Genomic DNA, 57,671 nt, shown 5'->3' with positions numbered 1-57,671 from the left:
GCTCAACACGTCTGCGTTATCAATCCGTTAGCCTGCCAAAGAAGTGATGGCCGTGGATTTCTCCAGCTTCTGCTGGACCAAATTCGGTAAGCACCGCATTATTCGAACGTCGCAATTCTAGGAGCATTGTCGCATGCTGATTTCGCGTCGGGATGCCATGAGAGGGGCTGGCTTGATGGGTTTGCCACAACTCGCCTCAGCTGAGCGAGCCGCGGCGGACAGCTCCACCAACGGAGAGAAACTTTATCTCCCGGAGCTCCCCGGTTCGGTTGCGCGCACGATCAGCCAGCGGCTCGCCGATCGGATATCGGTCTTGGATTTTGGCGCAGTCGGCGATGGAAGGACTGATGATACGCAGGCTTTTCAATCAGCAGCCGACGCCGCAGCGGCCACCGGCAAGACGCTATTTGTTCCCGCCACTGGCAATGGCTACCGGATCACAGACACAATTCAGATTTTCTGCCGACATGTGCTCGGAGACTCCAACTATCTTGGATCAAGAGGACGCGGCACGCTGGTCCGTTTCGAACCTTCGGTTGTTGCCGATATGAAACCGTGCTTCGCAATACGCGACGGGATGTATGCTTCTGGAGTATTTGAAAATATAGCAATTCACGGGAGGGAAAACTATGCTCGCGAACGCCTTTCCGAAGTGGTGCGGGCCGATTTGCTGCCTGATTATCAGGCATTTTCCCCTGGGGTATGTGCTATCGGTGTTTTTGGACTCAGCCAACCTACATTTCGAAATATATCTACTGTTGGAGTAAAAGCTGGCCTTTATCTCGATAGCACTAATGGTCACATCAGCAGCTATGATTGTTATTGGTCTGGATTATTTGGTGTATATTGCCACAGAAACAGTGAGGATTACTTTTTCATGGGTGGCCAGATACATGGAATTTTTGCGTGTGTCGTATTCGGAACGTTTGATCATGCCAATCATAATGGTGGATTTACCGCAGCCATGTACCGAGTGCATATGGGGTTTTCGCCGTATGCATTTTACCAAGTCCGTGATCATTTATTTCTGCTTCGTTGCATTGGTTTGAGTGGCCGATTCGACTACGTTCGTTTCGAGCGAATTGGCGAAGCAATATTTAATTTTCTGCCCCAGTCAATTTCCGGAGGATTGTCGATTGACAGTTTTGGTATGAGCTGGTCGCCGATTCACCGCGAATTTCCTAAACCTCAGCCGAGCGGCTGGATCACGAATCTGCCGCCGGATATCTTGCCCTACGAGGAACAACAACAGTATATGATGCGCTTTGGTGTGGTGCAGAATAATGTTCACCTCTCATGGTTGGGGGACATGTCTACGATTAGACGTTCGCCATACGCTGAAAAGCCGCGGGGGATTGCGTTGTTTGAATATCTCGCCTGCAGCGATACATCGAATCTTGCCGTACTACGCGGCGATTTCGAAGTGAAACGAAGCACACGCCCGGATAGTTGGACGCGCTATCGCATCGGCCCAGCCGCCCGAAAAGGTGATCTGATGGTTGATCGCGACGTTGCGCCTGCCGGCAACTTGCTGGCTGCACCAGAGGCTATAGGCAACTGGTCGCGCGCGCCCGACATGGCGGGCGCGGCCCGCCTCACATCCGGAGCTCTCAAAGATATGTGGGACTCCTTGACGGCGGAAGCTACCGGGAGCCAGGTCGGTTCCCAAACCGCGCGGGAACCACCGCTCGCGTTCCTCGAGGAATTGGGAGCCAATCCGACAGTTTTGAAGCTTGAGGCTGGCCCAGGCAGAGTAGTATTTCGCCTTCCATTCGGGGATGGCGGGCTCGAAACAGAAAGGCGGGCGCTTTATTTAGGTTTTTGGGTATTCGGTGGACCAATCGTTAGTCGCGTACGACTAGGCAATGGACATGATTTCTACGAAACATATTCGGATGGGCGCCAGGTATGGAAAAAAATCGTCTGCGTCGATCAGATTCCAGCCAGCAAAATAGAAGCTTTAACCGTGCAGCTTCAGGGTGGCGTTTGCCTGCTTGCGGGCGTAATGGCAACGCTCGATGGGCCGGCCCCTTACAATGCGCGCAACGTGCCTCGCGTGCGTGGGGGGCTTGCTTTGGAAAAAGTTGAAACTGATTTGCATGCGCCTCCCGCCGGGGAGGCAGCTCCCTTGCCGACCCGGCCTGCTGGCTACCTGACCGTCGAGATTAACGGCGAGCAGCGGCGGCTTCCATACTATTGATAAGATGAATTGATATTCATTGCATCCAGATCACGACTGCGGCGAGATGGACGAAGCCTGAGAATTAGGTTGCTCGGATGTCGTTTCGTCTTGCGATGTGTGGAAATGATCCGTTCTGTAGTGACGTTGCCCCTCGCCAAGGACATCGACGACTTCGTGTTCGACGACACACTCATCAACGAGACCCTGGTGCGCGACCTCGCCGGCGGCAACTTCCTCGCCCACCAGCGCAACGTGGTGCTGATCGGCGGGACCGGAACCGGCAAGACCCACCTGGCCATCGCCATCGCGCGTGCCGCCATCCGAGGCGGCGCAAGGGGGCGCTTCTTCAACGTGGTCGACCTCGTCAACAAGCTGGAGGCAGAGGCTCGATCCGGCCGCCAGGGCCGCATGGCCGACTATCTCTCCCGCAAGGACTTCATCGTCCTTGACGAGCTCGGCTACCTGCCCTTCGCCCAGTCCAGCGGCCAGCTCCTGTTCCACCTCGTCAGCAGGCTCTACGAGCAGACCTCGGTCATCGTCACCACGAACCTCGCCTTCGGCGAGTGGCCGAGCGTCTTCAACGACCCCAAGATGACCACCGCGCCCCTCGATCGTCTCATCCACCACTGCGACATCGTCGAGACCGGAAACGAGAGCTGGCGCTTCAAGAACCGCGCCTGACCTCCGCCACCATTGACCCCACTGCCGCTGTGCCACACCAACGCTCCGCGGCAGTGGGGTCAATGCCCCAGGCCGGGGTCAATATTCGGCGCCGATATGGGGTCAGGTTTCCGTGCCGATTGACACCCAATCCGCAGCATGTGGAGAATGACCTGGGCGTCGTTGGGATCGTTCTTGTCCCAGCCGTTGTGCAGGGCCTCGCGCGTGCGGGCCAGGGCCACCGACGAAACCAGACGAACCTGGAAGCCGGCTTCGCGCAAACGCCAGGCAATCGGCCGGTGATAGTTGCCTGTCGCCTCCATGGCGCAGGCGACAGGCCGGCCAAAGCCCTTCAACAACACGATCAGCCGATCGTGCTCGGCGCGCGTGTTCAGGACTGTCATGCGCCGTCGCCGCTTCTGGCCGGGTGTCTCGATCAGCACCTCGTTCCGCGCTTTGGCGATATCAACCGCCACCAGAACGACGTCATCGGGCATAGGATGCAAAGTGGTGATGGTGGGTCCGTCTCCGGAATGAGGCTTTGAACACTGTCATTTTAGAGACCTGCTGACCGACCATGACCGCCTCAGCCGGCGCGCTGCGCGACCCAATGGCTCCGCGCGCCGGCTGAGGCTCCTTCCTTCCTGATGTGCTATGGCAGCGAGTTCAGTCGAACGCCATCCTTGCCTTCACGGACGCGGCACAGCTCCAATGGCATTACATCGCGCCCGGCAAGCCCATGCAGAACGCCTTCATCGAAAGCTTTAACGGCCGCCTGCGCGATGAGCTGCTCAACGAGACGCTGTTCTCGACGCTCATCAGCCAGGCCAGGGCGTCTCTCAGCAATTGGAGGGCCGATTACAACGGCTCCCGGCCCCCTTCCGCGCTCAGATGGCAAACGCCGTCCGCCTTCGCCGCTACCTTCCACCCGAGACGGGGTCTGCCCCTGCGCGCGGCCAAAGGCTCCACGCCAGATCCCCTCTTCGCCACTGGCCAGCAGGCGACTGACGTGCTCCCCGTTTCTAGGCCAACCGGACCTGGAAAATTCCGGGGTTAGGGCTCATTCCTGCGGGGATGCCGGAGAGCCATTCATGAGCGCGATCGGCGGCTTGTTGCCGATCACGCTGTGCGGGCGAACCTCGTTATAGTCTCTACGCCAAGCCTCCATTTTCGCCCGCGCGTCGTCAAGGCTCATGAACCAGTGCGTGTTCAGGCATTCCGCCCGGAGCTTGCCGTTGAACGACTCGATAAAGCCGTTGTCCGTGGGCTTGCCGGGCCGCGAGAAGTCGAGCACCACGCCCTTCTGATAGGCCCATAGGTCGAGATCCCGACTGACGAACTCCGATCCCTGATCCACCCGGATGCTCTGCGGATAGCCGGTGCTCCGGCAAATCCGCTCCAGCGTCAGCACGACATCCTCGCCCCGATAGCTGAACCGCGGATCCACCGCCGGCGAGAACCGCGTGAAGGTGTCGACGATGGTCAGAACCCGGATCTTGCGGCCCGTGGCGAGCTGGTCGTGGACAAAATCCATGGCCCAGGTCTCGTTGCTCCGCGTCGCCGCACGCCGGTCGTCACGCAGCTTTGCCTTCACGCGGCGCTTCGGCACCTTGTTCCGCAACTGAAGGCCCAAGCCCTTGTAAAGGCGATAGATCCGCTTCGCATTGACCGCCCACCCCTCCCGCCGCAACAGGATGTGCACGCGGCGATAGCCATACCGCACGCGTGTCTCGCAGATCTCCTTGATCCGCTGGTTCAGCTCGGCCTGCGTGCCCCGCTTCGACTTGTAGGCATAGAGCGCACGATCGACCGCCAGGGTGGCACAGGCGCGCCTGGCCGACACCTTCCAGTCTTCGCGCAGCCTGTCCACAAGCTCGCGCTTGCGCGCAGGCCTCAGAGCTTTTTTGACAGCACGTCCTGCAACATCGCCTTGTCCAGCGACAGGTCCGCCACGATCCGCTTCAGCTTGGCGTTCTCGTCTTCCAACTGGCGCAGACGCCGCATCTCCGAAGGCATCAGCCCCGCATATTTCTTGCGCCAGTTGTAGAACGTCGCGTCCGATACCCCGGCCTTCCGGCACACCTCCGCCACCGGTGTTCCGTCTTCCGCCTGCTTCAGAACGAACGCGATCTGTGCCTCCGTGAACTTCGATGCCTTCATGGAACTCTCCTCGTCCCCGAGCCGGGGATCATAAGTGGAAAATTCCAGCTCAAACTGGCCTAAAAAATGGGGAGCACGTCATCTACAAGCTGAACAAGACGGCGGGCGCCAAGCCCATCGGCGCTCGCGAAGACGGGCGGCATCCGGATGCGCGTGTCCCGCCGCTTCCGGAGGAGGCGATTCATGAGCAGGCCTATTGCCTGTCACTGCCCAAAAACGTGAGGTGGTCCCGCATTGGCGGACAGATTGGCGGCTTCGCTAAGCTTGGTTCTGGTGTGTGTCACGCCGCCATGTTGATGCCGTCGCAGGCCATGTGGACCTCCTCCGGCGTTCTGCCGCCGAGAGCCGAGTGGGGCCTCGTGCGATTGTAGTAGGTGATCCATCGGCCGATCCCGGCCCGCGTCTCGGAACCGGTCTCGAAGGCGTTGAGGTAGATGCATTCGTATTTCAGCGACCGCCAGAGGCGCTCGATGAACACGTTGTCCATCCACCAGCCGCGGCCATCCATGGAAAGCCGTACGCCGGCGTCCAGCAGCACCTGGGTGAACCGCGGGCTGGTGAACTGGCTGCCTTGGTCGGTGTTGAAGATGCCCGGCCGCCCGAACCGGGAGAAGGCCTCCTCCAGTGCCTCGATGCAGAAGTCGGCCTCCATCGGCAGCTTCCGCCTTGCCGGAAAAAACCGTGGCCATTCCCTCGACGGCCTGCTTCTTCCAGGCGTTGATCATAGTCTGGTGGACGCCGTGCTTGGCGGCCAGATGCGCTACCGTCTGCTCCCCGCGGAGCGCCTCAAGGGCCACCTACGCCTTGAACTCCGCTGAATATCGCTTCCTCTTCCCGGTCATCGGGCTCGTCCTTCCGTCAGGCCGAACCAAGCTTAGCTCCCTGTCCGGGTTTCGGGGACCACCTCAGTGGATTTGCTGATAAATGCAATATTGGCGTATTGCATAATATTTATGGACGAGTGTTTGGAGATGCCGAGCGCGGTATAGATAATTATTTTGACGAATATTTTTTTAAGTCGCAAAATAATTCATCGCGACTCGTTGTCTTGAACGATCTTGGGAGTTCCATTGCTCGGGCTCTGCCGGATAGATCACCGGCGACGCATTTTTCCTACAAAGGAATTTGCGGCCGCTCCGTCTATATTATGGCCCGGCACGGACGTCCCAGCAATGCTAATTATTTTCGTATGATCACGCATGCCTTCGCTCCAAGGGCGGCGGTATGGATTGATCATGCGGTTGCCTGTAGTGGTGAGATTGTTTATCTTGAAGGCTGCGGATATAAAGATAATGTCAAGCGAAAAGGCCCGATAGGTGTTGAGGTTACGGATCCCTATCTTGGAGATGGGGTTCGGGTTCCTGCCTTTGTCCGTGGATATACCTGCATGCTGGATGCCCAGTTCGTGTTTGGGCAGCGGCTCGTCACAAGGAACGAGCTGCCCGATCGCTTCGCGTTCTGGTGCGATCTGATCGATCGGCAGGACGCGCGGGTGTTTCGCGACAAGGTGAATGTCGATGCTCTCACGGTGCGCGGGGAGGCCCGTTCCGGCGCCGCCACAGGCGGCGTCACCGTGATCAGCCGGTCCTTGGATCCGACCTGGCGGAAGGTTCACGTGAAGGTGCCAGGCGGCGACGGGGGGGCGTCCCGGACGGCGCTGGTCATTGTGAATAGCGAATTTTCGCAGGATGATGCGAAATCCACCGTATATATCCTGACGGTACACGGCAAAAATATCAGCTCCGGCAGGCTGTACGGCGAAGATGTCCTCACTTTTTCACAAGAGTTGGATGATATGGTGTCCATATCATCCTTGCGCCCGGCCAAGCATTCGGTGGCGGTCATCATGACCGGATCGGAAGACCAATGAGCCGAGTTCCGACCGCTGTCGCCATCGCCTCCATTCGGGCCTGCCCGGTGGATGCGCAGCGGGAGGTGCGACGAGAAGGCTTGGCGGGTCGGGCAAGGGTGTGGTCTGATGAATGTGTATGCGCGGTGCAGCAAGCGCTCGGAGATGGGGGCTCTGGGAGAAATCACGGTCGGGAGAGGTGTCCGTATGCGAGGCTCGTCGGTTGCTTTGTGTTGTTTCCGCATCGTATTCGCTGCTTCCTTGGGTAAGGGGATGGCACCGATCTTACGTGGCTTGCTCCAGCGGGCACATGACGGGCGATGACGGTTCTTGTCACCGGCGGTGCCGGCTATATCGGAAGCCATACGGTGCTCGCCCTCGTCGACGCGGGTGAGAAAGTCTTGGTGCTGGACGACCTGTCGACGGGACACCGCCGGTTGGTACCCGATGGCGTCGGGCTGATCGTGGGCGACGTCGGGGACGGCGCCTTGGTCCGGCGCATCGTCGAGCAGTATGGGGTGTCCGAGATCATCCACTTCGCCGCTCGGATCGTGGTGCCAGAATCGATCTTGGATCCGCTTGGATATTATCTCGGAAATACGGTGAAGACTCGCGCCGTGTTTGAGGCGGCGGTGAGTTGCGGCGTGCGCCGGGTGATCTTCTCTTCAACTGCCGCGGTTTACGGCGAGCCTCGTGTTGCGATTATCGGGGAGGATGAGCCGAAAGCACCCATCAATCCCTATGGACGCTCGAAACTGATGAGCGAGTGGATGCTGGCGGATGCAGCCTGCGCCCATGGTCTGTCCTATACTTCGCTTCGCTATTTCAATGTGGCTGGAGCCGATCCGGCGGGGCGTTCGGGCCAGTCCTCGAAAAATGCCACGCACCTCATCAAGGTGGCGAGTCAGGCTGCGTCGGGTGAGCGTCGCGGCGTCGAGATATTTGGCACTGATTACCCGACACCCGACGGTACGTGCATCCGCGACTACATCCATGTCAGCGACCTTGCTGCGGCGCATGTGGCCGCGCTCGTCCGGTTGCGCGCAGGGGGCCCCAACATGACCCTGAATTGCGGCTATGGCCGGGGCTACTCGGTCAAGGAGGTGGTCGACGTGGTAAAACGGGTGTCCGGCGTGGATTTTCCCGTCACGCTGTCGCCGCGCCGTCCGGGGGATCCGCCCTGCCTTATTGCCAGCGTGGAACGCATTCGCTCCGAACTTGACTGGACACCGAAGCTCGACGACCTCGATGCGATCGTCCGTCACGCGCTCGATTGGGAAAGGCGCCTTGCCCGCAAGGAACTGGCCGGGCATGCATCGGCCAGCTGATCACTCGGCCCTTCCCGCAAAGCTGCCGGACCGGCCGAATTGTGGGACTATGGCTGTGTGTCGCCGGGCACGAGAGGGGATTGGATGTGGCGATGCCGTCGCAGGGCGAGGGCTCCATCGCGGGGTTGGGGGCGATTCACCGGGCAAATGGGTTCAATTTGCTCGGACCGCGCTCTAGTGGATAGGCGGGTATTTGGTTCGGACTGGCATCGTGTCATCCGAGTTGCGTGTGAAATTGTTTCTCAGATATCGGCTTATCGGCGGGCGGAGCAGAGATATGTGGAGTCGAATTGTACGAGGCATCGGAAGTGTCGATCGATTGGGCGAAGTCGCGACCTGCGTAAAGAATGTCAAAGATTCGCCGAACGTAATTTTGTCCTTTGTCGGTCTGAAAAGAAATCGGTACCCGCTGCAGGTCGCTGACAAAGCAGGACGCCTGCTGACCCTGTACGATTTCGCCGACCTCACCACCTTGTGGGCCGTGTGGTGTGCCGGCGAGTACAGCATCCCGCGCGACTCCACCGTGGTGGTGGATCTCGGCGTGAATATCGGCGCCTTCTCGCTTTTCGCACTTGCTTCTGCGCCGAACTGCAGGGTTGTGGCAGTGGAGCCATTTCCCGCCACGTTTGAAAAGCTTTTGAAGACCGTGGAGCTCAACCATCTCGGGGGCCGGGTCGATTGCGAGATGTCGGCGATCTCGGACAAGGCCGATACGCTGTACATGGATGCCGACCAGGCCATTGACAGCCACTCGCGCAGGGTCTCGACGCAACGTGGCGCGGGGGACGAGATCCCGGTGAATTCCCTGGGTATCGCCGACCTTCTCGCGAAATACGGGGTGGATGAAGTCGATTACCTCAAGTCCGACATCGAGGGCGCAGAAGTCCAGCTGTTCAAGGGGACGGATGCCGACGTGCTGAGGCGGGCGAAGAAGATCGGGGTGGAGTGCCACAGTCAGGCCGGGCAGGAGACGGTCTGGGGCAAGCTGGAGAGCTCCGGGTTCCAGCTGGATCGTGTGTCGCGCGGCTCGAGGTACGGCAATGCGAGTTCGGCGGAATTTATTCGGATTTGAGTGCCGCCGGAGCGTGATGAAGGCAAAGGGAGCTGCCCCTTTCGATCTTCTGAGCGCCGGCTCCTTCGGCGCCCAGGCGACGGCAGGCTTGGCCTGGCCGATTTACCTTTGACGCTTCGTTCCTCTGGACATGGGCCCTCCGCGCCGGGAAGGCTGCCAGCCTTTCTCCGGGATCGGATCATCCGACTGGACCTTTCGGCGGGCGGCAGGGCATGTTCCGTGCGGGCGGGGTTGTCGTAGCATGCGCAAGGAATATGGCACTTGAGTGCGTCTGTGGTTGAAAGTTGGCGGAACCGTCGTGTCTTCGTGCTCGGCGATATCATGCTCGACCGCTTCGTCTACGGTGAAGCCGAGAGGGTGTCGCCGGAGGCTCCGGCGCTCGTTCTGCGTTACCAGAGCGAGGCGACGACCCTGGGCGGGGCGGGCAATGTTGCCCGCAACATCGCGGCGCTCGGAGGCCACGCCATCCTCGCGGGCGTGATTGGGCGGGACGCCGAAGGGGACCTCATCGCCGATAGGCTGGTGGGGGCGGATGGCATCGAGGGGCGATGGGTGCGCCCTGCGGGCGTTCCCACTACGGTCAAGACCCGGTATGTCTCCGCAGGCCAGCAGTTGATGCGCTTCGATCGAGAAGCCGTCCTCGTTCCGGACGAGGAAGTGATTGCCGATCTGGTACGCGCCATCGAGCGGGAGATCGAGACGATCGATGCGATCGTTCTCTCCGACTACGCCAAGGGCGTGCTGGCGCAGCCGGTGATCCGGCGCGTGATCGATCTGGCGAAATCGCGCGACATTCCCGTCGTCGTTGATCCCAAGACCCGCGACGTCCATCGTTACGCCGGTGCCACGGTGCTTACTCCGAATACCCTTGAGGCGTCGGCGCTGTCCGGCACCGACTGCTCGTCCGATGACAGCGCAGCCGCGGCCGCCCGGGCCATCAGCATCAGCGCCGATGTGGCGGCAGTGGTGCTGACGCGTGGTGCCAAGGGCATGATGATCTGGGACACGCGGCATGCGGCGGACGGGGTGATAGCCATTTCCACCGCGGCGCGGGAAGTGTTCGACGTGTCCGGGGCCGGCGACACGGTGGTCTCCGCTCTGGTGTTGGGGCTTGCCGCCGGCGCGACCGTCGCGGCGAGCGCCCGTGTCGCGAATGCCGCCGCCGGTATCGCGGTCGGCAAGCGCGGAACGGCGGTGGTGCACGCCCATGAGCTCGTGCGCGTTCTGGGGCGTGGCGCAGATGGCAACACGAAGATTGTCGCCGGATCCCAGGCCGCGGAGATCGCCGCCAGCTGGAAGGCGGATGGGCTGGTCGTCGGGTTCACCAACGGCTGCTTCGACCTGATCCATCCAGGCCATATCGAACTGCTCAGGAAAGCCCGAGCCACCTGTGATCGCCTGGTGGTGGCCCTCAACACGGACGCGTCGGTGCGGCGCCTGAAGGGCGAGACGCGGCCGATCCAGAACGAGACGGCGCGGGCTATCGTGATGGCCGCCATCGATAGCGTCGACCTTGTCACGCTGTTCGATGAGGATACACCCCTTAGCCTCATCGAGCTGCTGCGGCCGGATCGGCTGATCAAGGGGGGTGACTACTCGGTTGCCACCGTCGTCGGCGCCGACGTGGTGGCCTCATATGGGGGCGAGGTGGTCATCGTGCCCCTGGAGGCGGGACAGAGCACCACGTCAATCGTCGCGCGCAGCCGAGGCGGCGGGCGGGGCTGACCTTCGGCGCCGGCCGCCGCGGCCGGCCGGATGGCATTTCGTACCATCCAGCGTGTCGCGGCGCTGGACGAAGGCCGCTTCAGCCCACCGCGATCTCCTTGCCGCTCGCACCCCATTCGGTCCACGAGCCGTCATAGAGCGCGAGCGGCTCCTTGCCGATCATCTCCAGCGCCACCCACAGGATGGCAGCCGAGACGCCGGAGCCGCATGAGGTGATCACCGGGCGTGACAGATCGAGGCCCGAGGCCTCCACCGCCTCCAAGATCTCTTCCGGCGGCAGCAGGCGGCCGTCCTTCACCAGCCGCCCGTGGGGCAGGTTGAGGGCGCCGGGCATGTGACCGGAGGGCAGGCCTTCGCGCGGCTCCGGCGCCTCGCCACGAAAGCGGGCGTCCTGGCGGGCGTCGAGCACCTGCGCGCCGCCGGTCTTCAGCGCCCGGTCCACGCGTTCGATATCGGCGACGATGGAATGGTCGAGGCGGGCGGTGAATATGGCGGGCAGGCGCCGGACCGGGCCGTCCTCCACCGGACGCTCCTCGGCGAGCCACTTGGGCAGGCCGCCGTCGAGGATCTTCACGTCCTGCGCGCCGAAGGCCCGGAAGGTCCACCACACGCGCGGCGCCGAGAACAGGCCGAGGGAATCGTACACCACGACCCGCAGCCCGTCGCCGATGCCCAGCGCGCCCATCGCCACCGCGAAGCTGTGCGGGTCTGGCAGCATGTGGGGGAGGGACGTGGAGTGGTCGGCGATGGTGTCGATGTCGAAATGCACCGCGCCGGGAATGTGCCGCTCCAGATACTCCTTGCGGCCGTCGCGCCCGGCATTGGGCATGTGCCACGAGGCATCCACCACCACGAGGTCCGGCGCGCCGAGATTGGCGGCGAGCCATTCGGTGGAGACGAAGGGGCTCGCGGACGTGTCGGCGGTCGCGCTCATGGGGCCTCTCTTGCGGGCTGCTTCTGGGTCGGGGCGGGCGACGTCCTCGGCCGGAAGCGCGCAGGTGTCAAGTTTCACACCAGGACGTTCGGCACCTCGGCCGTGCGCTCCAGCCATTCCGGCACCGGCAGGTGCTTGGAGCGCAGGAATTCCGGGTTGAACAGCTTGGACTGGTAGCGCGTGCCATAGTCACACAGGATGGTCACGATGGTGTGGCCCGGGCCCATCTCCTTCGCCAGCCGCACCGCCCCGGCCACGTTCACGCCCGACGAGCCGCCGAGGCACAGGCCCTCGTGCTGGAGCAGGTCGAACACCACCGGCACCGATTCCTCGTCGGGGATCAGGAAGGCGGTGTCGATGGGGGCGCCTTCCAGGTTCGCGGTGATGCGCCCCTGGCCGATGCCCTCGGTGATGGAGGAGCCCTCGGCCTTCAGCTCGCCGGTGGTGTAATAGGAATAGAGCGCCGCACCGGGTGGATCGGCGAGGCCGATCTGGATCTTCGGGTTGCGCTCCTTCAGCGCGATGGCGATGCCCGCCAGCGTGCCGCCGGTGCCCACGGCGCAGATGAAGCCGTCCAGCTTGCCGCCGGTCTGCTCCCAGATCTCGGGGCCGGTGGTGTCGATGTGCGCCTGCCGGTTGGCCACGTTGTCGAACTGGTTGGCCCAGATGGCGCCGTTCGGCTCGGTTTTCGCAAGCGCTTCCGCAAGGCGCCCGGAGACCTTCACATAGTTGTTGGGGTTGGCATAGCCCACCGCCGGCACCTCCACGAGGGTGGCTCCGGCGAGCTTCAGCATGTCCTTCTTTTCCTGGGATTGGGTGTCGGGAATCACGATCACCGTGCGAAAGCCCAGCGGCGCCGCCACCAGAGCGAGGCCGATGCCGGTATTGCCGGCGGTGCCTTCAACGATCACCCCACCGGGGCGCAGCTCGCCGCGCGCCACCGCGTCCCGGATGATGCCCAGCGCCGCGCGGTCCTTCACCGACTGGCCGGGATTGAGGAACTCGGCCTTGCCGAGGATCTCGCAGCCGGTTTCCTCGGACGCGCGCTTCAGACGGATGAGGGGAGTATTGCCGATGGATTCTACAAGGCCGTTACGGATCATGAGAAGAGCAAGCCTTCAATGAATGTGGAAAGCACGTTACCCAAGCGCGCCGGCCGCATCAACATGACAAATTTCATGATTTTCGCGTGGATTCCAACGCCCGCAGCGCCCGCTCCCGTGCTGCCGCGTGATCCACCAGCGGGCGCGGATAGGTGATGCCGAGCCGCACGCCCGCGGCGGCGAGGGTGTCGGCGTCCGCTGTCCACGGCTTGTGGATGAGGCGGGCGGGGAGCCTGGCCAGTTCCGGCACGAAGGTGCGCACATAGGTGCCGTCGGGATCGAATTTCTCGCCCTGGGTCACCGGATTGAAGATGCGGAAATAGGGGGCGGCGTCGAGGCCGGAGCCAGCCACCCACTGCCAGGAGGCCGGGTTGCTGGCGGCGTCCGCATCCACCAAAGTATCCCAGAACCAGGCCTCGCCCTCCCGCCAGTCGATGAGGAGGTGCTTGGTGAGAAAGGAGGCAACCGCCATGCGCACCCGGTTGTGCATCCACCCGGTCTGCCACAGCTGGCGCAGGCCGGCGTCGATGAGCGGATAGCCGGTGCGCCCCTTCTGCCAGGCCTTCAGCTCGCCGGGGCACTCGCGCCAGGGAAAGGGATCGAAGGCCTCCTGGATGTTGCGCCGGGCGAGGTCGGGCACCTCGGCGAGGAGGTGGTGGGAGAATTCCCGCCAATAGATCTCGGCCTCGAACTTGTCCGCGTCGCTCCCCGGAACCGTGCCTGCGTCCGCCGCGTGGCGGATGGCGAACAGGACCTGGCGGGGCGAAAGCTCGCCGAAGCTGAGATGCGGTGACAGGCGGGAGACGTGGTCGGCCGCCGGCAGGTCGCGGCCGCCGGCATAGCCCGCAAGGTCCTCGCGGATGAAGGCCGAAAGCCGCGCCTGGGCCGCCTTTTCCCCCACCGTCCAGGCCGTGCGCAGGCCGCCGGCCCAGTCGGGATGCTCCGGCTCCAGGCCGAAGCTGTCCAGCGCCTCGCCTTCGGGGGGATGCGCCATGCCCTTGAGCCGGTTCGGCGCGCCAAGGGGCGGGGTCAGCCGGCGGTCCTTCATGGCGGCGCGCTGGAAGGCGGAGAAGGTGCGCGGCATGCGGCCCGCGCCGCCGCGGACGCTGCCGGGCGGATGCAGGAGATGCGCGCAGAAGGCGAGCACCTGCCGATCCTCGGCGGCAAGGCGGGCGGCGACCGCGTGGTCGACCTTGGCCGCCTGCGCCCCGGAACGGCCGTTGAAGGCGACGCGCGCCGCGCCGAGTGCGGCCGCAACCTCCGGCACCAGGCGCGTCGCCGGGCCTCGGCACAGGATGAGCGGTATTCCGAATTGCTCGAGTTCGGCCCGCAGCGCCCGCAGCGACTGCGCGAGCCACCATTTCGCGGCCCCGCCGAGGGGGCGCAGGCCGGGGCTGTCCTCGTCGAAGACATAAAGCGCGGCGACGGGGGCGCCGGCCTCGGCCAGAGCAGTCAGCGCCGGGTTGTCGGCAAGGCGCAGGTCGTCGCGGAACCACAGGAGGGAAGGGGAGGCGGACATGGCGCTCCTCCTACGCGGACGGGGCGCAAAGGTTCACTCCCTTTCCGGGAATGACGCAAGGGGGCATCGCCCCCTTGCGGCTCAGTGGTGAATGTCGACGTCGCGCGTTTCCTTGCCGAGGATCAGCGCGATCAGCGTCAGGATCGACATGGAGGTGAGGTAGACACCCACCCAGAACGGGCTGCCGCCGCCATAGCTCCACAGGGCCACGGCGATAAAGGGCGCGACTGCCGCGCCGAGGATGGACGAGACGTTGTAGGAGATGCCCGAGCCCGTATAGCGCACATTGGCCGGGAACAGCTCCGGCAGCAGCGCGCCCATGGGCCCGAAGGTGAGGCCCATGAGGGTGAAGCCGATGATGAGCCACGCCATCACCCCCACCGGGCCGGCGGCGAGCATGGGCACCCAGGTGAGGCCGAAGACGGCGATGGCCGTGGTGATGGCGATGAGCGTGCGCCGGCGGCCCCAGCGGTCGGCCCAGGGGCCGGACACCAGGGTGAAGATGCCGAAGAACACCACGCCGACGATCATCATCAGCACGAAGGTGCGGTAGTCGTAGCCGAGGCCCGGCAGCCCGCCCGGCTGCGCCGGGGTGATGGCGGCGCGGCCATAGCTCAGCGAGAAGGTGGTCATCAGGTAGAACAGCACGTAGGTGGCGAGCATGTAGAAGGTGCCGAGGATCAGCTCGCGCCAGTAGGTGATGAAGGCCGAGGCCAGCGGCAGCTTCTGGATGCGGCCGCGCTTGACGGTGTTCTCGAACGCTTGGCTCTCCACCAGGCTGAAGCGCACCCACAGGCCGACGATCACCATCACCGCCGAGAACAGGAACGGAATGCGCCAGCCCCAGGAGAGGAAGGCGTCGGACGGCCGCGAGGGATCGGCCGACGGCATCAGCGCCGCGATGATCAGGAACAGGCCGTTGGCGATGATGAAGCCGATGGGCGCGCCGAGTTGCGGGAAGGTGCCGTAGATGGCGCGCTTGCCGGGCGGGGCGTTCTCGGTCGCCACCAGCGCGGCACCGCTCCATTCGCCGCCGAGGGCGAAGCCCTGGGCGAGGCGCAGCACCACCAGCAGCGTGGGTGCCAGCCAGCCGGCGGTGGCATAGGTGGGCAGCAGGCCGATGAGGAAGGTGGCGACGCCCATGGTGAGCAGGGCGCCCACCAGCGTGATCTTGCGGCCCTTCCTGTCGCCGAGATGGCCGAAGAAGATGGCGCCGAGCGGCCGCGCCACCATGGCGGCGCCGAACACGGCGAAGGAGGCGAGCAGCGCGGTGATCGGGTCGCTCGCCGGGAAGAAAAGGTGCGGGAACACCAGCACCGCCGCCGTGGCATAGACGTAGAAGTCGTAGAACTCGATCGTCGTGCCCACGAGGCTCGCGAGGATGACGCGGGAGCGCGGGTTGGCGAGTGCGGGCGCGTCGGCGGTGGCGGCGACGGTGGTGGACATCCTGTGCTTTCCAACGTTTTCGCTCGCCCACCGGGCCGGGGCATGACCGCGCGAAGGATGGGCGAGGAGCGGTAATTTTCTGTCGCGACGGATCGGAGGGAGGGCGTCCGGCGCACGGGCGGATTGGGGCGCGTGATAGATTATTGCGGCACCCTTAGCCATAGCACACCGTCCAGAGATCTGCAGAGGCGCCATGTGTTTCGCGCATGGCGCGTGCGTTGCCGGAGCCGGCCCTGGGCCATCGGGCTCCCGCGATTTGGGGCAGCCGGCGCTGGGCCGTTGGGCGGTGCCCGAGTAAGATTCGCCTCCTTGGCGCAGACCAAAGCCGACCGCGCCGGATGACGGCCCGACGACGAATGCGCCGCCAGTCTGTGGATGACGGTGATGACTATATCTTGTGGCCCGGGCGACACGCGGCTGTTCAACAGGGGCGGGAATCGAGCCGAGACAACGCCCGTTAAGGGTTTGCTAAGGGGCGTTCGCTTACTATATCTAGTAGGAGCGGGGGTGCTGCTACCACAAGCCGTGGCAAAAACGGGTTTGACCCAACGGCCAGACTCGCACTAGCGTTCGGGACCTGAGCGACGGGCTTTCCCACGAGTATGGGTTGGTGAGTGCCTGCCGCGTCCCCGAGATCAGAGCCTGAACGACCGCCACGGCGCGGCGCCCTGCGCCGTGCCTGCCGTACCGTGACGACTGCCACATTCATCTGCTAGACAAATCGGCCCGCATGGGGCCGAGCCAAGGAGCACCGGTCATGCGCGTTGAACGTCGCTACACGCAAGAGGGTCGTTCCCCTTACGCGGACATTCCGTTCCGCGAGACCGTGAGCGAGATCCGCAATCCCGACGGATCGGTGGTCTTCCGCCAGGAGGGCATCGAGGTCCCGGCACAGTTCTCGCAGGTGGCCAGCGACATCCTCGCCCAGAAATATTTCCGCAAGGCCGGCGTGCCGGCGCGCCTGAAGAAGGTGGAGGAGAATTCCGTTCCCTCCTTCCTCTGGCGCTCGGTTCCCGACGAGGCGGCGCTGGCGGCGCTGCCCGAGAAGGAGCGCGTCGTCGGCGAGATCTCCGCCAAGCAGGTGTTCGACCGGCTCGCCGGGACCTGGACCTACTGGGGCTGGAAGGGCGGCTATTTCGACGGCGAGGCCGACGCCCAGGCCTTCTTTGACGAGCACCGCTACATGCTCGCCATGCAGATGGCGGCGCCCAACTCCCCCCAGTGGTTCAATACCGGCCTGTTCTGGGCCTACGGCATCGACGGCCCGGGGCAGGGCCACTTCTACGTGGACCACGAGACCGGCGCGCTTCAGGCCTCCACCTCGGCCTATGAGCATCCCCAGCCGCATGCCTGCTTCATCCAGTCGGTCAGCGACGACCTGGTGAGCGACGGCGGCATCATGGACCTGTGGGTGCGCGAGGCGCGCCTGTTCAAGTACGGCTCCGGCACCGGCTCCAACTTCTCCGCCTTGCGCGGCGAGGGCGAGCGGCTCTCCGGCGGCGGGCGCTCGTCCGGCCTCATGAGCTTCCTCAAGATCGGCGACCGCGCGGCGGGCGCCATCAAGTCCGGCGGCACCACGCGCCGCGCCGCCAAGATGGTGGTGGTGGATGCCGACCATCCGGACATCGAGGCTTATGTCGACTGGAAGGTGATCGAGGAGCAGAAGGTGGCGGCGCTCGTCACCGGCTCCCGGCTCAACGCCAAGCATCTCAAGGCCGTGCTCAAGGCCTGCGTGAACTGCGAGGGCGAGGGCGACAGCTGCTTCGAGCCGGAGAAGAACCCGGCGCTGAAGCGCGAGATCAAGGCCGCCCGCAAGGCCGGCGTGGCCGACGCCGCCATCCGCCGCGTCATCCAGTATGCCCGCCAGGGCTACAAGGACATCGACGTCGCCATCTACGACACCGACTGGGACGGCGAGGCCTACATCACGGTGGCCGGCCAGAACTCCAACAATTCCGTGCGCGTCACCGACGACTTCCTGCGCGCGGTGGAGGCGGACGAGGACTGGCAGCTCATCCGCCGCACCGACGGCAAGGTGGCAAAGACGGTGAAGGCCCGCGAGCTGTGGGAGAAGATCGGCGCCGCCGCCTGGCACTGCGCCGACCCCGGCATCCAGTTCCACACCACTGTGAACGACTGGCACACCTGCCCGGCCGCCGGCGAGATCCGCGCGTCCAACCCGTGCTCGGAATACATGTTCCTCGACGACACGGCGTGCAACCTCGCCTCGCTGAACCTGCTGCAGTTCCGCGATGCCGAGAAGCGCTTCGACGTGGAGAGCTACGAGCACGCGGTACGGCTGTGGACCGTGGTGCTCGAAATCTCCGTGCTGATGGCGCAGTTCCCCTCGCGCCGCATCGCCGAGCTGTCCTACGAGTACCGCACCCTCGGCCTCGGCTACGCGAACATCGGCGGCCTGCTCATGTCGAGCGGCATCTCCTATGACTCGCCCCAGGGCCGCGCCATCTGCGGCGCGCTCTCGGCCATCATGACCGGCGTATGCTACGCCACCTCCGCCGAGATGGCGGCGGAGCTCGGCCCGTTCCCGGCCTACAGCGCCAACGCCCAGTCCATGCTGCGGGTGGTCCGCAACCACCGCCGCGCCGCCCACGGCCTCGCCGACGGCTATGAGGGCCTTTCCATCGCCCCGGTGCCGCTCGACCACGTCTCCTGCCCGGACATGCGCCTCGTCGCCCATGCCACCGCGGCATGGGACAAGGCCCTGGCCCTGGGCGAGCACCACGGCTACCGCAACGCCCAGGTCTCGGTGATCGCCCCCACCGGCACCATCGGCCTCGTCATGGACTGCGACACCACCGGCATCGAGCCGGACTTCGCCCTGGTGAAGTTCAAGAAGCTCGCCGGCGGCGGCTACTTCAAGATCATCAACCGCGCCGTTCCGGAGGCGCTGCGCGCGCTCGGCTATGGCGAGGCGGACATTGCCGAGATCGAGGCCTATGCGGTGGGCCACGGCTCGCTGGCGCAGGCTCCGGCCATCAACCACTCGACGCTGCGCGCCAAGGGCTTCGACGACGCGGCCATCGCCAAGGCCGAGGCGGCGGTCAAGACCGCCTTCGACATCAAGTTCGCTTTCAACCGCTGGACCTTCGGCGAGGAATTCCTCGCCCAGGCCCTCGGCGTGCCCGCCGCCCAGCTGGCCGATCCGAAGTTCGACCTCCTCGGCTTCCTCGGCTTCTCGAAGGCGGACATCGACGCGGCCAATGTGCACGTCTGCGGGGCGATGACCCTGGAAGGCGCGCCTCTCCTGAAGCCCCAGCACCTGCCGGTGTTCGACTGCGCGTCTCCGTGCGGCCGGATCGGCAAGCGCTACCTCTCGGTGGAGAGCCATATCCGCATGATGGCGGCGGCGCAGCCCTTCATCTCGGGCGCCATCTCCAAGACCATCAACATGCCCAACGACGCGAGCGTGGAGGACTGCAAGGCGGCCTACCTGCTCTCCTGGCGCCTCGCGCTGAAGGCCAACGCGCTCTATCGCGACGGCTCCAAGCTCAGCCAGCCCCTCAACGCCCAGCTGGTGGCGGACGAGGAGGACGAGGACGATGCGGTGGAAGCCCTCGTCGCCCAGCCGAACGCGGCGCGTGCGGCCACCGTCACCGAGAAGATCGTCGAGCGGGTGGTGGAGCGCATCGTCGAGCACCGGGTGCGCGAGCGCGAGAAGATGCCCGATCGCCGCAAGGGCTATACCCAGAAGGCGGTGGTGGGCGGCCACAAGGTGTATCTGCGCACCGGCGAATATGATGACGGCCGCCTCGGCGAGATCTTCATCGACATGCACAAGGAGGGCGCGGCGCTTCGCTCGCTCCTCAACAACTTCGCCATCGCCATCTCGCTCGGCCTGCAGTACGGCGTGCCGCTCGAGGAATATGTGGACGCCTTCACCTTCACCCGCTTCGAGCCTGCGGGCCCGGTGCAGGGCAACGACACCATCAAGTACGCCACCTCCATGCTCGACTACGTGTTCCGCGAGCTGGCGGTGTCCTATCTCGGCCGCAACGATCTCGGCCACGTGGACCCCCACGAGACCGGCTTCGACGCCCTCGGCAAGGGCGTGGACGAGGGCAAGGCGCCGAACCCGGCCAACCGCGTCGTCTCCAAGGGCCTGGTGCGGGGCAAGACGGTGAACCTGCTGGCGGCGCAGCCGGTCTCGACGGAGCCTCGTTCCGGCACCGACAACGTGACGGTGCTGCGTGCCCGCACGGACGGGGCCACGGCCCTGAAGACCGACACGGTCGAGCTGAAGGAGCCGACGCCCGAGGTGGAGGAGCTGGAGGCGGCGGTCGAGAGCCTGATGGAGAAGACGCTGCCGTGGTCCGCCACCGCCCGCAAGGCGGAAGCCCGCGCCGAGGCGCGGGCCAAGGGCTATGAAGGCGAGGCCTGCCCCGAGTGCATGAACTTCACCATGGTGCGCAACGGCACCTGCCTGAAGTGCGACACCTGCGGCGGGACGACCGGCTGCAGCTGAGGGTTTTTCAGGTTGGTTGAAAAATAGCTGGGACGCCATCTGCCCGGGACTGTAGTCCCGGGCAGATGGAAGCGTGAGGCATGGCGGAGCTACGTGCCTTTCGCGCCGGGGGCTAACAGTCCTGTATCATTCGAAGTCACGCCGCGTTTTTGATCGTCAGTCCATCTTTGAGAAACACGTCCTTGTCGCTGGCGATGGACGGGCTAGGAAACCGATCGCCGCCTTGTCCGGGCCAGGCGGGTGCGCACGAACCGGATCTCGTCCATGCGCGGAAAGGCCGGGACACCGGCGGGCCCGCGAGGTCACAGCCTCAGGTGGCGGGTTGGAGCGCGCTCAGGCGGCGATGTGGACGCGGCTACCAGAAACCCTCGCTCCGGGCGGCGTCAGTCGCCGGTGATCAGCACCTCCGGGACCTCGTTGGGGTCCTCGATGTCGAGCCCGTCTTCCTCGGCCAACTCCACATCCACCAGGCACACGTCGCCGTCATCGATCACCACCTTGATCGACTTGAGAGCCTGACCCTGGCACGGGCCAATGAAGCACTGCCCGGTGTCGAGATCGAACTTGGCGTGATGCCGGGAGCAGGTGAGGAAGTTGCCCTCCTCGTCCATGAACTCCCCGGGAAAGCCGTCCAGGCGGGCACCTTGGTGCGGACAGGCATTCTCGAAGCCGTAGAAGGTATTCGCCTTCCTCGTAATGAGGATGGGCCAGCGCTGCCGGGCTCCGGTCTCGTCGAGCCGCGCAAGCACGAACCCGCGCGCGTCCCCGTCGTCGACTTCGTAGGTGGCGCAGACAGCAAAAAGCTCACTCATGGACCGTGCCTCACCCCGATATGCGCGGCGCTGACCCCGAAAGGGAAGCGGACATGTCGGCTCGGAGCAAGAACCACGCCATCGTCGGGCCCTGAAGGATTCTATAAAGCGGGTCGTCGGCCCGCAGGTCAACTGTCGTATTCCCGTCAAAGTGCCAGCTTGAGAACGAGGATGCGCCAAGCAAGAGCCTCGTCGTGGGGTGAATGTCCGCACCAGTGAATACGATGACGGCCACCGCGGCAAAATCCGTATTGACCTGCGCAAGGCGCTGGCGGCGCAGGCAGAGCCTGTGCCGCGCCATGGTCGCCTCACGACCCCGCGAGGCGTCGGCGCAAGAAGATGCCAGCCGGAATACAGTAACACAGCAAATAGGCAATCACGGTGCCCCACACTGCTCCTGCAACTCCGATTTCCGGGATGAGCACCAGCTTCATCCCGAAAGCGAAGATACCTGTGGTGAGGGTGGTGATGACCAGGAACTTCAGCGCGTTGGCGCCGTAGAAGTACATGGACGCCGCCACCCCGCCGGCTTCGGCGACCTTCCAGAAGCCGAGCCCGAGCAGCAGCAGGAAGGGAGGCGATATGGCGCCACGCGTCCAAAGTGCTGTGATTTCCTGCCCTCCCAGCACCAGGATCGCCGAAAGTGCGAAGGCGCAGGCGACGGAGATCTTGAGGGAGCGGATGACGATGTTCTTGATCCAGGGCCGGTCGCCGCGGGAGATGGCCTCTCCATAAGCGGGCCACAGCGGTTGGAGCGCCATGGCCAGCAGAGCGCCGACAACCCCGAACAATTGGACGGGCACCGCGTAGGTCGCCACTGCTCCTGCGCCGAGCAACTGGGCAATGATCAGATTATCAGAATGTACGAAGAAGGCTGAGATGACCTGCAGGGCGACAAACATAACGCCAACGCGCGCAATGGTCTTCATGCTCCCGCGCGAGGCGAGCAGGAGGCTCGGCCTGAGATCGGGGCGCCAGAAACCGAACAGGACAACGGTATTGGCTAACGAGGCGACCAGCGGCAGGCCTGCGAGGGGGAAGACGAGCCACGGAAGCCCACCTTCGTAGGAGATGACGATAAGGATGCCGATAAGGCCCAGCAGGCTACCAGCGCACTGCCAGATGCCGTTTCCGAACCCCTGCTGAAGGCCGATCTGCACCCGCTGCACCACACCGATCGGAATGGCGAGGGCAAGGCAGGTGAGGAAAACCGCGGCTGCTGGACCGGCCTCGGCCTGCGCTTGAGCACTATGGACATTGAAGGCGCTCGCCCACGGAATATAAGGGTATGCGAGCACGAGGGCGATCAACATGGCGGCGGCGATGCTGCCGAGGATGAGGTAGCCGCTGGAGATGATCGCGCGCATCGCCTGCGTGTCATCTTTCCCATTTGCATGAGCGATTGCATTGAGGATGCCGTTTCCCATCCCGAGATCGGCGAAGGACAGCAGCATCGACAGGGATGTGATGAGCATCCAGAGCCCGTACCGCTCAGTGCCGAGATAATGGATTGTGAGCGGCACGGAGATCAGCCCAGTCGAGACTGATGTGAGCTTCGCCACAGCCCCGGCGAGTGCTGTAAGCGCCGCCCGGCGCATCCGCTCCTTCGAGCGTCCCTCTTCCGTCGATTTGTCGAAGGGTCGAAGCCGGATGACCGACAGCGTGCGACTGATCTTAGCGTAAATCGCCCCGAGCCTGGATGTGCGGTTGGCCATCACTGCCTCGAACATCCGACGCTGTTTCCTGCTGCGCGGCGCGCTGTTTTACCAGCGATCGATCCTGTCGGTACGGCAAACCCGTGGGCGCCGAAACCAGCCCGTTTGGGGGGCGCCAACCCGTCACATGCCATGCAGGGCAATCGTACCTCGCGTCAGGCGCACCCGTTCGAATGAAGAGGGGTGCGGCCAAGGGGGCTTCCCTCTACTGGCTATTAAAGAGCGGCAACCTGTTTTTATGCACCGCACAATCGCCGGGACAGGGGATTAAGCCGTGGACCGCGAAGGTCGCCTGCGCCGACACGAACAGGGGCGCCTGCCCTATCGTCAGATAAGGCCACGCTAAATTTCCTTTGAGCTGACACCGGCTTGCGCCATCCTGAACGACCCGAACGGCCTAAGGTCAGCCAATCCTGTCTTTAGGCGAAACGGAGCCGTCGCCCATGACGCTTTCGACGCCGCGTCCGCCCGCGACCCTTGCCAGCCGCATGCTGCGACCGACCTTGGATCTCGTCTTCAGCCTTTCATGGGTGTGTTTCGCCCTGCCCGGCCATACACATGAATGGTATCCGGCCTATTGCTGCTCAGGGCAGGACTGCTACGAGATCATGCAGGACGAGGTGGAGTTCGCCGGTCAGGGTTATTTCATAAAGGCCACCGGCGAATATTTTCCGCGTGATGCGGTGCCCGAAAGCCCCGACGGCAAGTTCCATCGCTGCTCGGTCGGCGGGCAGAAGCAGGGGCGCACGCTCTGCCTATTCGCTCCCGCGCCGGCCTTCTGATGGCTGGGACCCAAAAAGGCAGGCCCGCTAACGCCAGCCTCTTCGAGCGAAGTTCGGACGCGGACCATCAGTCCACATCCTCAACCTGATCCGGGCCGCCGCCATAGGCGCGCTGGGCCAGGGCCGCCTGCATGAACGGGTCGAGGTCGCCGTCGAGCACCTCCTGCGGCGTGCCGGAGGTGATGCCGGTCCGCAGGTCCTTCACCAACTGGTAGGGCTGCAGCACGTAGGAGCGGATCTGGTGGCCCCAGCCGATATCGGTTTTGGCCGCCTGTTCCGCCATGGCCTCCGCCTCGCGCTTCTTCAGTTCCAGGTCGTAGAGCTTGGCGCGTAGCATGTTCCAGGCGGTGGCGCGGTTCTTGTGCTGGGAGCGGTCGCCCTCGCTCACCACGGCGATGCCGGTGGGAATGTGGGTGAGGCGCACCGCCGATTCGGTCTTGTTCACGTGCTGGCCGCCGGCGCCGCCGGAGCGCATGGTATCCACCCGGACGTCGGCTTCCTTGATGTCCACCACGATGCGATCATCCACCACCGGATAGACGTCCACGGAGGCGAACGAGGTCTGGCGGCGGGCGTTGGAATCGAAGGGCGAGATGCGCACGAGGCGGTGCACGCCGGCCTCGGTCTTCAGCCAGCCGTAGGCGTTGTGGCCCTTGACCTGGATGGTGGCGGACTTCAGGCCGGCCTGCTCGCCCTGGCTCTCGTCCATCAGCTCGACCTTGAAGCCGTGTCGCTCGCACCAGCGCCGGTACATGCGCAGCAGCATCTCCGCCCAGTCCTGGCTGTCGGTGCCACCGGCGCCGGCATGGACTTCCAGGTAGCTGTCGTTGGAATCGGCCTCGCCGGAGAGCAGCGCCTCCAACTCGCGGCGCGCCAGCTCCGCCTTCAGCCCGTCGAGGGCGGAGGCGGCTTCGGTGATGACGCCCTCGTCCCCCTCCGCCTCCCCGAGCTCGATGAGCTCCATATGGTCGGCGAGGTCGCGCTCCACCCGGTCGATGGCGGAGAGGCCATCTTCCAGGGTGGTACGCTCCTGCATCAGCTTCTGCGCTCGTTCCGGATCGTCCCACAGCTTGGGGTCTTCCACGATGGCATTCAGCTCGGCGAGCCGCCGGCGCGAGCGATCCACGTCGAGATGGGACCGCAGGAGGTCCAGGGAAGCTCTGATCTCGTCGACCTTCGCGGCGAGTTCCGCGCGCATGGCTTTTCGTTCTCCGGCTGAGGGCCGCGGAAAATAGCGGCGGCGGGCATGGGTGTAAACGGACGTGCACGGCGAGGCCATTGGCGTCCGGCGACAAGGGCGGGCCGGGGCAGGTGGAGGGAAGCCGGAAGACAGCCCCTCGACCGCGCCCTCACCGTGCGGCTCCGATCAACGCGGGTGTCCCTGCGCATGAGGCGATGGAGCGCATGGACGCCTTCGGGTTTCAACCCGAGATATGCACATCCTCCTCGCGCATCTAAAAATCGGACACATGGTGACTCGAGCCACATCGCTTCGCGCTTCCATGCAATGAGAACATATTGCGAACGGAGAACAAAACATGTACGAAGGTCGGGCGTGCATTTCCCCTTGCACCGGCACTGGAGCGCGGCGATGACTCAGGCGACACTCCGACTCGTCGAAGGTTCTTCCATGGACAAGACCAAGGCGCTGGATGCCGCGCTCTCTCAGATCGAGCGGCATTTCGGCAAGGGCTCGATCATGCGGCTCGGCAAGGGCGGCAAAGCGCTCGAGATCGAGAGCATTCCGACCGGATCGCTGGGGCTCGACATCGCGCTCGGCATAGGCGGGTTGCCAAAAGGCCGCGTGGTGGAAATCTTCGGCCCGGAATCGTCGGGCAAGACGACGCTCGCGCTTCATGTGATCGCCGAATCGCAGAAGCGGGGCGGCACTTGCGCCTTCATCGACGCCGAGCACGCGCTCGATCCCATCTATGCCCGCAAGCTCGGGGTCAGCCTCGACGACCTCCTCATCTCCCAGCCGGATGCGGGCGAGCAGGCGCTCGAGATCGCCGATACGCTGGTGCGCTCGGGCGCCGTCGACGTGCTGGTGGTCGATTCGGTGGCGGCGCTGACGCCGCGCGCCGAGCTCGACGGCGAGATGGGGGACAACCAGCCCGGCATGCAGGCTCGCCTCATGAGCCAGGCGTTGCGCAAGCTCACCGCTTCCATCTCCAAGTCCAACACGATGGTGATCTTCATCAACCAGATCCGGATGAAGATCGGCGTCATGTACGGCTCGCCGGAGACCACGACCGGTGGCAATGCGCTTAAATTCTACGCTTCCATTCGTCTCGATATCCGCCGGATCGGCATGATCAAGGAGCGCGACGAGGTTGTGGGCAACCAGACCCGCGTGAAGGTGGTGAAGAACAAGCTCGCCCCGCCCTTCAAGCAGGTGGAGTTCGACATCATGTACGGCGAGGGCGTGTCGAAGACGGGCGAACTGCTCGATCTCGGCGTCAAGGCCGGAGTGGTCGAGAAGTCCGGGGCGTGGTTCTCCTATGACAGCCAGCGCCTCGGTCAGGGGCGGGAGAATGCCAAGACTTTCCTGAAGCAGAACCAGGAGGTGGCCGGGCGCATCGAGGCGGCCATCCGCCAGAATGCCGGCCTCATCGCGGAGAAGATCCTCGCGGGAGATCCGGAGGTGGACGCCGACGGGGATGCTGCGGACGCCTGACGGGCGCATTAGCGCCCTGTCTGCATGTCCTTCTGCGTTCCGGTGCGCAAAGGCGTTTCTGGACAAGCGCCGGGCCCGTCGTTAAACGAACCCGGTTCCGGTGGGCCGTGCGCGGCATGGTGCGGCGCGTGCCGGGACCGCGGGGTGCGCCATCCGGGCGCAGGACGCGGAGCGATCACAGAAGCCGGCTGCCTGTGCGGCCCGGCGCCCAGGGGACAGTGGCCGGCACATGAGCGGCGTCAACGAGATCCGATCGAGCTTCATCGATTTCTTCGTGAAGGAGGGGCATGAGGCGCTGCCTTCCTCCCCGCTTGTGCCGCACAACGATCCCACCCTCATGTTCACCAATGCGGGCATGGTGCAGTTCAAGAACGTCTTCACCGGCGTCGAGAAGCGGCCCTATTCCCGCGCGGTGACATCGCAGAAGTGCGTGCGGGCAGGCGGCAAGCACAACGACCTCGACAATGTGGGCTACACCGCCCGGCACCACACCTTCTTCGAGATGCTGGGGAACTTCTCCTTCGGCGACTATTTCAAGGAGCGGGCCATCGAGCTCGCCTGGAAGCTCATCACCGGAACGTTCGAGCTGCCGCGCGAGCGCCTGCTCGTCACCGTCTACAGTGAGGACGAAGAAGCGTACGGCCTGTGGAAGAAGATCGCCGGCCTGCCCGACGAACGCATCATCCGCATCGCCACCTCTGACAATTTCTGGTCCATGGGCGACACCGGGCCGTGCGGGCCGTGCTCGGAGATCTTCTTCGACCACGGTCCGAACGTGCCCGGCGGCCCTCCCGGCTCGGCGGACGAGGACGGCGACCGCTTCATCGAGATCTGGAATCTCGTCTTCATGCAGTATGAGCAGCTCCCCGGTGGCGAGCGGGTGGGGCTTCCGCGCCCGTCCATCGATACCGGCATGGGGCTCGAGCGGGTCTCCGCGGTGCTCCAGGGCGTGCACGACAATTACGACACCGACCTCATGCGCGCCCTCATCGCCGAGGTGGCGGAGCTTACCTCGGTGGATCCCGACGGACAGCAGAAGGCGAGCCACCGTGTCATCGCCGATCACCTTCGCGCGTCCGTCTTCCTGACCGCCGACGGTGTCCTGCCGTCCAACGAGGGACGTGGCTACGTCCTGCGGCGCATCATGCGCCGGGCCATGCGCCATGCCCAGCTGCTCGGCGCCAAGGATCCGCTGATGCACCGTCTGGTTCCGGTGCTGGTGCGCGAAATGGGGCGCGCCTATCCGGAGATCGTCCGCGCCGAGGCTCTCGCCGAGGAGACCCTGCTGCTCGAGGAGACGCGCTTCCGCCGCACCCTCGATCGCGGCCTGTCCATCCTCGAGGAAGAGAGCGCCGGGCTCACGTCCGGCGCGCGTTTCCCCGGCGAGGTGGCATTCAAGCTTTACGACACCTACGGCTTCCCCCTCGACCTCACGCAGGATGCGCTGCGTGAGCGCGGCATTACGGTGGATACCGATGCCTTCGGCGCGGCCATGGCCCGTCAGAAGGCGGAAGCCCGTGCCAATTGGGCGGGATCGGGCGAGGCTGCCACCGACGCCGTCTGGTTTGCCCTGCGGGATAAGGTTGGGGCGACGGAGTTCCTCGGCTACGAAACCGAGAAGGCGGAGGGGGTCGTCACCGCCCTCGTGCGCGAGGGTGCGGAGGCGCAGAGCCTGTCGGCCGGCGAAACCGGGCTCGTCGTGCTCAACCAGACACCGTTCTATGGGGAATCGGGTGGCCAGGTGGGCGACGCGGGCCGCATGACCGGCGAAGGCGGGGTCGTTGCCGAAGTCCGCGCGACCCAGAAGAAGCTCGGCGACCTCTTCGTCCATGACGTGAAGGTGGAGGCGGGTACGCTCAGGCCGGGCACGGCGTTGGTGCTGGAAGTGGACCATGCGCGCCGCGGCGCCGTGCGCGCCAACCATTCCGCCACCCATCTCCTGCATGAGGCCCTGCGTCGCGTGCTCGGTGACCATGTGGCGCAGAAGGGCTCGCTGGTGGCGCCGGACCGGCTGCGCTTCGACTTCTCCCACCCCAAGCCGCTCTCCGATGCCGAAGTGGCGGAGGTGGAGGACATCGCCAACCGCTTCGTGCTGCGCAATGAACCGGTGGAGACGCGGATCATGGCGGTGGACGACGCCATCACCTCCGGCGCGCGGGCCTTGTTCGGCGAAAAGTATGGCGAGGAGGTGCGCGTCGTTTCCATGGGCACCGACGACGGCAATGGCGCGCCTTATTCGGTGGAGCTTTGCGGCGGCACCCATGTGAGGCGGACCGGCGACATCGGGCTCATTTCCGTGCTGTCGGAAAGCGCGGTCGCGTCCGGCGTGCGTCGCATCGAGGCGCTTACCGCCCGGGCGGCGCGCCGTCACCTCAATGCCGCCGCCGCCTCGCTTGCGGCTTCGGCCGCGACGCTGAAGGCGCCGGTCGCCGAGGTGGAGGCGCGGGTCGCCTCGCTGGTGGAGGAGCGGCGGCGGCTCGAGCGTGATCTGGCCGACGCCCGCAAGAAGCTGGCCATGGGCGGCAGCGGCCAGGGCGGCAGCGATGCGGTGCGGGTCGTGGGCGACGTGAAGCTGATGGCCCGGCAGGTCGAGGGCATCGAGATCAAGGATCTCAAGGGTCTCGTGGACGAGGGCAAGAAGCAGCTCGGCTCCGGCGTGGTGGCCGTCGTCGGGGTGACACCGGATGGCAAGGCTGGGATCGTGGTGGGTGTGACGGCGGACCTCACCGCGCGCTTCGATGCGGTGGCGCTGGTGCGGCGGGGCGCCGAGGCGCTGGGGGGCAAGGGCGGCGGTGGCCGGCCGGACATGGCCCAGGCCGGCGGTCCCGACGGCGAGAAGGCGGAGGCGGCGCTGGCGGCGATTGAGGCCGCGCTCTCTCTCTGAGAGTGAGAGGACGATTCGCCGATACGGATGGTCCCCATCTGTCGCGGTCGACCCGCTGGGGCAGGGTGCTCCGGCACCGGTGCTCCTCCGGGTCGGCGACGGCTTCGGTCCTTTGGACACAGGATGGACGGGCGACATGCCGCGTGTCGGGTATGCGTCGGCGGGTGTCGTACGGAACATGTCGGCGACATGTCGGCTGGCGTGGATGCGTCGGGCCGGCGGCGCGGGCCCTGGGCGCCCCATCCTCCTGCCCCATGGTGCCGTGGCCGGGCGCGGGGGCGAGGCCGGCGGGCTGTGGAGCCCTCGAAACGGGGCCGGCGGACCGTCTTCGAGGCGGAGGGGCCGGGCCGGCGCTTCGGATGATCGGCCTCGGCCCGCGGCATCAGCGGCGAGGCGCCGGCGGTGGCCTCGGGCGCGGTTCGTGGTGGGCCGGCGGTGCGGTTCGGGTGGAAGGGCCCACAGAACGCGGTGTCCTTCGTCCCAATGATGTGCGGGCGCGCGTCCTTTCCGGAGGAGCGCCGTCACCGGGCGCGGGCTTCGCCAGGCGCGGGCGATCACCGGGCGTGGGTCATCACCGTTCGCAGCGCGTGGCTCGCGGCGCATGGCTCGCGGATCATGGCTCGGCAGGCGGGCCGGCTGCGTTCGGTGGCATGTGTCTCGTTCGCGGAAGTCCGCCTGCTCGGGCACCTTGCGGCGGGTGCGCAGGTCTCGTTCGCGGCGGCCGGGGCCATCCTCGGCCGCAGCGCCAACGGTGGCGGAATAGCATCCCCGGTTTGGGTCGCAGGGGGCATGGCGAGCGGTCGGGACCTTCGGGGGCGTGGGGCGAGGCATGCGCCATGCGGGAGAGGTTCCAGGGGAAGTGGCTTGGTTGGAAGTGCCCCCTTGGGAAGCGCCCCCCGGGGAAGTGTTCCGGGGGGAACTGCCCCGGGAAGGAAGTGCCTCGGGGGGGAATGGGCGCGCGCTGGTTGTTGCAGGAGGCCCGCATCGGTCTGCCCCCACGGCGCCGGCGGCTTTCAGTCGCGATGCAGGGGGCACGATCATCGTGCGGCATCCGGGCATTCGGCCGCGGTGCGTCGCGGTAGCGGCCGGGATCGGGCCGGGCGACACGGGCGTGGCGTGCGGGGTGATTCAGGGGGTATGTGAACAATCCGCCGCCGCGCATGCGCGCATTCCTCTTGCCTCCCGCCGCACGGGCCGGCTGCGATGCTCCGGCAGGGGGCATCGGGCAAGGACCAGGGGGCACCGGGCATGATGCGTGGGATGGATGTCCGGGGACGCAGCTGTCCTGTCCCAGGCGCGGTCGCCCGGCCGGGCGGGTGGGTCGAGAGCTTCGGGAGCGTGGCGTGACGGACGACTGGAGCGGGATGTGAACGACACTCTCCTCAAGGATGCGTTCGTCTATCTGCTCGCGGCCGGGGTGCTGGTGCCGCTGTTCCACCGCGCGCGCATCGGGGCCGTGGTGGGCTTCATCGCCGTGGGCGCGATCCTCGGCCCGCACGGGCTCGGTCGCCTCGCCGAGAGCCTGCCGGCGATCCGCTTCGTCACCATCTCCAGTCCTGAGCGGGTGGCGCCCTTCGGCGAGCTGGGCGTGGTCTTCCTCCTCTTCCTGCTCGGCCTCGAATTTTCGGCGCCGCGTCTGTGGGCGCTGCGGCGCGAGGTGTTCGGCGTGGGGTGCCTTCAGGTGCTCTTCTGCGGCGCCGCCCTCGCCACCGGCGCGGCGCTGGGGGCCGATCACGATGCCGGAGTGGCCCTGGTGGTGGGCTTCGCGCTGGCGCTGTCGTCCACCGCGGTGGTCGGACAGCTGCTGCGCGACCAGCACCGCTCCCTCGCCCCCTCGGGCAGCTGGTCATCGCGGTGCTGCTGTTCCAGGACCTGATGGTGGCGCCGATCCTGCTCTCGGCGGAACTGCTGGGGAAGGAGGGCGGCAGCGTCTTCGCGCTCGCCGCCGCCGCGCTGGCAAAGGCCGCCGGCGCCGTGGCGCTGATCCTGGTGGCCGGCCGCTTCGTGCTGGCGCCGCTGGTGGCGGCCGCCGCCTCCACCCGCTCGCGCGAGCTGATTATGGCGATCACCCTGGTGGTGGTGGTGGGCTCGTCCGCGCTCACCCATGCCGCCGGCCTTTCCGCCGCGCTGGGGGCGTTCCTGTCGGGCATGATGCTGTCGGAAACCGCCTATCGCCACCAGATCGAGGTGGACCTGGAGCCGTTCAAGGGCCTGCTGGTCGGCGTGTTCTTCGTCACCGTGGGCATGAGCGTGGATTTCGCCGCCGTGCTGCCGCGCCTGCCGGCGGTGCTGGGGGCGACCCTCGCCTTGCTCGTGGTCAAGAGTGCCTTCTCCTATCTCGCCGCGCGCATCATGCGCGTGGGCCAGCCCATCGCCGCGGAATCGGCCATCCTCCTTGCCCAGACCGGGGAGTTCGCCTTCGTTGTGCTCGGCCTTTTGTCGGCGCGGGGCACGCTCGCGGCGGGCGATGCCGGCGTGCTGGTGGCGGTGGTGGGGCTGAGCCTTGCCACCACCCCCCTCCTGGCGCGGCTCGGCGTGCTGGTGGGCCGCCGGCTGGATGAAAAGGCGCACGGCGATCTGGCGGCCGGCGAGGCACCGGTCGCCAGCGCGCTGGTGGTGGTCGGCGGCTTCGGGCGGGTGGGGCGGCTGGTGGCGCAGGTGCTGGAAGAGGAGGGCGTGCCGTTCGTGGCGGTCGACAACGATCCGCGCCGGGTGGCGCAGGAGCGGGCGGCGGGCCGGCCCGTCTATTTCGGCGATGCCGGCCGCGCGGAGATCCTTGAGCGGCTGGGCGCGGAAGGGGCGCAGGCGTTCGTCGTGACGCTCGACGCCCCGAGCGCGGCCGAGCGCATGGTGGCCGCGGTGCGGCGGCACTGGGGGGCTGCCGTGGTGATCGCCCGCGCCAAGGACGCCGAGCATGCCCGCCGGCTCTCCGCCCTCGGGGTGGCTGATGTGACCCCGGAAGCGACCGAGGCGAGCCTCCAGCTGGCGGCGCGGCTGCTCGCGGCGCTCGGCCTGCCGGAGGATGTGGTCGCCGCGCGCATCGAGCGGACACGCGACGCGGTGCGCCGCGAAATCGAGCGCGGCACAACCAACGATGGGGCCTGAGGGATGAACCGCGACACGGCGCGACGGCGCGCCTTCGATATCCTCGAGCGCGACCTGCCGGGCGACCGGGTGGCGGACGTGGTGCACTATTTCCTGATCGCCACCATCCTGCTCTCGGTATCGGGGGCGGTGCTGGCCACGGTGCCCTCACTGGAGATGCGCGACACCTGGTGGTTCGCCGCCGGGGAGCATGTGGCGCTCGCCGTCTTCAGCGTGGAGTATCTCGTCCGGCTGTGGGTGGCGCCGGAACATCCCCTGCGGCGCGGGATGTCGCCGCAGCGGGCACGGCTCGCTTATGTGGTGACGGCGCCGGCGATCATCGATCTGCTCGCCATCGCGCCGCTCTTCTTCGCCCTGGTGCACGAGCACGATTTCCACGCGGTGATGGTGCTGCGCCTGCTGCGTTTCCTGAAGCTCGCGCGCTATTCCTCCGGCTTCAACGCGCTGTATCTCTCGGTCAAGCGCGAGCGCTACGCGCTGTTGTCCTGCTTCCTCATCCTGTGCTCGGGCGTGCTCATCGCGGCCACCGCCATGTATCTGGCCGAGCGCACCATCCAGCCCCAGCAGTTCGGCTCCATCCCGGCCGCCATGTGGTGGGCCATCACCACCCTCACCACCGTCGGCTATGGCGACGTGGTGCCGGTGACCACCGTCGGCCGCATCATCGGCGGCATCACCATGGTCTCCGGGCTGGTGATGCTGGCCCTGCCCATCGCCATTATCGCCAGCTCCTTCTCGGAGGTGATCTCCAAGCACCACTTCGTGGTCACATTCTCCATGATCTCGCGCCTGCCGCCGTTCTCGGAGCTGGAGGCGCCGGTGCTGGGCGACCTGCTGCCGCTGCTCAACTCGCGCAATTTCGACCGCGGCCACCAGGTGGTCCGGCGCGGCGAGGCGGCGGAGCACCTGTTCGTGGTGCTGGAGGGCCGCCTGGAGCGGGAAGCATCGACCGGGGGCGGCGTCGAGATGCTGGGGCCGGGCGCCGTGTTCGGCCTCCTGCCCGGGGCCAGCGGCGCCCAGGCGGTGGCGGTGCGGGCGGTGGCCAAGTCGAAGATCCTCGCCATCGAGGAGAACGAGCTGCACGTGCTCGCCCTGCGCCACCCGGTGGTGGTCGGCCGGCTGATGGCGGCGGCGACGCGGAACGCCGGCGCCTGAGTGCCGGTCAGGAGGCGCAGGTCAGGAGGCGCAGGTCTGGGGAGGAAGTCAGGTCCGGGGCGGAAACAGGATGTCCTCGACAAGGTCCATGGCGCTGCTTTCCGACAGGGTGGCGGCGAGGGCGGCGCAGCGGGCCCGCGTGTCGGCCACTGCGCCGGCGGCGTGCCGCTCGATCGCCTGCGCCATCAGCTCGGCGTCGCCGGGCAGGATGATCGTGGCGGCGTCCTCCAGAAAGTCCGCGAGCTCCGTGCCCGGCTCGGCGGTGACGAGGATGGGGCGGCCGCTCGCCAGCATGCCGCCGAGCTTGGACGGCAGGACCAGATCCGCCGTGCTCGCCTGCTGCGGCAGCAGGTGCAGGTCGCAGGTGCTCAGGAACTCGGGCAGGCGCTGGTAGGGCTGGAACGGCAGGAAACAGACATTCGCCAGCCCCTCCGCCCGGCTCTGCAGCTCCTTCCGCGAGGGCCCTTCGCCGGCAATGGCGAACACGATGTCGGCGCGGTGCGACAGGCGCCGGGCAGCCTCCACCACCACGTCGAGGCCCTGCTTGGGGCCGATATTGCCCGAATAGAGGGCGACGAAGGCGTCCCGGGGCAATCCGAGCTCGTCACGGTAGGCGAACGCCGTCTCCATGGGCTGGATGTGACCGAGGTCCACCCAGTTCCGCACCAGGGCGATGCGCTCCGGCGCCACGGACTTCTCGGCGATGCGCTCCGCCATGCGCTGGGAGATGGTGATGATGGTGTCGAACCGCCTGAGGCAGAAGCGCTCGAACGCCCCGGCGAGCTTCTTCAGCCCTCCCGCCCCGCCGAGATGGCCCACGGCGAAGGCGGCATCCACCTCCAGGTCCTGCACATGCAGCACGGTGCGCGCTCCCGCCAGCTTCGCCGCGAGCAGCACGAACGGCGCGGCGAACAGGGTCGGCTCGATGGAGAGCACCGTGTCGGGCCGCAAGCGCAGCGCGCGCCACACGGTCACCGGGGCGGAGGTGGCGGCGAACGACAGGGGGGCGATGAGGCGCCAGACGCCGCCCATGGCCTCGCGCACGAGAACCGGGCAGCGGAACAGGCGGGCGCCATCGCGGGCCTCCCGGGAATAGCGGTTGCGGTAGGGGGGCTTCACCGTCCAGCCGGGATAATGGGGTGGCGCGGTCACCACCTCCACCTGGTGCCCGCGGCGCGCCATGGCCGCCACCAGCTCCCCAGTATATTTGCCGCAGCCGGTGAGCTCCGGCGCATGGTTCATGGCGGAGACGAGGAGCTTGCCCATGAAATTGCCGTCCGTGAGGTCGCCGGGATGGCGCGCGCCGCAGTCCCAAACTAGAGATAGTATTCTTAGGGTTCAAGCTGCGCCGGCGACCCGGATTTGCAGATCTGCCCGCATGCGCGTTGCAGCTCAGGTTCTGTAACGCAAACGGCCGGCGGGGGTGTCCCGCCGGCCGTTGCAGTGCAGGCTGCTGTCTTTACGCGGCCATGGCCTTGGTGAGGTTCTCGGAGACCTTGTCGAGGAAGCCGGTGGTGGAGAGCCACTTCTGGTCGGCGCCCACCAGGAGGGCGAGGTCCTTGGTCATGTAGCCTTCTTCCACGGTGTCCACGCACACCTTCTCCAGGGTGGCGGAGAACTTGGCCAGCTCCTCGTTGCCGTCGAGCTTGGCGCGGTGGGTGAGGCCCCGCGTCCAGGCGAAGATGGAGGCGATGGAGTTGGTGGAGGTCTCCTTGCCCTTCTGGTGCTCGCGATAATGGCGGGTCACGGTGCCGTGGGCGGCCTCGGCCTCCACGGTCTTGCCGTCGGGCGTCATCAGCACGGAGGTCATCAGGCCGAGCGAGCCGAAGCCCTGGGCCACGATGTCGGACTGCACGTCGCCGTCGTAGTTCTTGCACGCCCACACATAGCCGCCGGACCACTTGAGGGCCGAGGCCACCATGTCGTCGATCAGGCGGTGCTCGTAGGTGAGGCCGCGCTTGTCGAACTCGGCCTTGAACTCGGCGACGTACACTTCCTCGAAGATGTCCTTGAAGCGCCCGTCATAGGCCTTGAGGATTGTGTTCTTGGTGGAGAGGTAGACCGGATAGTTGCGGATCAGGCCGTAGTTCAGCGAGGCGCGGGCGAACTCGCGGATCGAGTCGTCCAGGTTGTACATGGCCATGGCCACGCCGGCGCCGGGGAACTTGTAGACTTCCTTCTCGATCTTGGTGCCGTCCTCGCCGACGAAGGTGATGGTCATGGTGCCCTTGCCGGGCACCTTGAAGTCGGTGGCGCGGTACTGGTCGCCGAAGGCGTGGCGGCCGACCACGATGGGCTGGGTCCAGCCCGGCACGAGGCGCGGCACGTTCTTGCAGATGATGGGCTCGCGGAAGATCACGCCGCCAAGGATGTTGCGGATGGTGCCGTTGGGCGACTTCCACATCTCCTTCAGGTTGAACTCCTTCACGCGGGCCTCGTCCGGCGTGATGGTGGCGCACTTGACGCCCACGCCGTGCTTCTTGATGGCTTCCGCGGCGGCGATGGTCACCTGATCGTTGGTGGCATCCCGATTCTCGACGGACAGGTCGTAATATTCGAGGTCCAGGTCGAGATAAGGGTGGATCAGCTTGTCCTTGATATATTGCCAGATGATCCGGGTCATCTCGTCGCCGTCGAGTTCGACGACCGGATTTGCCACCTTGATCTTCGCCATGGGACGGCCTTTCGCGAGCGCTCTGAGAGCCTTGAGGAAAACGAGGGAAGGACGGGCGGCGCCAGGGGCGACGGCAATCCTTCGGCGTCGCCGCTATAGCACTGGCATGGCGCGGTGCAAAAGGCGCTACCTTCGTCGGTGACATGAGATGATTTCTCACCGCGCCCGGCTCGGTGCCGCCTCTCGACTTGCCGGCGCCACTCGTGCGAGGAAGCGCCGAAACGGGAGACGAGATGCCAGGTTCCGGTACCGACAGCACGAAGCCCTGGGCGGCCGGCGGCCCGCTGGTGATCCTGGTGGAGCCCCAGCTCGGCGAGAATATCGGCTCTGCGGCGCGCGCCATGGGCAATTTCGGCCTGTCGCGCCTGCGCATCGTCAACCCGCGCGAGGGCTGGCCCAACGAGAAGGCGCGCGTGTTCTCCGCCGGCGCCGACCGCATCCTGGCCGAGGCGACGCTTCATCCGGACCTGCGCTCGGCCCTGTCGGGGGTCAACTACGCCTTCGCCGCGACGGCGCGCGAGCGCGGCATGGCCAAGCCCGTGCTGGGCGCCGATGCGGTGGCGCAGGAGACCCGCGGGCGCCTCGCCAGCGGCGAGGAGGTGGCGCTGGTGTTCGGTCGGGAGCGCACCGGCCTTTACACCGAGGAGGTATCCTTGTGCGATGCCATCCTCACCTTGCCGGTCAATCCCGCCTTCGCCTCGCTGAACCTTGCCATGTGCGTGGCGGTGGCGGGCTATGAGTGGTTCAAGGCCGAGAGCGCCGGGGCGCTGCCCTTCGCCCCGCCGGACCGCTCGCCTCTGGCCGACAAGGGCGACCTGTTCGCCTTCTTCGATCATCTGGAGGGGGCGCTTCAGACCTCCGGCTTCTTCCGCTCGCCGGAAAAGGCGCCGTCCACCATCCGCAACCTGCGCAACATCTTCCACCGCCTCGGCCTGACGCGGCAGGACCTCGCCACGCTCCACGGCGCGGTCACGGCGCTGGAGGAGGGGCGGGAAGGGCGCGAGGCGCGCAAGCTGAAGAACAATGCCGAGGCCGCCGCCCGGCGCGCCGGCCGGAAAGCGTCCGAGGCGGCGGCGCGCGACGCGGCGCAGAACACCGCGATACAGGACAACGAAGCGAAGGACGACGCGGCACAGGACAACGCACCTCCGGACAACGCACCACCGAACAAGGGCTGAGCGCGGGCGCCCGCGCGCTCCGGCCCGCGGCCGCTGCCGCGTCAACCGTCGATCCACCGGCGCATGAAGGCGCCGGCCTCGGCGAGCGCCCTGCGTCCCTCGGCGAGGCGGTGGTGCCAGATGGGCCAAGCGTGGATCATGTGGGGATAGACGGACAGGCGCACGGCCCCGTCGAAGGCGGCGAGCCGCCCGGCAATGCGCACCGCGTCGTCGAGCAGGGTTTCCGCCGATCCCACCTGCACCAGCATCGGCGGCAGGCCGGACAGGTCGGCGTGGAGCGGCGAGACCAGCGGGTTGCGCGGCGCCGTGGCGCTGCCGAGATAGGCCTGCGCCAGCATGTCGAGATAGGCCCGGTGGATCAGCGGATCGACCGCGTCCTTTTGCGCGATGCTCGCCCCGGTCATCTCCAGGTCGACCCAGGGAGAGACCAGCCATCCGCAGGCGGGCAGGGGCAGGCCCTTGGCCCGCAGGGTCTGGAACAGGGCGAGCGTGAGCCCGCCGCCGGCGCTGTCGCCCCCGACCACGATCTGCCGCGCCGCATGGCCCTGCTCCAGGAGGAAGCGATAGGCCGCCTCGGCATCCTCCAGCGCCGCGGGAAAGGGATGTTCCGGCGCCAGACGGTAGGCAATGGCGAGGGTGCGGATGCCGGCGGCGCGGCCGGCGCCGGTGACCATGGTGCGGTGGCTGCGCAGGGAGCCCGAGGAATAGCCGCCGCCGTGCAGGAACAGCAGCACCCGCGCCGCGTCGGCACCCGGGGCCAGCGACCATTCGCCGGGCACGCCGCCGGCGCTGACCGGGACAAGGCGGATATCCTCGTCGACGGGGTCGATGGCGGTGACGGCTTCCATCCGCTCCCGCCGCTCGGCCAGGGTCTGCGGCCGGGGACTGGCGGCGATCAGGGCTCTCAAGGCGTCGATCTCGGATGTTTCCATGGGCCTTCCCCGGGTGCATCGGGCCCTGGATCTTGGCTGCTTTTCCAGGGAGGGCAAGGGTTTCCGGACTTCCGGCGCGGCCGGGCGGCAGGCCGTCGTCCACAGGGCGCGCGGCGGCGGGGCATTTTTTCCCGGCCAGCCCTTTCAATCCCGGGCAGGGGTTGCTACATACGCCTCGCCGTCGGCCGCTTCGCCGGCTCATCGATCGGCAGTGACGCGGGGTGGAGCAGCCCGGTAGCTCGTCAGGCTCATAACCTGAAGGTCGTAGGTTCAAATCCTACCCCCGCAACCAACAATTCTTGCGATAGCAGCGAAGGCGACCCGGAAGGGTCGCCTTTTGCGTTTCGCAGCCGTCGGGTGGCGCGCCCGCCCGCAACCCTCCCGGCTTGCGATCGGCCGGCCCCTCCGGCGGGCCGCATGCCTTTGAGCGAAATCGCAGGGCTTCCAGCCACATGGGCGGAGCTGAAGGGACGCGTGGTCTGCGCCTCGGAGGCGAACAGCCAGGGGCGGGCATTGGCCGGGCAGCTGGGCGCCGAAGTCCGGGTGCTGCGCGCCCCCGCGTCAGCGCTGATGCATGTGCCACCGGCGACTGCGACGCGGCGATCCACGACCGGGCGCTGCTCGATCCCCTGTTCGCGAAGATGTCCTGGCAGAAATTCTCGGCCACGCTGCCAGCCGTGGAGCCCACAACGCTCGTCGTCGCCGTCGCGCCGGGGGAGAAAGGCCTCGCCACGGCGGTGCGCGGCGCGCTCGTGCCCCTCGATACAAGCGAGCGCTGGCAACAGCGCCGGGAGAAATGGGCCGCGACGGTGTCGTTCGAAGTGTACCGCGATCAGGTCGCGGCCGATTGCCATTGAGCACGCTGCGCCGCCTCGTCGTCGCCGCGCTGCTTCCGGCGGCGCCCGCTGGACCTCGCCGCCGGAGGGGAGCCGGATGGCGCGCCGCCGTCGGTGGCGGAGCTTCGCGCGGCCTATGCGGGGCCTGCGGCCACCTAGCCCACGCCCTGGATCGATGCCGGCATCGCCTTCCAGGAACTGGGGGCGCCGCCTCCACCACCCGCGCCGGGTCCGGCGGCGGCGCTCGGCGCGCGCCTGTTCCGCGATCCCCGGCTTTCCGTCGACGGGCGGGTGGCGTGCGCCGGCTGCCATGATCCGGACCACGGCTTCAGTGTGCCGCGCAAGGTGGGGGTGGGTGTCGGGGGAGCGCAAGGCCGGCGCAATCGCCCGCGCTCGCCTCCGTCGCCGGCCGGACGCGTCTCGACTGGGACGGCGCCGGCGGCGAGATGGCCGCGCGCGTCCTTCCGCCGCTGACCGCCCCGCGCGAGATGGGCCAGCCCGATCTGGCGGCGGTCCTTGCGGTCCTCGCCGGCGCGGGCTACGGCCCCGCCTTCGCGGATGCGTTCGGCGGGAAGGCATCTCCGCGCGGGCTCTCTCGGCGGCGCTCGTGGCCTATCTGGCAACGCTCGACAGCGAGACCCGTTTCGACCGCTTCGCGCGCGGCGACCGGGCGGCACTCACCGACATGGCGCTTGCCGGCCTCCATCTCTTTCGGGCCAGGGCGCGCTGCGCCAACTGCCCTTTCGGGCCGTGGCTCACCGATGAGGGCGTCCACAACCTGCGGCTCTCCTTCTTCGGCGAGCCGGCGCAGGATCTGGGCCGCCACGCGGCGACGCAGGCCGCGGAGGATGCCGGGCGCTTCCGCACGCCGAGCCTGAGGCACGTGGCGTCCAGCGCCCCTACATGCACGATGGCCTGTTTCCCACGCTGGAGGGCGTGGTCAATTTCTACGATCGCGGCGGCGGCGAGGTGAGGGCGCGCAACGCCGCCGAGGCGGCCCGCCCGCTCTATCGCGAGGCCGCGCGCCTGTCCCCGCACATCCGCCCCCCTCGGCCTGACGGCGGGAAAAGGCCGCGCTCGCCGCCTTCCTGAGGACGCTCTGAGGCGCAGCCGGGCAGGCGAATGGCCGCCTGGACAGGCCTGATGACCTAGCGGAATATAATATATCAATAAAATCCATTGATATTATAAACTGTGTGAGCCACCCTTCTGCATCGGCCGGCGTTCCTCCGGTCCGGTGTTTCCGTGCGGCGCGCGCCGGCTTCGACCCTGCCCACCGCCACGCGCCCAGATGACCGCCCGCTGGAGGCGAAGTGATGAGTAAAGCCCGTCAGATCAAGCTCGGTGCCTTCCTGATGACGGACGGCCACCACATTGCGGCCTGGCGCCATGCGCGCGCGCCGGCGAATGCCAATGTGCGCGTCGATCATTTCCTGCGCCTCGCCCGTATCGCGGAGGCCGCGAGGTTCGACGCGATCTTCCTGTCCGACAGCCTCGGCGTGCGCGACACCAACCTCGATTCCGTACGGCGCACCTCGCGCAATGTGGGCTTCGAGCCGTTGACGCTGCTGTCCGCCCTCTCGGTGGTGACGCACCATATCGGCCTGATCGGCACGGCCTCCACCAGCTTCAATGAGCCGTTCCACATCGCCCGCAAGTTCGCCTCCCTCGACCTCATGAGCGGCGGGCGGGCCGGCTGGAACCTCGTCACCTCCTCCGGCGAGGAGGAGGCGCAAAATTTCAACCTCGACTCCCACGTGCCCCACCCGCAGCGCTACGAGCGCGCCCGCGAGTTCGTGGATGTGGTGAAGGGCTTGTGGAACACCTGGGAGGACGATGCCTTCATCCGCGATCGGGTGACCGGCGACTTCTTCGATGCCGGCAAGCTCCATGTGCTCAACCACCGCGGCAGGCACTTCAAGGTGAAGGGGCCGCTCAACGTCGACCGCTCGCCGCAGGGCCATCCGGTGATCGTGCAGGCCGGCGCGTCCGAGGACGGGCGAGATCTCGCCGGGGCCAGCGCCGAGGCCATCTTCTGCGCCCACCGCACGCTCGGCGAGGCGCGCGCCTTCTATGCCGACATCAAGGCCCGCGCGGCGCATGCCGGCCGCGACCCCGACCATGTGAAGGTGATGCCGGGCGTCTTTCCCATCATCGGCCGCACGGCATCGGAGGCGCAGGAGAAGTTCGAGGAGCTGCAGTCTCTCATCCATCCGGCGGTGGGCCTGCAGCTGCTCTCGACAGTGATGGGGGTGGGCGACCTCAGTGGCTACGACCTGGACGGCCCGCTGCCGGACCTGCCCGAGACCAACGGCCCGAAAAGCCGGCAACAGCTGGTGCTGGACGCGGCGCGCCGCGACAACCTCACCATTCGCCAGCTCTACCTCTCCATCGCCGGGGCGCGCGGGCACTGGCAGGTGGTGGGCACGGCGGAACACATCGCCGATCAGCTCGAAGAGCGCTTCCGCAAGGAAGGCGCCGACGGTTTCAACATCATGGCGCCGCATCTTCCCGGAGGGCTCGAGGACTTCATCGAGCAGGTGGTGCCGATCCTGCGCCGGCGCGGCCTGTTCCGCACCGAATATGAGGGCACGACCCTGCGTGAAAATCTCGGCCTGCCGTTTCCGGAGCATCCGGCGACGCAGCGCCAGCCCGCCGCCGAGGCGGCGGAATAGGTCGGGCGGACGCAGGGATCGGCCCATGAAAACGGGGCGCTGGTGCGCCCCGTTTCTGTTTGGCTCCGCCGTTCATCGGGCCTTGTCGCCGCTCGGCCTCACCAGATGGCATCGAGCCCCAGCAGGCCGAGCAGATGATGGCGCAGCTTGGCACGGCGCGGGTCGCCGCGGTGGCGCGGATAGGCGCATCGGCGGTGACGTCCGCCTTGACGCGAGCCGGCCGGTCGCTGAACACGATGGCCCGCTGCGCGAGGAAAAGGGCCAGAAGCGGGCGCAGCGCATCATGCGCCTGGCCTCTCCCTGGTGCGCCTCCGCCGGCGACGCGGCGGGCCGGTGCCCTTCGTCCGCGGGGCGCCGGCTGGAGCGGGGCGTCAGTAGGAGCGGGGCAGGCCCAGCACGTGCTGCGCCACGTGAGCCAGGATGAGGTTGGAGGAGACCGGCGCCACGCGGGAGAGCCGTGCCTCCCGCCACTTGCGTTCCACGTCGTACTCGCGGGCGAAGCCGAAGCCACCGAAGGTCTGCATGCACGCCTCCGCCGCGTTCCAGGAGCATTCCGCCGCGAGGAAGCGCGCCATGTTGGCCTCGGCTCCACACGGCCGGCCGGCCTCGAACAGCGCCGCTGCCCGGCGGATCATCATGTCCGCGGCTTCCGACTGGATATGGGCCTGGGCGATGGGGAACTGGATCGCCTGGTTCTGGCCGATGAGCCGGCCGAACACCCGGCGCTCGTTGGCATAGCCGGTGGCCGTGCGGATGAACCAGCGCGCCGCGCCGAGCGCTTCGGCGGCGGTGAGGACGCGCTCGGCGTTCATGCCGTCGAGAATGTAGCGGAAGCCCTGGCCTTCCTCGCCCACCAGCGCGTCGGCGGGGATGTCGAGATCCTCGAAGAAAACCTCGGTGGTGTGGTGATTGATCATGGTGTCGATGGGGCGGATGGTCATGCCGCGGCCGAGGCATTCACGGATGTCCACGAGAAAGGTGGAGATGCCGTCCACCTTCTTCTTCACCTCGGAAGCCGGCGTGGTGCGCGCGAGCACCAGCATCAGGTCGGAATGTTCCGCGCGGGAGGTCCAGACCTTCTGGCCGTTGAGCCGGTAGCCGCTCTCGGTGCGCTCGGCGCGGGTCTTTATCTGGGTGGTGTCCGAGCCGCTGGTGGGCTCGGTGACGCCGAAGGCCTGCAGGCGCAGCTTGCCGGCGGCGATATCCGGCAGGTACTTCTGTTTTTGGGCGGGGCTGCCATGCCGCAGGATGGTGCCCATGATGTACATCTGCGCATGGCCGGCCGCGGCATGGCAACCGGCGGTGCACACCTCTTCCAGGATGACCGCGGCGGCCCGCAAGGGCAGGCCGGTGCCGCCGTATTCCTCTGGAATCAGCGCGGCGAGGAAGCCGGCTGCGGTGAGGGCGTCGATGAATTCGGTGGGGTATTCCTCGGCCTTGTCCTTGGCGCGCCAGTAGGCGCCGGGGAAGTTGGCGCACACCTTGCGCACACCGTCGCGGATCTCTGGATAATCTTCGCCGACAGGCATCTCGACAAGGTGGGCATCGGTCGCGGTGAAGGCCATGTTCATCGTTATCTCCGTGGGGTTCAGCGCGGGGCGCCGTGCTCAGGCTGCATTTCCGCTTCGCCGGAGGGCTCGGCGTCCGTGTGGAAGACCTCGCGGGTGTGCTCGCCGAGGCGCGGTGCGCGCCGCACGTAGGCGGGGCGCTCGCCGTCGAAGCGCAGGGGCAGGCCCACGGTCGCCAGCGCGTCCGGTCCGGCCTCCTGCAGGATGCCGAGGGCGCGGGTCTGGGCGTCGTGGATCACCTGGTCCACCCGCTGCACCGGGGCGTTGGGCACGCCGTGGCGGTCGAGCAGGTCGCGCGCCTCGCAGAGGCTCCGGCCGGCCATCTCGGCCTCGATGAGGGGGATGAGCACCTCGCGGTTCACCACCCGGTCCGCGTTGGTGCGGAAGCGCGGGTCGCAGATCCATTCGTCGTGGCCGAGGGCGGTGGCGAGCTTGGCGAACAGCCCGTCGTTGCCGCCGCCGATGACGATCCAGCCGTCGGTGGCGCAGAAGGCCTGGTAGGGCACGATGCCCGAGGCACCGGAGCCCATGGGCTTCAGCACCCGCGGGGCGATGGTGACGCTGGCGATCTGCACCGTGGCCCAGGCGAGCGCCGTCTCGAACAGGGAAGTCTCCACGATGCCGCCGCGTCCGTCGCGACCGCGGGCGAGCAGCCGCGCCAGGATGCCGATGGCGCCCCAGAAGCCCGCTCCCATGTCCACGATGGACACGCCGACGCGCAGCGGCGGGCGCTCAGCGCTTTCGCCGGTCAGGCTCATGATGCCGCCGTAGGCTTGCATCAGCGGGTCGTAGCCGGGGGCGTCGGAAAGCGGGCCGCCGCTGCCGAAGGCGCCGATCTCGCAATAGACCAGCGTGGGTTTCGCCGCGGTCAGTTCGGCGGCGCCGATGCCGTGGCGGTCGGCCACGCCCGCCCTCAGGTTGCAGATCACCGCATCCGCCTCGTCGAGGATCAGGCGGCGCAGGCGCGCGCGCTCGGCATCGTCGGAAAGGTCGACGGTGACGGAGCTCTTGTCTCGGTTCAGCGCGACGAAATGTGACGCCGCGCCGTCGAAGAAGGGCGGTCCCCAGCCGCGGGCATAATCGCCACCCTTGGGGGATTCCACCTTGATCACCTCGGCGCCCAACTCCGCCAGGATGAAGCCCGTATAGGGCGCGGCGATGCTGTGGCCGATCTCGATCACCTTGTAGCCGGCGAGCGGCTTGCTCATGGACATGGGGCTGGTCCCGGTTGAGGGTTGCGGGGCTGCGGCGTCATCCGAGGGGCGCCGCGAGGTCTGTGGCGATGACCGTGTTGTCCAGCGCCCCGAGCCCGGCGGCGCGAACCACCACCCGGTCCCCTGGGTGCAGGAACAGGGGCGGCGTGCGCGACTGGCCGACGCCGGCCGGCGTACCGGTGAGCAGGATGTCGCCGGGGCGCAGGGTGAGGCCGAGGGACAGCGCCTCGATGAGCTCGGGCACGGGGAAGGCCATGAGCGCGGTGGAGGCGCGCTGCACGGTCTCGCCGTTCACCAGGCATTCGAGCTGCACGTCGGCAGGGTCGAAGGCATCCGCCGTGACGATGAACGGGCCGAGGGGCAGGGTGCCGTCGAGGCTCTTCCCCTTGAACCATTGTCCGCCATGCCGGCGCTGCACGTCGCGCACCGAGACGTCGTTGGCCAGCAGGTAGCCGAATACGTGGGCCGGCGCCGCTGCGCGGGAAATGCTGCGCCCGCCCGGTGTCAGCACCAGTGCCAGCTCCGCCTCGTAGTCCCACGTGTCGGACAGGGATGGATCCACCGCGATGGGGTCGTGCGGGCCGATCAGGGTGCCGGGGGCTTTGGTGAAGAAGGTGGGGTGCTCCGGACGCGGCGCCTCGATGCCGCCGCGCAGCGGGCGGCCTTCCTCGAAATGATCCCAGTAGTTCCACCCGGCGCAGAAGACGTTGCGCTCGGGGTGGGGCACCGGCGGCAACAGGCGCGCCTCGGCGAGGGGGATGCGTTTTGATGCGTCGCGGGCGGCGGCAAGCCAATCGGCGGCGGCAGACAGCCCGGCTTCCACCATCTCGGCGAGGGTGAATGGCACGGGGGCGATCTGCGTGCCCATCACGATGCCCGTGCGTCGCGCGCCGTCGTGAAGCAGGCTGGCGATCTTCATCGGGCGGCTCCCTGCGCGGGCGCGGGCGCGGACGCCGCAGCGCCAGAGCGGGCCAGGAGGCGCCGAGCGCGGGCGGCGACGGGGCGGTCGATCATCCTGTCTTCGAAGGCGATCACCCCCAGGCCCGCGGCCTCCGCCGCATCGAACGCGGCGACGAGCCTTGCGGCGCGCTCCACCTCCTCCGGCGCCGGCCCATATTCGGCGTTGATGAGGGTCACATGGTTCGGGTGCACGCACATGGCGGCGGCGAAGCCCACGCCGCGCGAGCGCTTCAACATGGCGGCATAATCGTCCGGCCGGCCAAGGTTGGAGAGACCGGTGAGCACGCCCACGGGCAGGATGCCGGCGGCCCGTGCCGCATGCACGCCCAGCATCTTCGCCACGTAGAGGGCATCGAAGGAGGGTTCCGCGCCGAGGTCCGTGGCGAGGTCCTCTCCGCCCACCGCGAGGCCCACCAGCCGCTCTGCGGCGGCAATGGCATCGATGCGGGCGAGCGCGCGCGCGTCCTCCACCACGGCGAGGAAGCCGGTCTCCGCCACCGGCCGGCCGAGGTCCGCCTCGTGTGCCGCGGCCACCTCCGCGAGCAGCGCCACGTGCTCCGGCCCCATGACCTTGGGCAGCACCAGGAAGGCGGCCCCCGCCGCCACCGCCGCGGCGATGTCCTCCACCGCGAGGGCGAGCGGACGATTGATGCGCACGCCGACGTCGGGGGCCTGCGGCCCGCCACCGTGACGGATGGCGGCGACGGCGGCCTGAAGCCCGGCGCGCGCCGCAGCCTTCCCGTTGGCCGCGACGGAATCTTCAAGGTCGAGGATCACCGCGTCGGCGCCGCGCGTGTGGGCCTTGGCGACGAAGCGGGCGTTGCTGGCCGGGCAGAACAGCAGCGAGCGCCAGTCCGGGAGGTTTTTCGCTCGGCTCATGATCGGCTCCTCGTCGGGCGCGGGGCGGGGGATGGGGTGGGCGTCGCGCTCACGGGGCAAAGCTCAGGGTGACGGCCGCCGCGGGAATGCCGGTGGGCCCCGTCGCCTGGCACGCCATGCGCCCGTCGGCGGCGGTGTGGCCGGCGAGGGTCATCACCTCGCCGCTGAACAGCGGGCTGGAAAGGCGGGCGGTGAGCCCGGCGAGGGGACGCGCGGCCCGTCGTCGCCCGGCTTCCGCCAGGAGCAGCACGGTGAGGGCGCCGTTCATGACGCAGCCGGGATAGCCCTCCTCGGCGCGGGCGTAGTCGGCGTCGTAATGGATGCGGTGGCCGTTCCAGGTGAGGGCGGAGTAGCGGAACAGCAGCACCGGATCGATGGCGCGCTGCTCGGTCCAGTCGGCGGCGGGCGCGGCCGTGCCGGCCTCCTGCATCCGCGCCGCCCCGGCAGACCCGGCGGCTTCGCGGTACACCACCTGCTGGTCCTCGACGACGGCGGGTCCCGCCATGGTCTCGATGGTGTGCCGCACGGTGAGGAACACCAGCGCCCCCGAACGCCCGTGCTTGGGCGTGATGGCGGCGATGGTGGATGTCTTGGAGGCCGCTTCGCCGATGCGCAGTGGCCTCAGGAACGACACGGAGCGGCCCACGAACATGCGGCGCGGCAGGCCGATGGGCGGCAGGAAGTCGCCCTTGCGCGGGTGGCCGTCGTGGCCGATCTGCGATTGGCGCGCGTTGGGCGTGAAGAACAGCGAGTACCACAAGGGCGGCAGCGGCGACCCGGTACGGAAGTCGGCCGGGTCAAGGTCCAGCATGGCGGCCATGCGCCGCGCGTTGGTGAGACCGATCTCGTCCTCGGTGCGCTCGCTGCGGCCGATCCAGGCGCTGATGTCTTCGGGCAAAGGGGTGTCGTCGACAGCATTCATCATGGAAGCTGACCAGTTGTTTGGATATTGCGAGGTGGTGTCGCGGCCTAGAGCGTGACTCGACTTTAGGTCGCGGGGCGCGGCGGAGGCATCACGGATGTAATATCGGCGGAGTGCCCGTTCATTGCTCTTCGAACATTTCCGCCCGCTGCTTTTTCGAGGTGGAAAAGAGGATGGTGGTCACCAATAGGGCCGCGACGACCAGCAGCCCGAGGCTGATGGGCTGGGTGAAGAACAGCGCCGGGTCGCCATGGGACATCAGGAGCGTGCGACGGAAGTTTTCCTCCATCAGCGGGCCGAGAAGCAGACCCAGCAGGAAGGGCGCCGGCTCGCACCGCAGCTTGTGGAACACGTAGCCGAGGGCGGTGAACACGGCGAGCAGCAGCAGATCGAAGCCGTTGGTGTTCAGGGAATAGACGCCCACGCAGCAAAACAGCGCAATCGCCGGAAACAGGATGCCGTAGGGCACTTGCAGCAGCTTCAGCCACAGCCCGACCATCGGAAGGTTGAGCACCACCAGCGCCGCATTGCCGATCCACATGCTGGCGATGAGGCCCCAGAACAGGTCGGGATTGCTGGTCATCACCTGCGGTCCGGGCTGGATGTCGTGCAGCATCATCGCCCCCAGCATGAGGGCCATGGTGGCGCTGCCCGGAATGCCAAGCGTGAGGGTGGGGATGAAGGAGGTCTGCGCCGCGGCGTTGTTGGCGCTTTCCGGGCCCGCGACTCCCTCGATGGCACCCCGGCCGAACTCCTCCGGATGCCGGGAGATTCGCTTCTCCAGGGCGTAGGAGGTGAAGGACGACATGATGACGCCCGCCCCCGGCAGCACGCCCAGCACGGCGCCGACACCGGTGCCGCGCAGGATGGGCAGCACGGAGCGGTGGGCTTCCTCGCGGGTGGGCATAAGCTTCCCCACACGGATGATCTCCGCCTTGCCGTCCACCGTCGTCTCGAGGTTCTTGGCAATCTCCGAGAGCCCGAAGAGTCCCATGGCGACGACGGTGAACTCGATGCCGCTGTAGAGTTCCGGCAGGTCGAAGTCGAACCGCGGCAGCCCCGAGTTGGAATCGAGGCCCACGAGGCCGACGATGAGGCCGAGGATGGTCATGGCCAACGCCTTCAGCATGGAGCCGCTGGCCAGCGCCACCGCGCCCACAAGGCCGAGTGTCATCAGCGAGAAGTATTCCGCCGGGCCGAAGGCGAGGGCCATGCGCGTCAGCGTCGGGGCGAGCAAGGCGAGCAACAGCACGCCTACCGATCCGGCGACGAATGAGCCAATGGCCGCGACACTCAGCGCCGCCCCGCCGTGTCCGCGACGGGCCATCTGGTGGCCGTCGAGGCAGGTCACCACCGCGGAAGCCTCCCCGGCAGGTTGACCAGGATGGCCGTGGTGGAGCCGCCGTACTGCGCGCCGTAATAGATGCCCGCCAGCATGATGAGGCCCGCCGTGGGATCGAGGCTGTAGGTGGCCGGCAGCAGCATGGCGATGGTGGCGATGGGCCCAATGCCGGGCAGCACCCCCACCAGGGTGCCGAGCAGCACGCCGATGAAGCAGTAGAGAATGTTCTGCGGGCTGACGGCGACGGAGAAGCCGAAGGCGAGGTTGTTAAGCACGTCCATGGCGGTTCACCAGGCCAGGGCGCGGATCGGCATGCCGAGCGCGAGGATGAAGGTGGCGAGCGAGAGGGCGGTCAGCGCGGTGGAGACGACGAGCACCTTCACCGGCCGCGCGTCACGGCTCGCAAGCATGGCGAGGGCGCTGGAGAAGAAGGCCGCCGGGGCGAAGCCCGCCCGCTCCACGAGCAGCATGAACACCAGCACCGCGCCGATGAGGCAGGCGACCGGCCGCAGCGCGAGGCGAACCCTGTTCTTCTCGTCCTGCGCCGGCAGCGCGCGCAGCGCGATGATGACGCCGATGCCGGTGAGCAGGATGCCGAGCATCATGGGGAAGAGGCCGGGGCCAACCCGGGCGAGGCTTCCGAGCTCGTAGTTCCGGGATATGACGGTGACGCCGAGACCAACCCCGGCGAAGAACACGCCGGAGAGCAGATCGGCCGAGCGAAGGGCGGATCGGAAAGGCGATGACATGGGAGCTGCTCGCAGCTTGCAGGGATCGGGTGCGGGGCCGCGGCGCGTCGCTCGGGCGCGCCGGGGCAGCATGGCGCGGTCTCAGTCGAGCTTGGCGCCCGATTCCTGAACCACCTTCTTCCATTTGGCGGTGTCGGACGCGATCAGGGCGCTGAGCTCCGCGGGGGAGCTGCCCTCCACGATGTAGCCACGCTTGACGAGGCCCTCACGGATCTCCGGCTCGGCGAGGATGGCGAGGAGTTCACGGTTGATGCGCTCCACGATCGCCTTCGGTGTTCCAGCGGGGGCGAGGAGGGCGTTCCAGCCCGCCGCTTCGTAGCCGGGCACGCCCGCCTGCGCGATGGGCGGCACCCCCGGCAGGGTCTCCACCGGCTGGGAGGATGTCACGCCGAGGGCGCGCAGGGCGCCCGCCTCCACATGCGGCTGGGCCGGGCCGATGGTGCTGAACATGACGTCAACGCGTCCGGCCAGGAGGTCGGTGAGCGCCGGCGCGCTGCCCTTGTAGGGCACGTGCAGCAGCTTCACCTTGGTTTCAAATTGGAACAGTTCGGCGGCGAGATGGGCGGCGCTGCCGGATCCGTAGGAGGCAAAGCTCACCTTGCCCGGCTGCGCCTGCGCCTTGGCGATGAGGTCGTTCATCGAGCCGATGCCGGAGGCGGGGTTCGCCACGAGCAGCAGCGGCACGGCGCCGATCCGCCCGATGGGCGCGAGGTCCTTCAGCGCATCATAGGGCATCTTCCTGTAGATGCTCGGGCTGATGGCGAGCGCGCTGGAGCCGAGCAGCAGCGTGTAGCCATCGGCGGGGGAGCGGACCACGTGCTCGGTGCCGATCAGCGTGTTGCCGCCGCCGCGATTGTCCACGATCACCGGCTGGCCGATGCGCTTGGCGAGGGCATCGCCGATGGCGCGGGCGAGATAGTCGGCGCCCCCGCCCGGCGGATAGGGCACGACAATGCGCACTTCCCTGGCCGGATAGGACTGGGCGCTCGCGGGCGCGGCGCCCGCGAGGGCGGACGCCAGCATGGCGAGGCCGAAACAAAGAACTCGCTTCATGAGATCCCTCCCCGGGATATTCTTCTTGGGCTTCATCTATGTCTTGTCGTTCGCGTGCCTACCGAGGCGCGCTGCCGCCTCACGTCATCTGCTCCTCGTGAAAGGCGACGCCTCGCGACGCCGCCTTTGACGAGCGCGCGCCTTCTCCCGGCAAGGACCCGCGCTCGTCAAAGGCTTCTAGCCCATTGGCTTTTGGCTGAGCATCACATATGTGATATTCGCCTTCGAGGGTTTCGCGGGCGCGCTGCGGGGTGCGTCATGGCTGGGCGCGCGGCGCGCGGAACGGGAGTTTGGGAACCTTGGCGCAGGGCATGGCTGAGCACGTCGCACCGGATCTCGCCGAGGATGCGATCCCCGCCGCCGCAACGACAAAATCGGCCCGTCGAGCGCTGGAAATCCTCGAATTCTTCGCCACGGAGCACCGCCCCGCCACGGTGGCCGAGCTCGCGGCGACCCTCAACTATCCGCAATCGAGCACGTCTGTCCTGCTCAAGGAGCTGGCTCGCCTCGGTTATCTGGAGCGCCGCGCGGGAGACCGCAGTTTCAGCCCCACGCTGCGCGTCATGCTGCTGGGAGCCTGGCTACAGGACCGGCTCATCGGTCGGGGCAACCTCCTCGGCCTTATGCAGGACCTGAGACACCGCACCAATTGCACTGTGCTCGTGGGCATGCAGCGGGGCGTGCAGGTGCAGTATATCCTGGCGCTGCGCCGGCGCCGCGGCAACGACCGGCTGCGGTCCGGCCTGCTTCGCCCCATCTGCCACGCGGCCATCGGCCGGGCCCTCGTGATGGTGAAGCCGCGCTCCGAGATCGAGCTGATCGTGCGCCGCGCCAATGCCGGGAACAAGGATCCGGCGCTGCACGTGGTCCCTGCCGACTTCCTGGCGGAGATGGCCGAGAGCCGCAAGCGCGGATGGGCCGGCAGCAGCGGCCGCATCGGGCATGGCGTGGGCGTGCTCGCCATGCCCCTGCCACCCCTGGCGGAGCATCCCGCCCTCGCTCTCGGGCTCGGCGGACCCACGGTGACGCTCAACCGGCAGCGGGATGTGCTGATCGGCGAGATGCGTGCCGTCTGCGAGGCGCTGAAGGCGGCGCCGGATGCCCCCGATCTCGTCCCACCAGAAGGCTGACGTCTGGTTCGGCACCATCGCCCCGCCGTCGCTGGGTTCCGCTCAGTCCGTCACCGCGCCGGCAGGGGGCAGCGGGAGGGCGTTCAGGTCGTGGAGTGTCTCCAGTGCTTCCAGGGCGCCGAGCAGGTGCCGCGCGCCGTCCGCGGTCCGCCCGGAAAAGGCGAGGTTGGCGAGGAACTTCGCGCCGAGCTGCGCATCGGTGAGGGGTCGCTCGGCATGGCCCTGCGGCCGCCGCACCGGCGGGCTCAGAAGGGTACGCCCGTCCACGAGCTGCACTTCGACGCGGTCGAACGGTGCGTAGCCCGGCTGCGCGGGGTCCTCCTCGTCCGTGGGCGCGACTGCGACCCGCCGCAGCAGCGCCTGCACATCCGCCCGCTGCACAAAATCCTCCCGCAGTTCGGCGAGGCCGACGTCGCGGGCGATGATTGCCGCCGCCATGGCGAATTCGGCGCTGAACTTGGCTTCCAGCGGTGTCGTCGGCTGGTGGTTGTGTAGCAGCTCCGCATGGGTGCGGCTGATGCGCACCGTCACCGCCGCGATGGCGTCGGGTGCGAGGGCGAGGTCGTCCGCAAGTAGCAGCATGGCATCGATGGCGCGGTGGGCGAAATAGCAGACCGGGTAGCGCTTGATGTTCAGCCCGTCCACGATACGCCAGCGCGTGCCGGCCTGTACCGGACTCGCCCGATCCACCGCTCCCGCCGGGGAGAGCGCCGCGAGGAAACCGCGCGGATGCTCGATGGCGTCGGCGGAGGCGGTGAAGCCCGCGGCGGCGAGCCGCGCGGCGAGGAGGCCGGCGTGGGCGGCCTGTCCGGCATGGAGCGGCTTCGTCATGGAGCCGAAATTGGACATGAGGCCCGCCGCCTGCGAGGCGGATATGCCGATGGCGTGGGCCGCTCGCGCGGGGTCGAGCCGGTGAAGGCGCGCCGCGGCCGCCGCCGCCGCGACGGTGCCGAACACCGCGGTAGGGTGCCAGCCCTTCAGGTGCAGATAGTCCCGGTCGCGTCGTGCGAGGTCGGCCCACACCTCGTACCCGGTCACATAGGCGGCCAAGGCTTCCCGCCCGCTGCGCCCGAGCGCCTGTGCCGCGGCGAGGACGGCTGGCGCCAGCACCGCGCTCGGATGGCCGCGCATGCCCACCCCGACGTCATCGAAGTCGTGGGCGTGGGCGGCGGTGCCGTTGACCCATGCCGCGAGGAGGGCCGGTACGCGCTGTTCCGTGAAGAGGAGGGAGGCATCCGCCGCGCCGCCGGCGCCGGCCAGCAGCGTATCGCGCAAGATGCGCACCGGGGGCTCTTGCTCCCCCGCTATCATCACGCCGATGCAGTCTATGATGCCACGCTTCGCCATCGCGATGGCGGCCGGCGGGATGGCATCCGCGGGCTGCGCGGCGACGAAGGCGCCGAGGTCTCGGGTCAGTGGCTGGATGGCAGCCGGCTTGTCGTGTACCGAAGGATTTGTCTCTGCCTGCACGAAAGGTCTCCCGGCTTGCGGCGCGCGGGGCGCCCGCATCGAAGTCTTCGCGCGGAATGGCTGCGACGTGCCCTTCTCCAGGCTTCGCCGCGCGTGTTCCGCATGCGCCGCCCATGGAGCCGGGAGAGTTCCATGGGGCAGCGGCGCTCCGGCGGTGCCTTGGGCACGTCGGGGCAACGCGGCGCACGCTAGCAGGGCGCGCCGGCCTTGGCCAGATTGCGGCGGGCCGGCGGGTTCGCCGAAAGCGCGACGGGCCGCTCGTCGTATGATCCGCGAGCGAGTGCTTCTTTTTCCAGCTGCGCCAATTGTTTGCCGCCCGATCCGCGCCGGCCGGCGCCGTCACGGGCCCGCTGGAGCGGTGTTCGAGAAGGTGCGCCGGTAGAGCGTGGGCGAGGTCCCGAGCTTCGCCGCGAAATGCTGGCGCAGGGCGGCGGCGGTGCCGAAGCCGGTCTCGAAGGCGATGGCCTCGACCGTGCGGCTGGTGGTCTCCAGCAGGCGTTGCGCCTGCTCCAGCCGCTGGTGGGTGATCCAGTCGCCGAAGCTGGTGCCCATGGATTTGTGGAACCTGCGGGTGAAGGTCCGGCGGGTGAGGCCCGCGGCCCGGGCCACACGGTCGAGCCCGTGGCTTTCGCCGAGCGTCGCCCGCACCGCCTCGAGCGTGCGGGCGAAGCGGTCGGCGCTCGCCGCCGGCGTCAGCGGGCGCTCGATGAACTGCGCCTGCCCGCCCTGCCGATGCGGCGAGAGCACGATGCGCCGGGCGAGCCGCATGGCCGCCTCCGCGCCATAGCGCGCCCGCACGATATGGAGGCAGCAATCGAGCCCGGCCGCCACGCCGGCGGAGGTGACCACGTCGCCGGTGTCCACGTAGAGCATGTCCGGTTCGGGCGTGATGTCCGGGTGGAGGGCGCGTAACTCGTCCATATAGGCCCAGTGCGTCGTCGCCCGGCGGCCGGACAGGAGGCCGGTGGCGGCAATGGCGAAGGTGCCGAGGCACAGGCCGACCAGCAGCGCGCCGCGCCCGTGGGCCCGGCGCAGCGCCTCCACCAGCGCCGCCGGCACCGGCGCGGCGAGATCCTTCCAGCTGGGCACGATCACCATGTCGGCGCCCTCGATGCCTTCCAGGCCGTGCGGGGTGGACAGGGTCAGCCCCGCATCGGTGCGCAGCGCGCCGTCCGGCCGGGCTCCCTCCTTCAGGGCGCAGACCCGGAAATCGAACGCCGGTAGGCCGAGGTCCGTGCGGTCCTCGCCGAACACCAGGCAGGGCACCGAGAGGTGGAAAGGGCTGATGCCGTCAAAGGCGACGGCGGCGACCACGGGACGGGACATGGGAGACCCCCGGCGGGCTCCGGCTGCGGGGTTGGACCGGGCGCGCAGCACTGTCCCGATCCTTTCGATAATTGTCAATCGGGCCACTTTCGGCCGGCGCGCCCTTCACTATCCTCCGCCGCATTCATTCCCTTGAAGGAGGCCGAGATGGCATCGCAGGTCAGCACCAATCCCCCGCCGCGCCGCGCCCTCGTCGTGGTCGACGTGCAGAACGACTATGACGGCGGCAACCTGGCGATCCAGCATCCGCCGTTCGGCGACAGCCTGCGCAACGTGGCCCGGGCCATGGATGCGGCGGCCACCGCCGGCATCCCCGTCGTGGTGGTCCGGCAGCTCGCGCCCGCCGAGAGCCCGATCTTCGCCAAGGGCAGCCACGGCGCCGATCTGCATCCCGAGATCGCCCGGCGACCCCACGCCCATCTCGTGGAAAAGACGCTGCCGAGCGCGTTCACCGGCACCGACCTGGCAGCGTGGTTGAGCTCGCATGCGATCCAGACGCTGACCGTCGTGGGCTACATGACCCACAATTGCATCCTGTCGACCATCGTCCACGCGGTGCATATGGGCTTTCAGGTGGAGTTCCTGGCGGACGCCGCCGGCTCGGTGCCCTATGCCAACAGCGCCGGGCATGCGTCGGCCGCGGACATCCACCGGGTGGTCGGCGTGGTCCTGCAATCGCGCTTCGCGGCGGTGCTCCATACCGGGGCGTGGATCGAGGGGCTCGCCAGCGACCGGCTGCCGGAGCGCGACACCATCCACGCCTCGCACCAGCGGGCCCTCGCTCTGGAAGCCGTGTAAAGACGCGCGAGCGGGCGCGGCGTCAGCGCCCGGCGGGGTCGCCGTCGGGCGCGGCCGAGGTGAGGGGGCCGCGCGCGGCGAAGAAGCGGATGATGGCCTGCGACATGGCATCGGTGACGCGCTCGCGCCAGGCGTCCGAGGTCAGGTCCTTGCGGTCCTCCGGGCTCGACATGTAGCCGAGCTCGACCAGCACCGACGGCACGTCGTGCGCGCGCAGCACGCGGAAGCCGGCGGACTTCAGCGGCGTGCGATGCAGGCGCACCGCGCCCTTCATGCTGCCCACCAGGGTATGGGCGACCCGGGCCGAGAAATTGCGCGTCTCGCGCTGGGCGAGGTCCACCAGAATGCCCGCCACCTCGTCGGTCTCCTCCGAGAGGTCCACGCCGGCGATCAGGTCGGCCTTGTTCTCGCTCTCGGCGAGGCGGGCGGCATCGGCATCGCTCGCGGTGTCGGCCAGGGTGTAGACGCTGGCCCCGCGCGCCTGCCCGTCGCCGCGCGCGAGCGCGTCGGCGTGCAGGGAGATGAAGAGGGCGGCGCGGTTGTTCCGCGCCAGGCGCACCCGCTCGCCCAAAGGAATGAAGGTATCGGTGGACCGCGTGAGCACCACCCGCACGGCGCCGGTACGCTCCAGCTTGTCGCGCAGGGCGAGGGCGATCTCCAGCACGATGGTCTTCTCGGTGAAGGCGCTGTAGCCGGTGGTGCCGGAATCGATCCCGCCATGGCCGGGATCCACCACCACCACCGGCCGCTCGTCCCCGGCCGGCGCGGCGGGCGCCGGCGCCGGCATGGCGGGGGCCGCGGCGGCGCGCTGCTCGGTCACGCTCGCCGTGCCGCGTGCGAAGGTATCCGGATCAGTCTTCACCAGGTCCACCACCAGCCGGGCGGGCTGGTCGTCCAGCGCCTCCAGCACGAAGGCCTTGTCGACGGCGACCGGCCCGGTCACCTCCAGCACCATGCGCGCCTTGCCGGGGGCGAACACGCCGAATCGAAAGGCTGAAACGAGGCCACGGCCCGTCGGCGGGGCGTCGGGCGCCAGGGCGAAGTGCACGTTGGACAGATCGAGGATGACGCGGGACGGGTTGGCGAGGGTGAAGACGCGGAATTCCGTCGCGCGGTCCAGGTCGAGGACGAGGCGGGTGCGCCGCGCGTCGCCCGCCAGCCGTGCCTCGCGGACGATGGCCGGCGGGGCGTCTTCCGCATCGGAAGCGGCGAGGGCGGGGCGGGTGGCGAGCATCGCCGCGGAACCAAGTGTCGCCAGGGCGCCGAGGATCCCCAATCCGAAGGCCGCAAGCACGGCCCCAACCCGCAAAGGCTGGGTCCGTCTCGCCGCAGGGCGATGACGGGGTATCCCGGACCGGGGGCGGGGGAGGTATCCCCCTGGGTGTCCTTCGGGGCGTCGGTCCATGGGCATCCCGCTTTGGAGGGGTTTCGCCGGAGGGGTCTCGCCAGATCGGACCTCGCAGGATGGTAGCGATAGGACGGCGTTCGTAAACGGAAGGTTGACGCACGTTATGGCCCTGCGGGGACAGGAAAAGGACGCATAAACCTTGCCAAGCAGGAAGTCGGGCGGGTAAGAAGGAGTCCGTACACAGTTCGCGTTCCGGAACAGGCTCTTCGGCCCCGGCTGCCGCGGCTGCCGCAGGTGTGATTCTTCTGTCCCGGGCGGGCCGCACGAGCGGTCTCAGGCCGGGAATGCGGGACACGCCATTTGCCGCTGGCGGCTCGACCCCTCGAGCGTGGAGCCCCGCGGTGAGCGCCGAAGATGCGCTCGATGCGGCGGCCGTCCGGCGACCTGCTCCGAAGGTCCGCAAGGGACGATCGGGGGAATCGGGCGGACGTGTACCGTGGCCGGGGGGAGGCGACCGCCTCCGCATCCGGTCCGATCCTTCATCGAGGAACGGGCAGCCGAGGGCATGGATTTTTCTCCGCACGACAGGCGCGTTCTGCGCGCCCCCGTGTGCCCCGACGCCGCGGGTCGCAGCGACACGACCCGGCGCACCCGCTCCTCCTCTTCTTCCTCACGTCATCACATCCGGCGCCCGAGCGGCTGCCCGGCGGCTTCCGAGCGAAGCGTGCCTGGCTGTCCGTCGCGGACGATTGCCCGCGGCGCCGCGAAGAGAGAATTCCATGGCCAACAAGATGCTTATCGATGCGACCCATCCGGAGGAGACCCGGGTGGTGGTCGTGCGCGGGAACCGGGTCGAAGAGTTCGACTATGAGTCCGCGTCCCGCAAGCAGCTGCGGGGAAACATCTATCTCGCGAAGGTGACGCGAGTGGAGCCGTCGCTGCAGGCGGCGTTCATCGAATATGGCGGCAACCGCCACGGCTTCCTCGCCTTCAGCGAGATCCATCCCGACTATTACCAGATCCCGG

Annotated in this window: 40 protein-coding genes, 1 tRNA gene and 8 pseudogenes (1 of these 49 only partly in view); 24 read left to right on the top strand and 25 right to left on the bottom strand. The window is 67.4% G+C overall.

The annotated features are described in order from the left end of the window. The first annotated feature begins 133 nt into the window (after positions 1-133). Together EZH22_RS23235 and istB are read left to right on the top strand one after the other, a co-directional pair. A complete protein-coding gene (locus EZH22_RS23235; RefSeq protein ID WP_203192770.1) occupies positions 134-2,200 on the top strand; it encodes a glycosyl hydrolase family 28-related protein in 2,067 nt (688 codons plus the stop codon). A 123-nt stretch (positions 2,201-2,323) separates the two neighbouring features. Then, positions 2,324-2,863 (top strand): annotated as a pseudogene (gene istB, locus EZH22_RS23230) (IS21-like element helper ATPase IstB); the annotation flags it as partial. An 89-nt stretch (positions 2,864-2,952) separates the two neighbouring features. Here istB and EZH22_RS23225 read toward each other — a convergent pair. Next, positions 2,953-3,339, bottom strand: a pseudogene (locus EZH22_RS23225) (IS110 family transposase); the annotation flags it as partial. 173 nt (positions 3,340-3,512) lie between these two features. Here EZH22_RS23225 and EZH22_RS23220 point away from each other — a divergent pair. After that, positions 3,513-3,899 (top strand): annotated as a pseudogene (locus EZH22_RS23220) (integrase core domain-containing protein); the annotation flags it as partial. Positions 3,900-3,902: 3 nt separating this feature from the next. Here EZH22_RS23220 and EZH22_RS23215 read toward each other — a convergent pair. Both EZH22_RS23215 and EZH22_RS23210 read right to left on the bottom strand, forming a co-directional pair. Beyond that, positions 3,903-5,002, bottom strand: a protein-coding gene (locus tag EZH22_RS23215; protein ID WP_203192769.1) for an IS3 family transposase whose coding sequence is annotated in 2 segments (ribosomal slippage) — positions 3,903-4,750 and positions 4,750-5,002 — 1,101 coding nt in all. Because the reading frame shifts where the segments join, the coding sequence is not laid out codon by codon here. Positions 5,003-5,282: 280 nt separating this feature from the next. Beyond that, a pseudogene (locus tag EZH22_RS23210) lies at positions 5,283-5,654 on the bottom strand (integrase core domain-containing protein); the annotation flags it as partial. Positions 5,655-5,963: 309 nt separating this feature from the next. On the opposite strand from EZH22_RS23210, the gene EZH22_RS23205 reads away from it, so the two are divergent. The 4 genes from EZH22_RS23205 (at position 5,964) to rfaE2 (ending at position 10,976) form a co-directional block, all read left to right on the top strand. Continuing rightward, positions 5,964-6,872 carry a hypothetical protein gene (locus EZH22_RS23205; RefSeq protein ID WP_203192768.1) on the top strand — a complete coding sequence of 303 codons (909 nt, stop codon included), beginning with the start codon at positions 5,964-5,966 and terminating at the stop codon, positions 6,870-6,872. 299 nt (positions 6,873-7,171) lie between these two features. After that, the gene (gene galE, locus EZH22_RS23200; protein ID WP_203192767.1) at positions 7,172-8,179 is read left to right on the top strand and encodes a UDP-glucose 4-epimerase GalE; all 1,008 of its coding nucleotides are present in this window, start codon (positions 7,172-7,174) and stop codon (positions 8,177-8,179) included. 319 nt (positions 8,180-8,498) lie between these two features. Continuing rightward, entirely contained in the window at positions 8,499-9,251 is a 753-nt protein-coding gene (locus EZH22_RS23195) for an FkbM family methyltransferase (protein WP_203192766.1), read from the top strand. A 321-nt stretch (positions 9,252-9,572) separates the two neighbouring features. Next, the gene (gene rfaE2 / locus EZH22_RS23190; protein WP_203192765.1) at positions 9,573-10,976 is read left to right on the top strand and encodes a D-glycero-beta-D-manno-heptose 1-phosphate adenylyltransferase; all 1,404 of its coding nucleotides are present in this window, start codon (positions 9,573-9,575) and stop codon (positions 10,974-10,976) included. 79 nt (positions 10,977-11,055) lie between these two features. Here the strand turns inward: rfaE2 and sseA are convergent, their stop codons facing one another. The 4 genes from sseA to EZH22_RS23170 form a co-directional block, all read right to left on the bottom strand. Continuing rightward, a complete protein-coding gene (gene sseA, locus EZH22_RS23185) occupies positions 11,056-11,910 on the bottom strand; it encodes a 3-mercaptopyruvate sulfurtransferase (protein WP_203192764.1) in 855 nt (284 codons plus the stop codon). A 74-nt stretch (positions 11,911-11,984) separates the two neighbouring features. Continuing rightward, entirely contained in the window at positions 11,985-13,013 is a 1,029-nt protein-coding gene (locus EZH22_RS23180; RefSeq protein ID WP_203192763.1) for a cysteine synthase A, read from the bottom strand. A gap of 73 nt (positions 13,014-13,086) precedes the next feature. Next, the gene (locus tag EZH22_RS23175; RefSeq protein ID WP_203192762.1) at positions 13,087-14,532 is read right to left on the bottom strand and encodes a cryptochrome/photolyase family protein; all 1,446 of its coding nucleotides are present in this window, start codon (positions 14,530-14,532) and stop codon (positions 13,087-13,089) included. Between the two features lie 81 nt (positions 14,533-14,613). Beyond that, positions 14,614-15,978 (bottom strand): MFS transporter, encoded by a 1,365-nt coding sequence (locus tag EZH22_RS23170; protein WP_203192761.1) that lies wholly within the window; start codon positions 15,976-15,978, stop codon positions 14,614-14,616. Positions 15,979-16,735: 757 nt separating this feature from the next. On the opposite strand from EZH22_RS23170, the gene EZH22_RS23165 reads away from it, so the two are divergent. Further along, a complete protein-coding gene (locus EZH22_RS23165; protein ID WP_203192760.1) occupies positions 16,736-20,461 on the top strand; it encodes a vitamin B12-dependent ribonucleotide reductase in 3,726 nt (1,241 codons plus the stop codon). Between the two features lie 383 nt (positions 20,462-20,844). On the opposite strand, the gene EZH22_RS23160 is transcribed toward EZH22_RS23165, so the two are convergent. Together EZH22_RS23160 and EZH22_RS23155 are read right to left on the bottom strand one after the other, a co-directional pair. After that, positions 20,845-21,273 (bottom strand): Rieske (2Fe-2S) protein, encoded by a 429-nt coding sequence (locus tag EZH22_RS23160; protein WP_203192759.1) that lies wholly within the window; start codon positions 21,271-21,273, stop codon positions 20,845-20,847. Between the two features lie 308 nt (positions 21,274-21,581). Continuing rightward, entirely contained in the window at positions 21,582-23,003 is a 1,422-nt protein-coding gene (locus EZH22_RS23155; protein WP_203192758.1) for a lipopolysaccharide biosynthesis protein, read from the bottom strand. 428 nt (positions 23,004-23,431) lie between these two features. Here EZH22_RS23155 and EZH22_RS23150 point away from each other — a divergent pair, with 428 nt between their 5' ends. After that, complete coding sequence (locus EZH22_RS23150) at positions 23,432-23,770, top strand: hypothetical protein (protein ID WP_203192757.1); 339 nt, start codon at positions 23,432-23,434, stop codon at positions 23,768-23,770. A 67-nt stretch (positions 23,771-23,837) separates the two neighbouring features. Here EZH22_RS23150 and prfB read toward each other — a convergent pair whose 3' ends face one another. Continuing rightward, positions 23,838-24,968, bottom strand: a complete 1,131-nt coding sequence (prfB, locus tag EZH22_RS23145) for a peptide chain release factor 2 (protein ID WP_203192756.1) — start codon at positions 24,966-24,968, stop codon at positions 23,838-23,840. A 393-nt stretch (positions 24,969-25,361) separates the two neighbouring features. Between prfB and recA the strand changes: the two genes are divergently transcribed. The 5 genes and pseudogenes from recA to EZH22_RS23120 all read left to right on the top strand — a co-directional run bounded on the left by recA (position 25,362) and on the right by EZH22_RS23120 (position 33,591). Further along, positions 25,362-26,447, top strand: a complete 1,086-nt coding sequence (gene recA / locus EZH22_RS23140; protein ID WP_203192755.1) for a recombinase RecA — start codon at positions 25,362-25,364, stop codon at positions 26,445-26,447. Between the two features lie 229 nt (positions 26,448-26,676). After that, positions 26,677-29,331, top strand: a complete 2,655-nt coding sequence (alaS, locus tag EZH22_RS23135) for an alanine--tRNA ligase (protein WP_203192754.1) — start codon at positions 26,677-26,679, stop codon at positions 29,329-29,331. A gap of 1,264 nt (positions 29,332-30,595) precedes the next feature. After that, positions 30,596-31,797 (top strand): annotated as a pseudogene (locus EZH22_RS31995) (cation:proton antiporter domain-containing protein); the annotation flags it as partial. A gap of 9 nt (positions 31,798-31,806) precedes the next feature. Continuing rightward, a complete protein-coding gene (locus EZH22_RS31990) occupies positions 31,807-32,436 on the top strand; it encodes an NAD-binding protein (RefSeq protein WP_231711574.1) in 630 nt (209 codons plus the stop codon). A gap of 3 nt (positions 32,437-32,439) precedes the next feature. Continuing rightward, entirely contained in the window at positions 32,440-33,591 is a 1,152-nt protein-coding gene (locus tag EZH22_RS23120) for a cyclic nucleotide-gated ion channel (protein ID WP_203192751.1), read from the top strand. Between the two features lie 48 nt (positions 33,592-33,639). On the opposite strand, the gene EZH22_RS23115 is transcribed toward EZH22_RS23120, so the two are convergent. Then, the gene (locus EZH22_RS23115; RefSeq protein ID WP_203192750.1) at positions 33,640-34,857 is read right to left on the bottom strand and encodes a WcaI family glycosyltransferase; all 1,218 of its coding nucleotides are present in this window, start codon (positions 34,855-34,857) and stop codon (positions 33,640-33,642) included. A 193-nt stretch (positions 34,858-35,050) separates the two neighbouring features. Then, complete coding sequence (locus EZH22_RS23110) at positions 35,051-36,265, bottom strand: NADP-dependent isocitrate dehydrogenase (RefSeq protein WP_203192749.1); 1,215 nt, start codon at positions 36,263-36,265, stop codon at positions 35,051-35,053. 233 nt (positions 36,266-36,498) lie between these two features. Between EZH22_RS23110 and EZH22_RS23105 the strand changes: the two genes are divergently transcribed. Further along, positions 36,499-37,443 carry an RNA methyltransferase gene (locus EZH22_RS23105; RefSeq protein WP_231711109.1) on the top strand — a complete coding sequence of 315 codons (945 nt, stop codon included), beginning with the start codon at positions 36,499-36,501 and terminating at the stop codon, positions 37,441-37,443. Between the two features lie 41 nt (positions 37,444-37,484). Here EZH22_RS23105 and EZH22_RS23100 read toward each other — a convergent pair whose 3' ends face one another. Beyond that, entirely contained in the window at positions 37,485-38,375 is an 891-nt protein-coding gene (locus EZH22_RS23100) for an alpha/beta hydrolase (RefSeq protein WP_203192748.1), read from the bottom strand. Between the two features lie 215 nt (positions 38,376-38,590). On the opposite strand from EZH22_RS23100, the gene EZH22_RS23095 reads away from it, so the two are divergent. The 6 genes and pseudogenes from EZH22_RS23095 to EZH22_RS23080 all read left to right on the top strand — a co-directional run bounded on the left by EZH22_RS23095 (position 38,591) and on the right by EZH22_RS23080 (position 41,886). Next, a tRNA-Met gene (locus EZH22_RS23095) sits at positions 38,591-38,667 on the top strand. 349 nt (positions 38,668-39,016) lie between these two features. Then, the gene (locus EZH22_RS23090; RefSeq protein ID WP_203192747.1) at positions 39,017-39,232 is read left to right on the top strand and encodes a hypothetical protein; all 216 of its coding nucleotides are present in this window, start codon (positions 39,017-39,019) and stop codon (positions 39,230-39,232) included. Between the two features lie 270 nt (positions 39,233-39,502). Then, positions 39,503-39,729, top strand: a pseudogene (locus EZH22_RS32960) (cytochrome c peroxidase); the annotation flags it as partial. Positions 39,730-39,818: 89 nt separating this feature from the next. Continuing rightward, positions 39,819-40,184, top strand: coding sequence for a hypothetical protein (locus EZH22_RS31975; RefSeq protein ID WP_231711108.1), 366 nt, complete (start codon positions 39,819-39,821; stop codon positions 40,182-40,184). Then, positions 40,115-40,303 carry a hypothetical protein gene (locus EZH22_RS32955; RefSeq protein ID WP_408647642.1) on the top strand — a complete coding sequence of 63 codons (189 nt, stop codon included), beginning with the start codon at positions 40,115-40,117 and terminating at the stop codon, positions 40,301-40,303. Before EZH22_RS31975 ends, EZH22_RS32955 begins: the two co-directional genes overlap by 70 nt. A gap of 224 nt (positions 40,304-40,527) precedes the next feature. Further along, positions 40,528-41,886: an LLM class flavin-dependent oxidoreductase gene (locus tag EZH22_RS23080; protein ID WP_203192746.1), complete on the top strand. Its 1,359-nt coding sequence runs from the start codon at positions 40,528-40,530 to the stop codon at positions 41,884-41,886. Positions 41,887-41,984: 98 nt separating this feature from the next. On the opposite strand, the pseudogene EZH22_RS31970 reads toward EZH22_RS23080, so the two are convergent. From EZH22_RS31970 to EZH22_RS23040, 9 genes and pseudogenes are all read right to left on the bottom strand, one after another. Beyond that, positions 41,985-42,172 (bottom strand): annotated as a pseudogene (locus EZH22_RS31970) (ABC transporter ATP-binding protein); the annotation flags it as partial. Between the two features lie 85 nt (positions 42,173-42,257). Then, on the bottom strand, positions 42,258-43,457 hold the full coding sequence (locus EZH22_RS23075) for an acyl-CoA dehydrogenase family protein (RefSeq protein WP_231711107.1): 1,200 nt from the start codon (positions 43,455-43,457) through the stop codon (positions 42,258-42,260). A 17-nt stretch (positions 43,458-43,474) separates the two neighbouring features. After that, positions 43,475-44,668, bottom strand: coding sequence for a CaiB/BaiF CoA transferase family protein (locus tag EZH22_RS23070; protein WP_203192745.1), 1,194 nt, complete (start codon positions 44,666-44,668; stop codon positions 43,475-43,477). 37 nt (positions 44,669-44,705) lie between these two features. Continuing rightward, positions 44,706-45,587 (bottom strand): fumarylacetoacetate hydrolase family protein, encoded by an 882-nt coding sequence (locus EZH22_RS23065; RefSeq protein ID WP_203192744.1) that lies wholly within the window; start codon positions 45,585-45,587, stop codon positions 44,706-44,708. Continuing rightward, the gene (locus EZH22_RS23060; RefSeq protein WP_203192743.1) at positions 45,584-46,507 is read right to left on the bottom strand and encodes an HpcH/HpaI aldolase/citrate lyase family protein; all 924 of its coding nucleotides are present in this window, start codon (positions 46,505-46,507) and stop codon (positions 45,584-45,586) included. The genes EZH22_RS23065 and EZH22_RS23060 overlap by 4 nt, the downstream gene beginning before the upstream one ends. Positions 46,508-46,556: 49 nt before the next feature. Continuing rightward, positions 46,557-47,432 (bottom strand): FAS1-like dehydratase domain-containing protein, encoded by an 876-nt coding sequence (locus tag EZH22_RS23055; RefSeq protein ID WP_203192742.1) that lies wholly within the window; start codon positions 47,430-47,432, stop codon positions 46,557-46,559. 118 nt (positions 47,433-47,550) lie between these two features. Further along, positions 47,551-49,052: pseudogene (locus tag EZH22_RS23050) on the bottom strand (tripartite tricarboxylate transporter permease). 6 nt (positions 49,053-49,058) lie between these two features. Then, complete coding sequence (locus tag EZH22_RS23045) at positions 49,059-49,520, bottom strand: tripartite tricarboxylate transporter TctB family protein (protein ID WP_203192741.1); 462 nt, start codon at positions 49,518-49,520, stop codon at positions 49,059-49,061. An 81-nt stretch (positions 49,521-49,601) separates the two neighbouring features. After that, on the bottom strand, positions 49,602-50,573 hold the full coding sequence (locus tag EZH22_RS23040; protein WP_203192740.1) for a tripartite tricarboxylate transporter substrate binding protein: 972 nt from the start codon (positions 50,571-50,573) through the stop codon (positions 49,602-49,604). 311 nt (positions 50,574-50,884) lie between these two features. Between EZH22_RS23040 and EZH22_RS23035 the strand changes: the two genes are divergently transcribed. Then, entirely contained in the window at positions 50,885-51,703 is an 819-nt protein-coding gene (locus EZH22_RS23035) for an IclR family transcriptional regulator (protein ID WP_203192739.1), read from the top strand. A 42-nt stretch (positions 51,704-51,745) separates the two neighbouring features. Here EZH22_RS23035 and EZH22_RS23030 read toward each other — a convergent pair whose 3' ends face one another. Beyond that, positions 51,746-53,173 (bottom strand): MmgE/PrpD family protein, encoded by a 1,428-nt coding sequence (locus EZH22_RS23030; protein WP_203192738.1) that lies wholly within the window; start codon positions 53,171-53,173, stop codon positions 51,746-51,748. Between the two features lie 339 nt (positions 53,174-53,512). After that, positions 53,513-54,499 carry a helix-turn-helix domain-containing protein gene (locus EZH22_RS23025; protein WP_203192737.1) on the bottom strand — a complete coding sequence of 329 codons (987 nt, stop codon included), beginning with the start codon at positions 54,497-54,499 and terminating at the stop codon, positions 53,513-53,515. A gap of 147 nt (positions 54,500-54,646) precedes the next feature. On the opposite strand from EZH22_RS23025, the gene EZH22_RS23020 reads away from it, so the two are divergent. Next, entirely contained in the window at positions 54,647-55,297 is a 651-nt protein-coding gene (locus EZH22_RS23020; protein ID WP_203192736.1) for a cysteine hydrolase family protein, read from the top strand. 22 nt (positions 55,298-55,319) lie between these two features. On the opposite strand, the gene EZH22_RS23015 is transcribed toward EZH22_RS23020, so the two are convergent. Next, entirely contained in the window at positions 55,320-56,591 is a 1,272-nt protein-coding gene (locus EZH22_RS23015; RefSeq protein WP_231711106.1) for an N-acetylmuramoyl-L-alanine amidase, read from the bottom strand. Between the two features lie 833 nt (positions 56,592-57,424). Between EZH22_RS23015 and EZH22_RS23010 the strand changes: the two genes are divergently transcribed. After that, a protein-coding gene (locus tag EZH22_RS23010) for an Rne/Rng family ribonuclease (protein WP_203192734.1) crosses the window boundary here: on the top strand, positions 57,425-57,671 show its beginning. Its footprint extends 3,017 nt past the window's final position; only the first 247 of its 3,264 coding nucleotides appear in the window; its start codon is at positions 57,425-57,427; its stop codon lies off the right edge, out of view.

The sequence above is a fragment of the Xanthobacter dioxanivorans genome (assembly GCF_016807805.1).
Taxonomy (GTDB): Bacteria; Pseudomonadota; Alphaproteobacteria; order Rhizobiales; family Xanthobacteraceae; genus Xanthobacter; species Xanthobacter dioxanivorans.
This window is presented reverse-complemented; position numbering and strand designations above follow the sequence as displayed.

Coding starts and splice junctions, on each gene's coding strand:
- EZH22_RS23235 (WP_203192770.1), top strand. CDS start 134: ATGCTGATTTCGCGTCGGGATGCCATGAGAGGGGCTGGCTTGATGGGT.
- galE (WP_203192767.1), top strand. CDS start 7,172: ATGACGGTTCTTGTCACCGGCGGTGCCGGCTATATCGGAAGCCATACG.
- rfaE2 (WP_203192765.1), top strand. CDS start 9,573: ATGCTCGACCGCTTCGTCTACGGTGAAGCCGAGAGGGTGTCGCCGGAG.
- sseA (WP_203192764.1), bottom strand. CDS start 11,910: ATGAGCGCGACCGCCGACACGTCCGCGAGCCCCTTCGTCTCCACCGAA.
- EZH22_RS23180 (WP_203192763.1), bottom strand. CDS start 13,013: ATGATCCGTAACGGCCTTGTAGAATCCATCGGCAATACTCCCCTCATC.
- EZH22_RS23175 (WP_203192762.1), bottom strand. CDS start 14,532: ATGTCCGCCTCCCCTTCCCTCCTGTGGTTCCGCGACGACCTGCGCCTT.
- EZH22_RS23170 (WP_203192761.1), bottom strand. CDS start 15,978: ATGTCCACCACCGTCGCCGCCACCGCCGACGCGCCCGCACTCGCCAAC.
- EZH22_RS23165 (WP_203192760.1), top strand. CDS start 16,736: ATGCGCGTTGAACGTCGCTACACGCAAGAGGGTCGTTCCCCTTACGCG.
- EZH22_RS23160 (WP_203192759.1), bottom strand. CDS start 21,273: ATGAGTGAGCTTTTTGCTGTCTGCGCCACCTACGAAGTCGACGACGGG.
- EZH22_RS23155 (WP_203192758.1), bottom strand. CDS start 23,003: ATGTTCGAGGCAGTGATGGCCAACCGCACATCCAGGCTCGGGGCGATT.
- EZH22_RS23150 (WP_203192757.1), top strand. CDS start 23,432: ATGACGCTTTCGACGCCGCGTCCGCCCGCGACCCTTGCCAGCCGCATG.
- prfB (WP_203192756.1), bottom strand. CDS start 24,968: ATGCGCGCGGAACTCGCCGCGAAGGTCGACGAGATCAGAGCTTCCCTG.
- recA (WP_203192755.1), top strand. CDS start 25,362: ATGACTCAGGCGACACTCCGACTCGTCGAAGGTTCTTCCATGGACAAG.
- alaS (WP_203192754.1), top strand. CDS start 26,677: ATGAGCGGCGTCAACGAGATCCGATCGAGCTTCATCGATTTCTTCGTG.
- EZH22_RS23120 (WP_203192751.1), top strand. CDS start 32,440: ATGAACCGCGACACGGCGCGACGGCGCGCCTTCGATATCCTCGAGCGC.
- EZH22_RS23115 (WP_203192750.1), bottom strand. CDS start 34,857: ATGGGCAAGCTCCTCGTCTCCGCCATGAACCATGCGCCGGAGCTCACC.
- EZH22_RS23110 (WP_203192749.1), bottom strand. CDS start 36,265: ATGGCGAAGATCAAGGTGGCAAATCCGGTCGTCGAACTCGACGGCGAC.
- EZH22_RS23105 (WP_231711109.1), top strand. CDS start 36,499: ATGCCAGGTTCCGGTACCGACAGCACGAAGCCCTGGGCGGCCGGCGGC.
- EZH22_RS23100 (WP_203192748.1), bottom strand. CDS start 38,375: ATGGAAACATCCGAGATCGACGCCTTGAGAGCCCTGATCGCCGCCAGT.
- EZH22_RS23090 (WP_203192747.1), top strand. CDS start 39,017: ATGTCCTGGCAGAAATTCTCGGCCACGCTGCCAGCCGTGGAGCCCACA.
- EZH22_RS32955 (WP_408647642.1), top strand. CDS start 40,115: ATGCACGATGGCCTGTTTCCCACGCTGGAGGGCGTGGTCAATTTCTAC.
- EZH22_RS23080 (WP_203192746.1), top strand. CDS start 40,528: ATGAGTAAAGCCCGTCAGATCAAGCTCGGTGCCTTCCTGATGACGGAC.
- EZH22_RS23075 (WP_231711107.1), bottom strand. CDS start 43,457: ATGAACATGGCCTTCACCGCGACCGATGCCCACCTTGTCGAGATGCCT.
- EZH22_RS23070 (WP_203192745.1), bottom strand. CDS start 44,668: ATGTCCATGAGCAAGCCGCTCGCCGGCTACAAGGTGATCGAGATCGGC.
- EZH22_RS23065 (WP_203192744.1), bottom strand. CDS start 45,587: ATGAAGATCGCCAGCCTGCTTCACGACGGCGCGCGACGCACGGGCATC.
- EZH22_RS23060 (WP_203192743.1), bottom strand. CDS start 46,507: ATGAGCCGAGCGAAAAACCTCCCGGACTGGCGCTCGCTGCTGTTCTGC.
- EZH22_RS23055 (WP_203192742.1), bottom strand. CDS start 47,432: ATGATGAATGCTGTCGACGACACCCCTTTGCCCGAAGACATCAGCGCC.
- EZH22_RS23045 (WP_203192741.1), bottom strand. CDS start 49,520: ATGTCATCGCCTTTCCGATCCGCCCTTCGCTCGGCCGATCTGCTCTCC.
- EZH22_RS23040 (WP_203192740.1), bottom strand. CDS start 50,573: ATGAAGCGAGTTCTTTGTTTCGGCCTCGCCATGCTGGCGTCCGCCCTC.
- EZH22_RS23035 (WP_203192739.1), top strand. CDS start 50,885: ATGGCTGAGCACGTCGCACCGGATCTCGCCGAGGATGCGATCCCCGCC.
- EZH22_RS23025 (WP_203192737.1), bottom strand. CDS start 54,499: ATGTCCCGTCCCGTGGTCGCCGCCGTCGCCTTTGACGGCATCAGCCCT.
- EZH22_RS23020 (WP_203192736.1), top strand. CDS start 54,647: ATGGCATCGCAGGTCAGCACCAATCCCCCGCCGCGCCGCGCCCTCGTC.